The 57,671-nt window shown below is 40.9% G+C and carries 55 protein-coding genes and 3 pseudogenes (1 of these 58 running past the window's edge); 20 read left to right on the forward strand and 38 right to left on the reverse strand.

Annotated elements, in window-relative coordinates:
- Positions 1-90: 90 nt before the first annotated feature.
- Both mutS and argR read right to left on the reverse strand, forming a co-directional pair.
- Positions 91-2,640 carry a DNA mismatch repair protein MutS gene (gene mutS / locus A0765_RS02755; RefSeq protein WP_062004509.1) on the reverse strand — a complete coding sequence of 850 codons (2,550 nt, stop codon included), beginning with the start codon at positions 2,638-2,640 and terminating at the stop codon, positions 91-93.
- Positions 2,641-2,712: 72 nt separating this feature from the next.
- The gene (gene argR, locus A0765_RS02760) at positions 2,713-3,153 is read right to left on the reverse strand and encodes an arginine repressor (protein WP_061910741.1); all 441 of its coding nucleotides are present in this window, start codon (positions 3,151-3,153) and stop codon (positions 2,713-2,715) included.
- Between the two features lie 125 nt (positions 3,154-3,278).
- Here argR and argS point away from each other — a divergent pair, with 125 nt between their 5' ends.
- The gene (gene argS / locus A0765_RS02765) at positions 3,279-4,967 is read left to right on the forward strand and encodes an arginine--tRNA ligase (RefSeq protein ID WP_062004510.1); all 1,689 of its coding nucleotides are present in this window, start codon (positions 3,279-3,281) and stop codon (positions 4,965-4,967) included.
- Between the two features lie 51 nt (positions 4,968-5,018).
- Positions 5,019-5,285: a hypothetical protein gene (locus tag A0765_RS02770; RefSeq protein WP_062004511.1), complete on the forward strand. Its 267-nt coding sequence runs from the start codon at positions 5,019-5,021 to the stop codon at positions 5,283-5,285.
- A 46-nt stretch (positions 5,286-5,331) separates the two neighbouring features.
- Here A0765_RS02770 and nrdI read toward each other — a convergent pair whose 3' ends face one another.
- The 4 genes from nrdI to malQ form a co-directional block, all read right to left on the reverse strand.
- Positions 5,332-5,808, reverse strand: coding sequence for a class Ib ribonucleoside-diphosphate reductase assembly flavoprotein NrdI (nrdI, locus tag A0765_RS02775; protein WP_062004613.1), 477 nt, complete (start codon positions 5,806-5,808; stop codon positions 5,332-5,334).
- 63 nt (positions 5,809-5,871) lie between these two features.
- The gene (locus tag A0765_RS02780; protein WP_062004512.1) at positions 5,872-6,390 is read right to left on the reverse strand and encodes an ABC transporter permease; all 519 of its coding nucleotides are present in this window, start codon (positions 6,388-6,390) and stop codon (positions 5,872-5,874) included.
- A gap of 194 nt (positions 6,391-6,584) precedes the next feature.
- Complete coding sequence (glgP, locus tag A0765_RS02785) at positions 6,585-8,846, reverse strand: glycogen/starch/alpha-glucan family phosphorylase (RefSeq protein ID WP_062004513.1); 2,262 nt, start codon at positions 8,844-8,846, stop codon at positions 6,585-6,587.
- Positions 8,847-8,885: 39 nt separating this feature from the next.
- Positions 8,886-10,403, reverse strand: a complete 1,518-nt coding sequence (malQ, locus tag A0765_RS02790) for a 4-alpha-glucanotransferase (RefSeq protein ID WP_257000789.1) — start codon at positions 10,401-10,403, stop codon at positions 8,886-8,888.
- A 317-nt stretch (positions 10,404-10,720) separates the two neighbouring features.
- On the opposite strand from malQ, the gene A0765_RS02795 reads away from it, so the two are divergent.
- The 6 genes from A0765_RS02795 (at position 10,721) to pulA (ending at position 18,267) form a co-directional block, all read left to right on the forward strand.
- Positions 10,721-11,986, forward strand: coding sequence for an extracellular solute-binding protein (locus A0765_RS02795; RefSeq protein WP_062004515.1), 1,266 nt, complete (start codon positions 10,721-10,723; stop codon positions 11,984-11,986).
- A gap of 146 nt (positions 11,987-12,132) precedes the next feature.
- Positions 12,133-13,422 (forward strand): carbohydrate ABC transporter permease, encoded by a 1,290-nt coding sequence (locus A0765_RS02800; protein WP_062004516.1) that lies wholly within the window; start codon positions 12,133-12,135, stop codon positions 13,420-13,422.
- Between the two features lies 1 nt (position 13,423).
- A complete protein-coding gene (locus A0765_RS02805) occupies positions 13,424-14,266 on the forward strand; it encodes a sugar ABC transporter permease (RefSeq protein ID WP_005592080.1) in 843 nt (280 codons plus the stop codon).
- Positions 14,267-14,370: 104 nt separating this feature from the next.
- A complete protein-coding gene (locus tag A0765_RS02810) occupies positions 14,371-15,183 on the forward strand; it encodes a DUF1189 family protein (RefSeq protein ID WP_062004517.1) in 813 nt (270 codons plus the stop codon).
- Between the two features lie 9 nt (positions 15,184-15,192).
- Entirely contained in the window at positions 15,193-16,176 is a 984-nt protein-coding gene (locus A0765_RS02815) for a LacI family DNA-binding transcriptional regulator (protein WP_045500145.1), read from the forward strand.
- A gap of 15 nt (positions 16,177-16,191) precedes the next feature.
- Positions 16,192-18,267 carry a type I pullulanase gene (gene pulA / locus A0765_RS02820; RefSeq protein WP_062004518.1) on the forward strand — a complete coding sequence of 692 codons (2,076 nt, stop codon included), beginning with the start codon at positions 16,192-16,194 and terminating at the stop codon, positions 18,265-18,267.
- 128 nt (positions 18,268-18,395) lie between these two features.
- Here pulA and A0765_RS02825 read toward each other — a convergent pair whose 3' ends face one another.
- From A0765_RS02825 to hisS, 17 genes and pseudogenes are all read right to left on the reverse strand, one after another.
- On the reverse strand, positions 18,396-19,331 hold the full coding sequence (locus A0765_RS02825; RefSeq protein ID WP_005591464.1) for a YitT family protein: 936 nt from the start codon (positions 19,329-19,331) through the stop codon (positions 18,396-18,398).
- The gene (aspS, locus tag A0765_RS02830; RefSeq protein WP_062004519.1) at positions 19,318-21,072 is read right to left on the reverse strand and encodes an aspartate--tRNA ligase; all 1,755 of its coding nucleotides are present in this window, start codon (positions 21,070-21,072) and stop codon (positions 19,318-19,320) included. Before aspS ends, A0765_RS02825 begins: the two co-directional genes overlap by 14 nt.
- 167 nt (positions 21,073-21,239) lie before the next feature.
- On the reverse strand, positions 21,240-21,452 hold the full coding sequence (locus A0765_RS02835; protein WP_062004520.1) for a hypothetical protein: 213 nt from the start codon (positions 21,450-21,452) through the stop codon (positions 21,240-21,242).
- A gap of 230 nt (positions 21,453-21,682) precedes the next feature.
- The gene (locus A0765_RS02840; protein ID WP_062004521.1) at positions 21,683-22,414 is read right to left on the reverse strand and encodes a hypothetical protein; all 732 of its coding nucleotides are present in this window, start codon (positions 22,412-22,414) and stop codon (positions 21,683-21,685) included.
- Positions 22,415-22,568: 154 nt separating this feature from the next.
- The gene (locus A0765_RS02845) at positions 22,569-23,063 is read right to left on the reverse strand and encodes a hypothetical protein (RefSeq protein WP_179856137.1); all 495 of its coding nucleotides are present in this window, start codon (positions 23,061-23,063) and stop codon (positions 22,569-22,571) included.
- A gap of 65 nt (positions 23,064-23,128) precedes the next feature.
- The gene (locus A0765_RS02850; protein ID WP_062004523.1) at positions 23,129-23,704 is read right to left on the reverse strand and encodes a DUF6572 domain-containing protein; all 576 of its coding nucleotides are present in this window, start codon (positions 23,702-23,704) and stop codon (positions 23,129-23,131) included.
- A 25-nt stretch (positions 23,705-23,729) separates the two neighbouring features.
- A complete protein-coding gene (locus tag A0765_RS02855) occupies positions 23,730-24,071 on the reverse strand; it encodes a DUF2185 domain-containing protein (protein ID WP_062004524.1) in 342 nt (113 codons plus the stop codon).
- A pseudogene (locus tag A0765_RS10720) lies at positions 24,058-24,192 on the reverse strand (ankyrin repeat domain-containing protein); the annotation flags it as partial. The gene A0765_RS02855 and the pseudogene A0765_RS10720, both read right to left, overlap by 14 nt.
- Before the next feature lie 41 nt (positions 24,193-24,233).
- Complete coding sequence (imm47, locus tag A0765_RS02860) at positions 24,234-25,031, reverse strand: Imm47 family immunity protein (protein WP_062004525.1); 798 nt, start codon at positions 25,029-25,031, stop codon at positions 24,234-24,236.
- A gap of 40 nt (positions 25,032-25,071) precedes the next feature.
- A complete protein-coding gene (locus tag A0765_RS02865; protein WP_218837446.1) occupies positions 25,072-25,371 on the reverse strand; it encodes a hypothetical protein in 300 nt (99 codons plus the stop codon).
- A 160-nt stretch (positions 25,372-25,531) separates the two neighbouring features.
- A complete protein-coding gene (locus A0765_RS02870; RefSeq protein ID WP_306452465.1) occupies positions 25,532-26,044 on the reverse strand; it encodes a hypothetical protein in 513 nt (170 codons plus the stop codon).
- 199 nt (positions 26,045-26,243) lie between these two features.
- Positions 26,244-26,978, reverse strand: coding sequence for a PoNe immunity protein domain-containing protein (locus A0765_RS02875; protein WP_371259497.1), 735 nt, complete (start codon positions 26,976-26,978; stop codon positions 26,244-26,246).
- A 233-nt stretch (positions 26,979-27,211) separates the two neighbouring features.
- Complete coding sequence (locus A0765_RS02880) at positions 27,212-27,691, reverse strand: hypothetical protein (RefSeq protein ID WP_062004526.1); 480 nt, start codon at positions 27,689-27,691, stop codon at positions 27,212-27,214.
- A gap of 61 nt (positions 27,692-27,752) precedes the next feature.
- Positions 27,753-28,247 carry a hypothetical protein gene (locus tag A0765_RS02885; protein ID WP_062004617.1) on the reverse strand — a complete coding sequence of 165 codons (495 nt, stop codon included), beginning with the start codon at positions 28,245-28,247 and terminating at the stop codon, positions 27,753-27,755.
- A 191-nt stretch (positions 28,248-28,438) separates the two neighbouring features.
- Positions 28,439-29,098 (reverse strand): annotated as a pseudogene (locus tag A0765_RS02890) (DUF6572 domain-containing protein).
- A 105-nt stretch (positions 29,099-29,203) separates the two neighbouring features.
- Positions 29,204-30,073 (reverse strand): hypothetical protein, encoded by an 870-nt coding sequence (locus tag A0765_RS02895; RefSeq protein ID WP_062004527.1) that lies wholly within the window; start codon positions 30,071-30,073, stop codon positions 29,204-29,206.
- A gap of 144 nt (positions 30,074-30,217) precedes the next feature.
- Positions 30,218-31,498 carry a histidine--tRNA ligase gene (hisS, locus tag A0765_RS02900; protein ID WP_062004528.1) on the reverse strand — a complete coding sequence of 427 codons (1,281 nt, stop codon included), beginning with the start codon at positions 31,496-31,498 and terminating at the stop codon, positions 30,218-30,220.
- A 184-nt stretch (positions 31,499-31,682) separates the two neighbouring features.
- Between hisS and A0765_RS02905 the strand changes: the two genes are divergently transcribed.
- Positions 31,683-32,024, forward strand: coding sequence for a metal-sulfur cluster assembly factor (locus A0765_RS02905; protein WP_015606018.1), 342 nt, complete (start codon positions 31,683-31,685; stop codon positions 32,022-32,024).
- A gap of 69 nt (positions 32,025-32,093) precedes the next feature.
- Here A0765_RS02905 and ilvD read toward each other — a convergent pair whose 3' ends face one another.
- Positions 32,094-33,815: a dihydroxy-acid dehydratase gene (ilvD, locus tag A0765_RS02910; RefSeq protein WP_371259499.1), complete on the reverse strand. Its 1,722-nt coding sequence runs from the start codon at positions 33,813-33,815 to the stop codon at positions 32,094-32,096.
- Positions 33,816-34,067: 252 nt separating this feature from the next.
- On the opposite strand from ilvD, the gene rpmF reads away from it, so the two are divergent.
- Both rpmF and rpmG read left to right on the forward strand, forming a co-directional pair.
- Positions 34,068-34,250 (forward strand): 50S ribosomal protein L32, encoded by a 183-nt coding sequence (gene rpmF, locus A0765_RS02915; RefSeq protein ID WP_000290416.1) that lies wholly within the window; start codon positions 34,068-34,070, stop codon positions 34,248-34,250.
- Positions 34,251-34,265: 15 nt separating this feature from the next.
- The gene (gene rpmG / locus A0765_RS02920; protein WP_001265622.1) at positions 34,266-34,415 is read left to right on the forward strand and encodes a 50S ribosomal protein L33; all 150 of its coding nucleotides are present in this window, start codon (positions 34,266-34,268) and stop codon (positions 34,413-34,415) included.
- A 103-nt stretch (positions 34,416-34,518) separates the two neighbouring features.
- On the opposite strand, the gene A0765_RS02925 is transcribed toward rpmG, so the two are convergent.
- The 8 genes from A0765_RS02925 to A0765_RS02960 form a co-directional block, all read right to left on the reverse strand.
- On the reverse strand, positions 34,519-36,795 hold the full coding sequence (locus A0765_RS02925; protein ID WP_062004529.1) for an ATP-binding cassette domain-containing protein: 2,277 nt from the start codon (positions 36,793-36,795) through the stop codon (positions 34,519-34,521).
- Positions 36,795-37,250, reverse strand: coding sequence for a MarR family winged helix-turn-helix transcriptional regulator (locus A0765_RS02930; RefSeq protein ID WP_257000791.1), 456 nt, complete (start codon positions 37,248-37,250; stop codon positions 36,795-36,797). The genes A0765_RS02925 and A0765_RS02930 overlap by 1 nt, the downstream gene beginning before the upstream one ends.
- Before the next feature lie 117 nt (positions 37,251-37,367).
- Positions 37,368-38,861 (reverse strand): tyrosine-type recombinase/integrase, encoded by a 1,494-nt coding sequence (locus A0765_RS02935; RefSeq protein WP_045760134.1) that lies wholly within the window; start codon positions 38,859-38,861, stop codon positions 37,368-37,370.
- A gap of 9 nt (positions 38,862-38,870) precedes the next feature.
- Positions 38,871-39,119: a hypothetical protein gene (locus A0765_RS02940; RefSeq protein WP_045760133.1), complete on the reverse strand. Its 249-nt coding sequence runs from the start codon at positions 39,117-39,119 to the stop codon at positions 38,871-38,873.
- Positions 39,120-39,184: 65 nt separating this feature from the next.
- A complete protein-coding gene (locus tag A0765_RS02945) occupies positions 39,185-40,213 on the reverse strand; it encodes a replication initiation factor domain-containing protein (RefSeq protein WP_045760132.1) in 1,029 nt (342 codons plus the stop codon).
- Between the two features lie 2 nt (positions 40,214-40,215).
- Positions 40,216-40,647 (reverse strand): hypothetical protein, encoded by a 432-nt coding sequence (locus tag A0765_RS02950; RefSeq protein WP_045760131.1) that lies wholly within the window; start codon positions 40,645-40,647, stop codon positions 40,216-40,218.
- A 273-nt stretch (positions 40,648-40,920) separates the two neighbouring features.
- Positions 40,921-41,376 (reverse strand): hypothetical protein, encoded by a 456-nt coding sequence (locus tag A0765_RS02955; RefSeq protein ID WP_062004531.1) that lies wholly within the window; start codon positions 41,374-41,376, stop codon positions 40,921-40,923.
- A complete protein-coding gene (locus A0765_RS02960; RefSeq protein WP_062004532.1) occupies positions 41,376-41,591 on the reverse strand; it encodes a hypothetical protein in 216 nt (71 codons plus the stop codon). The genes A0765_RS02955 and A0765_RS02960 overlap by 1 nt, the downstream gene beginning before the upstream one ends.
- A gap of 320 nt (positions 41,592-41,911) precedes the next feature.
- Here A0765_RS02960 and A0765_RS02965 point away from each other — a divergent pair, with 320 nt between their 5' ends.
- The 5 genes from A0765_RS02965 (at position 41,912) to A0765_RS02985 (ending at position 50,389) form a co-directional block, all read left to right on the forward strand.
- A complete protein-coding gene (locus A0765_RS02965) occupies positions 41,912-42,832 on the forward strand; it encodes a helix-turn-helix domain-containing protein (RefSeq protein ID WP_062004533.1) in 921 nt (306 codons plus the stop codon).
- Between the two features lie 166 nt (positions 42,833-42,998).
- The gene (locus tag A0765_RS02970) at positions 42,999-44,483 is read left to right on the forward strand and encodes an RNA/DNA-binding domain-containing protein (RefSeq protein ID WP_062004534.1); all 1,485 of its coding nucleotides are present in this window, start codon (positions 42,999-43,001) and stop codon (positions 44,481-44,483) included.
- Positions 44,484-44,780: 297 nt separating this feature from the next.
- Positions 44,781-46,163: a hypothetical protein gene (locus A0765_RS02975; RefSeq protein ID WP_062004535.1), complete on the forward strand. Its 1,383-nt coding sequence runs from the start codon at positions 44,781-44,783 to the stop codon at positions 46,161-46,163.
- 328 nt (positions 46,164-46,491) lie between these two features.
- Positions 46,492-49,176: a serine-rich family protein gene (locus A0765_RS02980; RefSeq protein ID WP_257000793.1), complete on the forward strand. Its 2,685-nt coding sequence runs from the start codon at positions 46,492-46,494 to the stop codon at positions 49,174-49,176.
- Between the two features lie 40 nt (positions 49,177-49,216).
- Entirely contained in the window at positions 49,217-50,389 is a 1,173-nt protein-coding gene (locus A0765_RS02985) for a family 1 glycosylhydrolase (protein ID WP_062004537.1), read from the forward strand.
- Positions 50,390-50,488: 99 nt separating this feature from the next.
- Here the strand turns inward: A0765_RS02985 and A0765_RS02990 are convergent, their stop codons facing one another.
- The 4 genes from A0765_RS02990 to A0765_RS03005 all read right to left on the reverse strand — a co-directional run bounded on the left by A0765_RS02990 (position 50,489) and on the right by A0765_RS03005 (position 52,972).
- Positions 50,489-51,136, reverse strand: coding sequence for a Maf family protein (locus tag A0765_RS02990; protein WP_062004538.1), 648 nt, complete (start codon positions 51,134-51,136; stop codon positions 50,489-50,491).
- On the reverse strand, positions 51,133-51,360 hold the full coding sequence (locus A0765_RS02995) for a helix-turn-helix transcriptional regulator (protein ID WP_062004539.1): 228 nt from the start codon (positions 51,358-51,360) through the stop codon (positions 51,133-51,135). The genes A0765_RS02990 and A0765_RS02995 overlap by 4 nt, the downstream gene beginning before the upstream one ends.
- A gap of 1 nt (position 51,361) precedes the next feature.
- Positions 51,362-51,961, reverse strand: a complete 600-nt coding sequence (locus A0765_RS03000) for a DUF3796 domain-containing protein (protein WP_062004540.1) — start codon at positions 51,959-51,961, stop codon at positions 51,362-51,364.
- A 150-nt stretch (positions 51,962-52,111) separates the two neighbouring features.
- Positions 52,112-52,972 (reverse strand): cation diffusion facilitator family transporter, encoded by an 861-nt coding sequence (locus A0765_RS03005; protein WP_062004541.1) that lies wholly within the window; start codon positions 52,970-52,972, stop codon positions 52,112-52,114.
- 169 nt (positions 52,973-53,141) lie between these two features.
- Here A0765_RS03005 and A0765_RS03010 point away from each other — a divergent pair, with 169 nt between their 5' ends.
- The 4 genes from A0765_RS03010 (at position 53,142) to A0765_RS03025 (ending at position 56,754) form a co-directional block, all read left to right on the forward strand.
- The gene (locus A0765_RS03010) at positions 53,142-53,663 is read left to right on the forward strand and encodes a TetR/AcrR family transcriptional regulator (protein WP_045500023.1); all 522 of its coding nucleotides are present in this window, start codon (positions 53,142-53,144) and stop codon (positions 53,661-53,663) included.
- A gap of 76 nt (positions 53,664-53,739) precedes the next feature.
- Positions 53,740-54,912: a CynX/NimT family MFS transporter gene (locus A0765_RS03015; RefSeq protein ID WP_062004542.1), complete on the forward strand. Its 1,173-nt coding sequence runs from the start codon at positions 53,740-53,742 to the stop codon at positions 54,910-54,912.
- A gap of 232 nt (positions 54,913-55,144) precedes the next feature.
- Positions 55,145-55,891 (forward strand): DeoR/GlpR family DNA-binding transcription regulator, encoded by a 747-nt coding sequence (locus A0765_RS03020; protein ID WP_062004543.1) that lies wholly within the window; start codon positions 55,145-55,147, stop codon positions 55,889-55,891.
- A gap of 35 nt (positions 55,892-55,926) precedes the next feature.
- A complete protein-coding gene (locus A0765_RS03025) occupies positions 55,927-56,754 on the forward strand; it encodes a Cof-type HAD-IIB family hydrolase (protein ID WP_062004544.1) in 828 nt (275 codons plus the stop codon).
- A 30-nt stretch (positions 56,755-56,784) separates the two neighbouring features.
- Here the strand turns inward: A0765_RS03025 and A0765_RS03030 are convergent.
- A pseudogene (locus tag A0765_RS03030) lies at positions 56,785-57,269 on the reverse strand (GNAT family N-acetyltransferase).
- A 24-nt stretch (positions 57,270-57,293) separates the two neighbouring features.
- Positions 57,294-57,671, reverse strand: partial view of a D-alanyl-lipoteichoic acid biosynthesis protein DltD gene (gene dltD, locus A0765_RS03035; protein ID WP_062004545.1) — the end only. Its footprint extends 894 nt past the window's final position; the window shows 378 of its 1,272 coding nt (coding positions 895-1,272); the start codon falls outside the window, past its right edge; it ends in the stop codon at positions 57,294-57,296.

Below are 57,671 nucleotides of genomic sequence, written 5' to 3' on the forward strand. Positions count from 1 at the left end.
AGCGTAGTAGAGCCCACTCAACCACTGCGTCTTGCTCGACAATCCAAAGACAATTGAGAGGCTAGGACTTTTGTCCCAGCCTCTTTGTTTTTACAACTTCTTCTTGAGCTCGGCCACTGCTGCCATGACTTCCAGGGGAGTCATATTGTAGATGTCCAAGTCTCGTAGTTCAGTCAGGACTGGATTTTCCGTTTCTTCTACAAAAAGCGACATCTGCTCCGCCACTTGTGACTGCTTCGGTCTGGATGCAGCAGGAAGCTCTGAGCCTAGTCCTGTATCCTGACTCTCCAAATGACTCAAAATGCTATCTGCCCGCTCCAGCAATTTCTCAGGAAGCCCAGCAATCTTCGCCACATGGATTCCGTAGGACTTGTCAGCCGGACCCGGCTCAATCTTATGCAGGAAAGTCACTTGTCCGGACTTTTCCAAGGTTGCCACATGGACATTTTCCAAATGCTCCAAGCTATCCTCCAAGGCTGTCAGCTCATGATAGTGGGTAGCAAAGAGGGTCTTGGCCCCAGTATAATGATGAATATGCTCGATAATAGCCTGAGCCAGCGCCATCCCATCATAAGTCGCCGTCCCACGGCCCAGCTCATCAAAAAGAATGAGCGAACGCTCGCTGGCCTGCCGAATGGCCCGATTGGTCTCCATCATCTCCACCATAAAAGTGGACTGACCCGACACCAAATCATCCGCTGCACCGATACGAGTGAAAATCGCATCGAATAGCGGCAAACTGGCAGACTGAGCAGGCACATAAGAGCCCATCTGTGCCATAATGACGATGATAGCGAGCTGGCGCATATAAGTTGATTTCCCGCTCATATTCGGCCCGGTAATCAGCTGAATGTCCGTTTCCTGGTCCAGCAGAATACTATTTGGAATGTAGCTTTGGGCACCCATGACCTTTTCCACAACAGCATGCCGACCTTTTTCAATCTGCAGACGGCGCTCCGCAGTAAAGACTGGGCGCACCAAATGCTGCTGCTCTGCCACCGCGGCAAAGCTCTGCAGGACATCTACAGCTGCCAGCGTTTGTGCCAAGGCCTGCAAGCGCTGGATATATTTGCCAACTTCCTCGCGAATTCGCATGAAAATTTCGTATTCCAAATTAGCAGATTTTTCACGCGCTTCCAACATCTCTCCCTCAATCCGGGCCAGTTCCTCCGTTCCGAAACGCTCAGAATTTTTCAGGGTCGCCTTGCGGAAGAAATGACTGGGAACATGAGCCAGCTGGGAATTGGTCACATGGAAATAGTAACCATCTTTTTTGTTATAATCAATCTTCAGATTGCTGATGCCACTGTTGGCACGCTCTTTAACTTCCAGCTCTGCAATCCATCCGGTCCCCTCCCTCAGCACAAGCCGATACTGATCCAAGGTCTCATCAAAACCAGTCCGAATAATATTGCCCTCGGTGATGATATGAGGTGCATCCGGCGAAATAGCTGAGCTAATCAAGCCTGCCAACTCTGGAATAGGATCCAAACCCTCAATCAAACGAGCTAGATGCGGGCTGCCGATTCCTTGCAAGATAGCCTTAATCTGAGGCACATTGCCCAATGTTGCTGCCAGCTGCAGCAGATCCTTGGGATTGGTCTTGCCAAAAGACACCCGACTAGCCAGCCGCTCGATATCATAGACCCCCTTGAGGCTCTCCGTCAAATCACTCCGCTCAAAGAAATGATCCAGAAAAACCTCAACGACATTCTGTCGCTGGCTAATTCGCGCTTCATCAATCAGCGGACGCTGGATCCAAGAGCGCAGCATGCGGCCGCCCATGGCCGTCTTAGTCTCGTCCATCAGCCAATAAAGACTGCCGTGCTTCTTGCCCGAGCGAGCATTTTCTGTCAAATCCAGACTCGCCTTGGTGGCATAGTCCATTTGCAGGAAGTCCTTGATTTCATAATGCTGAGCCTTCTTCAAATGGCTGAGCTCCCTCATCTGGGTCCGGTGCACATACTCCAGCAGTTTCCCTGCTGCCTGACGCTCCATAGGAGACAGCTCCTCGCCCAGCAGCTGAACATCCTCCAAAACCTTCTCCACATAGGACAGTAAAAGGTTCATCTGTCCAGCCAAAACCTGCTCCTCAGCTTCTGGCAAGGCATAGCCCAGCACCACTTCCCTAGCTTTCAAATTGCGGATTTCCCCGCAGACCAAGACAAAGTCCTCTAAACTAGTCACCTGAAACTCACCGGTCACCAAGTCCATATAAGCCAGACCATAGAGCCCCTCTGAGTAATCCAAAGCCACCAGAAAGTTATTCGCAGAGTCTGGCTTACTGGAGTCCACCATTGTCCCCGGTGTGATAACCTGAACCACTTCCCGCTTGACAACGCCCTTGGCTTCCTTGGGATCTTCCATCTGCTCCGCAATCGCTACCTTATAGCCTGATTCGACTAAAACATCAATATACTGCTGAGCCGAATGATAGGGAACTCCGGCCATGGGAATGGGATTTTCAGCATTTTTATTGCGACTGGTGAGAGAAATTTCTAAAATCTGCGCGGCATTGACCGCATCGTCATAAAACAACTCATAGAAATCTCCCATCCGAAAGAGCAAGAAAGCATCTGGATAATCCTTTTTGATATCCAAATACTGCTGCATACCTGGCGATAACTTTTCTACTGCCATCTCTATCCTTTCTAAAAACAAACGAGGTCAGGACTTCCGTCTCAAACCTCTCCGTCAATTCTAAGCTTTTGGCTATTCCATACCTTCTTTGACACTCGTCTCGATTTCTCTAGCCGCTTCCTGATCCCGGCAAATCACGAGCAAGGTATTGGCCCCTGCAACGGTTCCTAAAATCCGACTATCCAGCGAACCATCTACCACATTTGCTAAGACCGTCGCTTCGCCCAGTCCTGTACGGAAAACCAGCGTAAACTCCGCTCTAGAAACAGCTTGAACATGACTGGCCAGAAATCCAGCTAGGTCCAACTCCTCTGCTTCATGAGCCAGCACATAGTAAACTTGTCCGTCTTTCTTCAGCTTGGTCAAGCCAATCTCTCTTAAATCCCGCGAGAGGGTTGTTTGGGTTACAAATATCCCCTCATCTTCCAGTCTTTTTTGAATATCCTTTTGTGTTCCTAATTTTTCTTCCTTGATCATCCATTTAATAAGCTGATGACGCTCGTTTTTTCTCATACTCGACCTCATTGACTGAATATTTATACTCTCAATTATATCAAAAAATCTATCTTATACCAAAAAAATTGAAGATTCCTCATAAAATATGATAGAATAGTAACAAAAGACCCAAAGGAGCAAATATGGATAATAAACAATTAATCGCTAGCGAGTTGGCCAAAGTTATTGACAGCTTGGACCAAAGCGCTATCTCTAACCTACTAGAGCAACCGAAAAGTTCCGATCTTGGAGACATTGCCTTCCCAGCTTTCTCACTTGCAAAAGTAGAACGCAAGGCTCCTCAAGCTATCGCTGCAGATATTGCTGAAAAGATCGACCCAAGTCACTTTGAGAAAGTTGTCGCAACTGGACCTTATGTCAACTTCTTCCTCAACAAAGCTAAAATCTCTGATCAAGTCATCAAAGAAGTCATCAAGGAAGGCGCTGACTATGGTCAACAGAACGAAGGTCAGGGCGGAAATATCACAATTGACCTTTCCAGTCCTAACATTGCAAAACCTTTCTCTGTCGGACACTTGCGTTCAACCGTTATTGGAGATGCCTTGTCCAATATCTTCCGCAAGATGGGCTACAATACCATCAAGATCAACCACTTAGGTGACTGGGGCAAACAATTCGGTCTCCTCATGGTTGCTTACAAGAAATGGGGCAACAAGGAAGCCGTTGAAGCCAACCCAATCGATGAACTCTTGCAACTTTACGTCCGCATCAATGCTGAAATCGAAAACGATCCAGCCTTGGATGAAGAAGGTCGCCTCTGGTTCAAGAAACTGGAAGATGGCGATCCAGAAGCAACAGAACTCTGGCAATGGTTCCGTGACGAAAGTCTCGTTGAATTTAACCGTATCTATGAATTGCTCGGCGTTGAATTTGATAGCTTAAATGGCGAAGCCTTCTACAATGATAAGATGGACGAAGCCGTTAAAATTTTGGAAGACAAGGGTCTCCTGAAAGAATCAAAAGGCGCTAGCATTGTGGACTTGGACGATGTCAACTTGCCACCAGCTATGATTAAAAAATCAGACGGTGCTACGCTTTACATCACCCGTGATATTGCCACCGCTATGTACCGTGCGCGCACTTACAACTTCGTCAAGAACGTTTACGTTGTTGGTCAAGAGCAATCCAACCACTTCCGTCAACTCAAGGCCGTCCTTAAGAAGATGGGATTTGACTGGAGCGATGACATGATCCACGTGGACTTTGGTCTGGTTACAAAGAATCGCCAAAAACTTTCAACACGTAAAGGAAACATCATCCTTCTGGAACCAACTCTGCAAGAAGCAATCAGCCGTGCCAAAGCTCAAATTGAAGAGAAAAATCCAAATCTGGAAAACAAAGAAGCTGTTGCCCATGCAGTTGGTGTCGGTGCCGTTAAATTCTACGACCTTAAGACTGACCGCCGCAATGGTTACGACTTTGATTTGGAAGCAATGGTTTCCTTTGAAGGTGAAACTGGACCGTATGTGCAATATGCCTATGCACGTATCCAGTCTATCCTACGCAAAGCAGACTTCAAGCCAAGTCTTGACGCTAACTACAATCTCAACGATGCTGAAAGCTGGGAAATTATCAAACTGCTCCAAGACTTTGCTCGCGTAGTCAAACGTGCAGCTGATAACTTTGAGCCATCTCTGATTGCCAAATACGCGATCAGCCTAGCTCAAGCCTTCAATAAATACTATGCTCACACTCGCATCTTGGATGAATCTCCGGAACGCGACAGCCGTCTAGCCCTCAGCTACACTACTGCTGTTGTGCTGAAGGAAGCTCTCCGCATGCTTGGTGTAGAAGCACCAGAAAAAATGTAACCCTACACAAATCTTCCAGTTTTGGGAGGTTTTCTTAGGAAGAGATATTTTATGAATGAAACTGCTTATATTTTAGTTGCCCTTAGCTTGGTCATTCTCTTTTTGTACAACAAAAGAGAAAAAGTAAAGTTGCAGATTTTGCTGCAGCAGGAACTCCTAAAAAGTGATCATTTTCGACAAGAACTCCAAGAAAAAATGGCCACTAGCGAAAACCAAAATGACCTTATTGCTTACGTTAACAAGAACTACCGTTTAGGAATTTTATATTCAAAAGAGCTGGTCGAAACGATCGCCGGCGAGCATGCAAGTCAAGAATAGAAACAAAAGCCGTTCGATCAAAAATATTGATCGAACGGCTTTTTATTTATGCTTTTATTTCGTACAATTCCTCGATAATGCTAGCTACTTTTTTAATATCGCCTAACATGCCACGCATTTCAAAATCAGCTAAAACGGGGAAACCAAAACGTTGGCTGTATTGCTTAGCAGTCAGGCAATACTGGTTGTTAAAGTTACGATTGCCACTTCCGATAACTCCCAAACACTTGCTAGCATTCTGTCCATAAGCTATAAAATCGGACACATCCGTCGTAAGAATCTCAACATCACCATTATCCACACCATTGCCACCTTCCAGATAGGTCGGTAGAAAGGTAATGAAAGGATTGGTCATTTCAAAGAACGGACGTCCCTCTTTCACTAAGTCTTTGATGTGGATTTTCTCAATCTCTAGACTCGGATGCTGCTCTAACAAATAGTCGCTCAAACGTCGGACAAAACTCTCTGTATTGCCACTCAAGCTAATATAAACTAAGGAAACTTTCATGTTTATTTGCTCCATTCCAAAAAAACAACATTTATCTGCCCATCTAGATTGTAGCAGGTAAATGTTATTTGCCAAATCTTAATCTTCTTCAGCCGCTTCTACACTCTCGGCTTCCTTTTGCTGCTTGATCAGCTTAAAGATAACGATGGAAAGGAAGATAAGACTAATAACAACAGAGAAGCCAATAGTAAAATTCAGGCCCAACATCTGAGATGAGAGTAAGGTCGGATCTGAAAAAGAAGACGTTGCAATCCCTTTTGCTACCACATAACCATACGCTGTTCCAATCAGGCCAATAAGAACGTTCGCGATGTAAATAAGATTTGCTTTGAAAATATCTTTCCTAAAAACGAAGAACCAAGCTGCAATCAAAAGAAGCAAGCCAACATAAAAGAAAATATTATTTATTAGCGAACCTGACAGTTCAGCGCTCTTGCTAAAGTAAGTTGCATACTGAGATTTTGCTGGCTCATTGATCCCCTTTAGTAAGGTTTCCACGGCATCATTTGAAGAGGAGAACTTCGAAATAAGCTCCCACAAAGTGCCTACTGTTTCTAATCCCAGTAAGACATAGAGATAAATTGGTTTCTTTTTCATAATAACCTCCTGTAAAGAAATACTTTTTCTTATTATACACCCAAAAGAAAAGACTGACAAGAGACAAGATCTGCTACGATTTTAAAAGCTCTATCTACTAGAAAAGCTTATCCTTCAAGGCTATTCACTCTAGTCTTCTAACACGAAAAAAGCCAAGACAGTCCTGCCTAGGCTTTTTCACTTATTTTAAATAACTAGTTCTCCAAATGCCATACTTCGTCATTGTATTGTTGGATTGTACGGTCTGCTGAGAAGAAGCCAGCTTTGGCAATGTTAACGATCACTTTATCCAACCATGCATCGCGGTCTTCGTAGTCAGCAAGCATTTGCTCTTTCACCTTGATGTAGTCTTCCAAGTCAAGAAGCGTCATGAACCAGTCTTTGTTGATCAATTCATTGTAAAGACGTTCCAAGCGTTCTTTCTTACCTACTGCAAGAACAGCATCGCTGATGATAAAGTCAACCAACGGTTTGATAGCTGGACGAGCGTAAAATTCGCTTGATTTGTAGGCTGCTTTTGCGTAAAGGTCGATAACTGTTTCTGAATCTTCACCGAAGATGTAGATGTTGTCTTTGCCAACCAACTCAGCGATTTCCACGTTAGCACCGTCCATAGTACCAAGTGTCAAAGCGCCGTTGAGCATGAATTTCATGTTACCAGTACCTGAAGCTTCTTTAGAAGCAAGTGAGATTTGCTCAGAAATATCACCAGCTGCAATCAAGAAGCTTGATGCTGTAACGTTATAGTTCTCAACCATAACCACTTGCAAGTGTGGTGCCACTGCTGGATCATTCGCGATGATTTCTGACAAGCAAAGGATCAAGTGAATGATGTCTTGGGCAATTGTATAAGCAGGAGCTGCCTTACCACCAAAGAAGACAGTGATTGGGCGAGCAGGAATGTTACCAGCCTTGATGCCCAAATATTTGTGGATCACATATAAAGCGTTCATTTGTTGGCGTTTGTACTCGTGTAGACGCTTGATTTGGATATCAAAGATAGAATCTGGATTGATTTCTACACCTTGAGCTTCCTTCAAGTGACGAGCCAATTTACGCTTGTTGTGAGCCTTAATGCCTTCCAGCTTTTCTTTCACTTCTTGCTTGCCAGCAAAGTCAAGTAGACCTTCCAACTTAGCAGCATCATGGTGCCAGTCGCGACCAAGAAGTTCATCTAAGTAGCTAGACAAACGTGGGTTAGCGTGCATGAGCCAACGACGGAATGTGATACCGTTTGTCTTGTTGTTGAATTTCTCTGGATAAATATCGTAGAATGCTTTCAACTCAGAGTTCTTCAAGATTTCAGTGTGGAGTGCTGCAACCCCGTTAACGCTATATCCATAGTGGATATCCATGTGTGCCATGTGAACACGGCCGCTCTCATCGATGATTTGAACAGCTGGATCCTTGTATTCTGCTTTGACACGACGATCCAATTCTTTGATGATTGGTACCAAGTGAGGAACCACTTCTTGCAAGAATTCAAGAGGCCATTTTTCAAGGGCTTCAGCAAGGATAGTGTGGTTTGTGTAGGCAGTCATGCTACGTACGATTGAGATCGCTTCATCAAGCTCGATACCACGCGCAGTCAAAAGACGGATCAACTCAGGAATAACCAGTGATGGGTGAGTGTCGTTGATTTGTACAACTGCATAGTCTGCAAGGTCATGCAAGTTGCTTCCTTTTTCGATCGCTTCATCGATGATCAATTGTGCACCGTTTGAAACCATGAAGTATTGTTGGAAGATACGGAGCAATTCACCTTGCTTGTCGCTATCATCAGGATAAAGGAAAAGAGTCAAGTTGTGAGCGATATCTGTCTTGTCAAATTCGATTCCCTCTTTGATGATGGAAGAATCAACTGAATCCAAGTCAAACAAGCGCAAACGGTTTTTAGTAGCTGTCTTGTAACCAGGCACATCAATATCGTAAAGAGTTGATGTCAAGGTAAAGTGTGCAAATGGCACTTGGTAGCTACGACTTGAGCGAACCAACCAGTTTTGCTCAGTCAACCAGAAGTTTGGAATAGTTGTTTGCTCATTGTTTTTAAGGACTTGTTGGAAAAGACCGAAGTGGTAGTTAAGGCCCACACCGTCACCGTTCAATCCAAGTGTTGCGATAGAGTCCAAGAAGCAGGCTGCCAAACGGCCCAAACCACCATTACCAAGAGATGGTTCCAATTCTACTTCTTCGACTTCGATCAAGTCTTTACCAGCAGCGGCAAGTTCTTTTTTTACATCGTCGTAAAGGCCAAGGTTAATCAAGTTGTTTGACAAGAGTTTACCAATCAGAAACTCAGCAGAGATGTAGTAGAGTTTCTTTTTACCAGTATTAACTGGCTTTTGAGCGCTTGCTAATTTTGTGTAGTTCAAGAGAGCCAAATAAAGCTCTTCATTGCTACAATCAGCAATTTGCTTTTGATAAGTTTTTTGGATATATGTTTGTAAGTTTGACATGATTTCTCCTAGTATTAGAAAGTATTGAAATTTATTGTCTTATGAAAGTAAGTCCGTATTCAGACGACGATAGACCTTAGTCAAATGATAAAGCTGACCTTCTACAATAGGGTTTAGCTCTTCAGCTGTCATCCGCCATGCCCAGTTACCACCAATTGTAGAAGGCAGGTTCATGCGGGCAGAGCCATCTAGCTCTAGCAAATCTTGCATCGTCGCGATAGCCATGTAGCTAACGGAAGCAAAGATTGTACGAAGCATTGCATGTGGCACCGTTTCGTATTCTTTGCGGTTAGTGTACTGAGCCATGTATTCACGGGTTGGATCATCGATCTCATCCTTATACCAGCCCAATACAGTATTATTGTCGTGAGTACCAGTGTACATCACAGAGTTATGTGGCGCCAAGTGTGGGCTATCAATGCTTTCATCATCTGGATTGAAAGCGAATTGCAGAATCTTCATACCTGGGAAGCCAGTTCGCTCACGCAATTCAATGACTTCATCCGTCATGAATCCAAGGTCTTCTGCAATGATGTTTAAATCACCTAAAGCTTCTTTCACTGCGGCAAACAGCTTATAACCTGGACCTTTGACCCAGTGACCAGTAGCTGCTGTGTCAGACTCAGCTGGCACTTCCCAATAAGACTCAAAGCCACGGAAGTGGTCAATCCGAACAATGTCGTAAATCTTGAAGCTTTCGCGCAGGCGCTCAATCCACCAAGCATAGCCATCTTTATCCATGGCATCCCAATTATAAATTGGGTTACCCCATAATTGGCCAGTCTCTGAAAATTCATCTGGTGGGCAGCCAGCAACCTTAACTGGGCGACCTTGCTTATCTGTCTTGAAGAAGTGAGGCTGAGCCCAAACATCTGCGCTGTCAGCAGCTACATAGATTGGCATGTCACCAACGATTTCGATGTGATGGTCATTGGCATATTTCTTGAGTTCCAACCATTGTTTAAAGAAGAGATATTGAGTTACACGGTGGTATTCCAGCTTGTCTGCCAATTTCTCACGATAGCTAGCCAAGCTTTCTGGTTGGCGACGACGAATCGCTTCATCTGGCCATTCTGTCCAAGCTTTCAGATCAAAATGCTCTTTAACAGCCATGTATTCCGCAAAAAGCTCCAACCAAGCTGCATTTTCTGCAACAAAGTGACGGAATTTGTCAAGATCGCCAACTTTAAGGAAACGAGCAACCGCTTTTTCCAAAAGAGGACGACGTGCTTCAAATACTTTTGCATAATCTACAGCTTTTGGATCATCACCAAAATCAACGCCTTTTAGATCTTCTTCTGCCAACAGGCCTTCGTCAATCAAGAAATCCAGATCAATAAAGTGAGTATTCCCTGCAAAGGCTGAGAAAGACTGGTAAGGAGAGTCCCCATAACTAGTCGTTCCCAAAGGCAAGATTTGCCAATAACGTTGCTTCGTTCTAACTAAGAAATCCACAAAATCATAAGCAGACTGACCAAAAGAACCAATCCCGTACTTGCCTGGCAAAGAGGAAATGTGCATCAATACACCACTTTGTCTCGCTTTCATATGTAACACCTCAAAAATTTTTTCATGCTTGTTTCCTACTTTATTTAGCGAAAACGTTTGCGTTGCTTGAATTATAACCTATTTTTTTTTCAAGTGCAAGCTTTTTAAAAAACTTTTTTATTTATTATACCATAGATTTCAATTTTCTTTCCTTATATATCATTTAAATTAACACTCTTTCCTTAAAAATTTTTTAAAATTTTCTTAAAAACGCTTGCAAGCGTTTACCTTTTGTGCTAAAATTATTTTAAGTTCAAGAAAACGTTTGCGCTATGCAAGCGTGTTCTTAGATGGTATTATTTTTTTATTCTTTAGGAGGAATAATCATGAAAAACAAAATGTTGAAGAGCGTTGCTGTTCTCGGTACTGTTGCATTGGCAGGCTTCATCTTGACAGCTTGCGGAAGCAAATCTTCTTCAAGCAAGTCATCTGAATCAGGCGACAAGAACGTTACAGTATACGTTGAAGACCAGTACAAGGCTTACATGGAGAAAGCTGCTGCAGCTTTTGAAAAAGAAACTGGTTCTAAAGTTACTATTAAAACTGGTGACCAAATGGGTGGATTGGACAACCTTTCACTCGACAACCAGTCTGGTAAAGCTCCAGACGTTTTGATGGCTCCATACGACCGCGTAGGAAGCCTCGGTACAGATGGACAATTAAACGAAGTAAAATTAAGCAAAGATAGTAAGACAGATAAAACTACTGAATCTCTTGTAACAACAGAAGGTAAAACATACGGAGCACCTGCTGTTATCGAGACTTTGGTAATGTACTATAACAAAGACCTGATCCAAAAAGCTCCTACAACATTTGCTGAACTTGAAGAGTTGGCTAAAGATAGCAAGTACGCTTTCGAAGGCGAAGATGGCAAAACATCTGCTTTCCTTGCTGACTGGACAAACTTCTACTACGCTTACGGACTTCTAGCTGGTAACGGCGGTTATGTATTCGGTGACAATGGTAAAGATCCTAAAGATATCGGTCTTGCTAATGAAGGTGCAATTAAAGGTATTGAATACGCTAAAACTTGGTATGCAAAATGGCCTAAAGGAATGCAAGATACTGAAGGCGCTGGAAACTTGATCCAGTCTCAATTCCAAAAAGGCAAAACTGCTGCTATCATCGATGGCCCTTGGAAAGCATCTGCTTTAAAAGAAGCTAAAGTAAACTATGGTGTTTCAACTATCCCAACTCTTCCAAACGGAAAAGAATACGCTGCTTTCGGTGGTGGTAAAGCTTGGGTTATCCCAACTGGTGCTAAAAACCCAGAAGTTGCTCAAAAATTCGTTGACTTCTTGACTTCAACTGATCAACAAAAAGCATTTTACGATGCTACTAACGAAGTACCTGCTAACACAGAAGCACGCGAGTATGCAGTAAGCAAGAAAGATGAACTGACAGACGCAGTTGTTAAACAGTTCCAATCAGCTCAACCAATGCCAAACATCTCTGAAATGAGTACTGTTTGGGATCCAGCTAAGAACATGCTCTTCGATGCTGTAAGCGGCAAGAAAGATGCTAAAACTTCAGCTGAAGATGCTGTTAAATTGATCAAAGAAACTATCGATCAAAAATTCGGCAACAAATAAGCAAGTCTAAATAAAGGGGTGGGAATTTTCCCTACCCCTTGTTTGATAGAATGAGGCTTTATTCTATCTTCTAATTAAGAAAAACTCGGATTAGGACTTGTACTTACTGCAATTCCTCAATCTTTCTCGTATCTAAGGAGACTACAATGACAAAAAAAGATCCCAAACAAGCCATGTTGCGCTCCCTCATTCCAGGGTTGGGGCAAATCTATAATGATCAAAAAGCCAAAGGATACATCTTTCTTGGGGTTACGGTTGCATTCTTAGCTTATTTCGTAGCTATTGCCCTACCAGAAATTGAAAATCTCATCACCCTTGGTGAAGTCCGTGGTGACAACTCACTCTTCATGCTGATCCGCGGCGCCTTCCACCTCATCCTCGTGGTATTTTTCCTGATTTTCTATGGATTTAACTTGAAGGATGCTCGGACGGTTGCTAAACAGTGGAACAATGATTATCCTGTTCATACTACCTTGAAGGAAATGTTTGATGGAATCTATGAAAGTGGCTTCCCTTACTTACTCATCATCCCTTCTTATCTGGCCATGACCTTTGCTATCATTTCCCCCGTATTGGTAACGCTCTTGATCGCCTTTACCAACTATGATTTCAAACACTTGCCACCAAATAAACTCTTGGATTGGGTTGGCTTTACCAACTTTGCTAATATTTGGCAATTGAGCACCTTCCGTGCGGCCTTTGGTTCTGTCTTGACTTGGACTATCATCTGGGCGCTGGCAGCCTCTACTTTGCAAATCGTAATCGGTATTTTCACTGCTATTATTGCCAACCAACCATTCATCAAAGGAAAACGCATCTTCGGTGTTATCTTCTTGCTTCCTTGGGCAGTTCCAGCCTTTATCACTATCCTGACTTTCTCAAATATGTTCAACGATAGTATCGGTGCCATCAACACTCAAGTCATCCCGCTTCTCAGCAAGGTTCTTCCCTTCCTAGATGGACAGCTGATTCCGTGGAAGACTGATCCGACTTGGACTAAGATTGCTCTGATTATGATGCAAGGTTGGCTTGGATTCCCTTATATCTATGTCCTGACCCTAGGTATTTTGCAGTCTATTCCAAATGACCTTTACGAAGCAGCCTACATCGACGGAGCCAATGCTTGGCAGAAATTCCGCAACATCACTTTCCCAATGATCTTGGCAGTTGCGGCACCAACTTTGATCAGTCAATACACCTTTAACTTTAATAATTTCTCAATCATCTACCTCTTCAATGCAGGTGGTCCTGGTAGTGTCGGTGGAGGAGCTGGTTCAACCGATATCCTGATCTCTTGGATTTATCGTTTGACCACAGGTACAGCACCGCAATATTCAATGGCGGCGGCCGTTACCCTCATCATCTCCATCATCGTCATCTCTATCTCTATGATTGCCTTCAAAAAACTACACGCATTTGATATGGAGGATGTATAAGATGAATAGTTCTGTTAAATTTAAACGTTTTATCAACCATAGTTTGACCTATCTCTACCTTGTAGTGCTTTCCATTATCATTCTCTACCCGCTCTTGATCACGATCATGTCTGCTTTCAAGACAGGGAATGTCGTGGCCTTCAAGCTAGACACAGACATCAACTTCAGTCTGGAAAACTTCTCTCGTCTCTTTTCAGAGACCCTATATGGCACTTGGTACTTTAACACCATTATCATTGCCGTCTTGACAATGATTGTCCAAACCAGTATAGTGGTACTTGCAGGTTATGCATACAGCCGTTACAATTTCATCGCAAGAAAGCAAAGTTTGGTTTTCTTCTTGATTATCCAAATGGTGCCAACCATTGCAGCTCTGACCGCCTTCTTCGTTATGGCGCTGATGCTCAATGCCCTTAACCAAAGCTGGTTCCTCATCTTCCTTTATGTGGGTGGTGGTATTCCAATGAATGCTTGGTTGATGAAAGGATACTTCGATACCGTTCCTATGTCTCTGGATGAGTCGGCTAAATTAGACGGTGCTGGTCATTTCAGACGTTTCTGGCAGATTGTCCTGCCCCTCGTTCGTCCAATGATTGCTGTGCAAGCTCTCTGGGCCTTCATGGGACCTTTCGGAGACTATATCCTCTCCAGCTTCCTTCTTCGTGAAAAAGAATTTTATACGGTTGCAGTTGGTCTTCGTACCTTCGTCAGCGATGTCAAGAATCAAAAAATTGCCTTCTTTGCTGCCGGTGCGATTCTCACTGCCCTTCCAATCTGTATTCTCTTCTTCTTCCTGCAAAAGAATTTTGTATCTGGTTTAACAAGTGGTGGAGACAAGGGATAATCTTGTCCCACCCTGTTTTTGATTTAAAGACAATTATAGTTATATGGCAGCCAATAAGTTCTTTATTGGCCACCACCTGATTATAATTTTAGAAAGAGGCAGCTATGTTACCTTATCCTTTTAATTATTTTTCGAGCTTGATTGGTTTTAGAAAAACTTTCACCAATCGTCGCATGCTTAGCTGGTTCCAGCTCATCTTTACCAGCATCTTTTTGATTTCTCTGTCTTTGATTCCTGTGGCCATTCAGACAGCGTCTTTGACGAGCTATGCTCTGGATACCTTTGTTGACAAGGCTTTTGACACTTTGGATGAAGACGTGATGCTTGACCTTGACCATCATGCCCAGATAAAAGACCATGTGCTGACCACTGAAAATCCTGAAGGCATTCATCGCAGTGCCGCTGGGACTGTCATTATTGGCCATCATGAGGAACTCAAATTAGGCAAGGAGCTAACGCTTTACTTTGACAAAGACAATCTCAAAATCACTAAAGAAGGAAAAGAACTGGCCAATATCCGCTACCAAGCCATTGACCAGAAGGCTCTAAAAAGTAAAGAAGCCCTGACCAAAGCCATTTCTAAAGACTGGTTCCAACAAAACCGCCTGGTAATCAGCCTCTTTCTAGTCCTCTCCGCAGGTTTCCTCTTTAGCATTAACTTTGCCTTTCTAGCACTCGGTGCTTCCTTCTTGCTCTATCTGACCAAGAAATCACGGCTATTTTCTTTTAAAACCTTTAAAGAATGCTATCATTTTATCCTCAACTGCCTAGGATTACCAACGATTATCGGTCTTATCTGCGGCTTATTTGGGCAAAGCCTGCCTACGATTATCACCGTCCAAAATATCTTGTTTGTTCTTTATTTGGTGATTATTTTCTACAAAACACATTTCCGTGATGAGGATTTCAGAAATTAGGAGGTTATTATGCGCGTTACGATTAAAGAAGTAGCGAAATTAGCAGGTGTGTCTCCCTCAACGGTGACACGCGTCGTACAAAACAAGTCAACCATCAGCGATGAAACTAAAAAACGGGTTCGTGCTGCTATGAAAGAGCTGGACTATCATCCAAATCTCAATGCCAGAAGTCTGGTCAGCCAATCAACCCAAGTCATAGGCCTAGTGCTGCCCGATGATTCGGATCTTTTTTACCAAAACCCGTTCTTCCCAACTGTCTTGCGGGGGATTTCGCGCATCGCGTCTGAACACGACTATGCCATTCAGATTAGCACTGGACAGGACGAAGAGCGTCGTTTAGAAAATATTAAACAAATGATTTTCGGAAAACGCGTTGATGGTTTGATTTTTCTCTATTCTAAGCCAAACGATCCGCTGGTTGACTTTGCGATTAAAAACCAGTTTCCTTTCTTGATTTTAGGAAAAGCAGTGTCACCATTTGTTTCTTTGGTCGATAATGATAATATCAAGGCTGGCTACGATGCAACCAAATATTTCCTAGATCAAGGTTATAAAAAAATTGCCTTTCTAGCTGGGAATAAAGAGCTTGTCGTATCCCAAGACCGCTTTGCCGGCTACAAACAAGCCTTGGAAGAAGCAGGCATCCCTCTCGATGAAAACATCGTCAAGTTTTCTTTCGGTTTCCTCTTGGAAGATAGCAGTTATAAGATTATGGAAAAGATGCCTATTCAGGAAATTGAAGCCTTTGTGACATCGGATAGTATGGTTGCCGAAGGGGCTCTCCACTATCTCAAAGACATTGACTACCGCTTCCCGATTATCACTTTTGACTCTATCAAGCCACGCATCGACGTGGATGCCTATATTAATATCAACACCCTCGAGTTGGGGAGGGAATCTTTCCGGACCTTGCTCCAAATCATTAAAGATAATAAGGATGACAAGCATACCTGCTATCGCCAGGTTATCCCCCACAGCATTCTTACTCGTTAGTTAAGGAGAAATTTCATGGTTTATCGTATTTTCCAAGCCTACTTAGATGATGAAAATAGCATCACTATCGAATTGGAAAAATCCTTTGACGCTTATTCTATCCACTTTACTCTAGAGGACAAGCACAGTTCTAGTCCTTTGACCATCAAAAAAATTGAGAATCAAGAACATCAGATTGTCTACACCCTTTCAGTCAATGACCCGATTGATTTGACCGAATCCTATACAGTCTATGATCAAGACCGCAATCACAGCATCCTCCAGTATCGTCACATTGTCCAAAAGCCAATTTTTGATGAATTATTTAGCTATCAAGAAAGAGATTTGGGAGCTAGCTATAGCCCTCAGGCAACAGATTTCAAACTGTGGGCGCCTATTTCAGAAAAAGTCTTGCTGCATCTGGAAGAGCAGGTCATTCCCCTCCAAAGGCAAGATAGGGGTGTCTGGCATACGCAGGTCCTTGGAGACTTAGAAGGCAAGGCCTACTACTATATCCATAAGGTGAACGGAAAATGGGTAGAAGTACATGACCCCTACGCTCTCTCTTCAGATGCCAACTCTGGTCATAGTTATGTCATTGACCGCAAAAAGATTAGCAGACCTATTCGTCGGGCTGCTAGCCAAGTAAAACCAACAGAAGCCGTTATCTATGAAATGAGCGTGCGTGATTTCTCCATGCAAAAGGAAGCTGGTTTTTCACAACCTGGTAAATTTGCTTCTCTGTCCGAATCTCCAACCGTACACGGCCAGACCTTTGGTCTCAAATACTTGCAAGATTTAGGCATTACACACGTTCAGCTTATGCCAGTCTATGACTTTGGCAGTGTTGACGAAAAACACCCCGAACTCGTTTACAATTGGGGCTATGATCCCGTCCAGTATAATGTTCCTGAAGGCAGCTTCTCAAGCGACCCACACAATCCCTATAGCCGTATCTTTGAACTACAAGACGCGATTGCAGCTTATCACCAGGCTGATATGAGCGTTATCATGGATGTCGTCTACAATCACGTCTATGAGGCAGATGCCTATGCTTTTGAGAAGATTGTGCCAGGCTACTTCTATCGTCTCGATGAACAGGGCCTACGGACAAATGGCACCTTCTGTGGAAATGATGTAGCCAGCGAAAAAGCTATGGTGCGCCATTATATCCAACAATCTGTCCAACAATGGGTTAGCCTCTACGGCTTTGATGGTTTTCGCTTTGACCTGATGGGCATTCTCGATATAACCACAATGAAGCAAATCGCTCAGGAACTAAAAGCCATTCATCCAAACATCTACCTTTACGGAGAAGGTTGGCAGATGCCTACTGGTCTTGATAGTGACCTTCTGGCTCATCAGTTCAACGCTGAACAACTACCTGAGTATGGATTCTTCAGCGATCATTTCCGTGATACGATCAAGCAAACCATCGTCCAAGGTAGCCGACTGGACAAAGAGCATGCAACCAGCTGGCTAGAAAATGTCCTGACAGCCAATGTCGGCCTGACAGGAGAGCAACATTTCCTAGCGCCTCATCAGGCGATCAACTATGTAGAATGCCATGACAACGCAACGGTATTTGATTATTTTGATATTCAAAATCCAAATATCAACCTCCGTCAGCGCCTAGCTAACTCTCGCCTAGCACTGCACATTGTTCTCTTAGCGCAAGGAGTTCCTTTCCTCCACAGCGGGCAGGAATTTTATCGGACCAAGAATCTGATTGACAACACCTACAACCTGCCTGATGATGTCAACAAGCTAGACTGGCTGCGCTCACTTCACTATACCGAAGACATTGAATTTTTGAAGCAACTCATTGCCTTTAGAAAGGTTCATCCGCTTTTGACTCTGACAACTAGCTCTGCTATTCAAAAGGCTTGTCAGGTCAAATGGCTCAGCCCTAGCCTCCTTGAATATAAGATTCAAAAAGATAAACAAGCGCTGACCATTTTGATTAACTTTGGTACTGAAGCAGCGACTTATGAAAATAAAATGAAGCAAAGCATCCACCTTCAGTATCCGCACATTAACGCTAAAAAACCAATCGCCCCGCTAGCAGACTCTTATACCGTTCCTGCTAAGCAAGTCTTGGTTTTGAAATAAAGTAAAAATATAAAAAGGAACAGGTTCATTTTGGATGGGAAAACATCCAGCTGAACTTGTTCCTTTTTTATGTATAAATGGAAGCATTGCGTTTGAGCAAGATCCACTAACAATGCCGATAATCGAGACTACTCTTCTACAAATCTTCCTAAAATATGTACATTGTCAGATACAGAGACAAAGGCTGTCGGATCTGTCTGCTTCATGATATACTTAAATTCGCTAAACTCAGCACGCGTAATGACTGTAATCAGCACCGCCTTTTGCTCGTGATTGTAAGTTCCCTCTGCCCCATTGATAATGGTTGCACCGCGATGGAGTTTGTGGTGAATCTTGTTAATCACTTCTTCAGGATGACTGGTTATAATCATGGCCTGCATCCGCTTTTGCTTGGTAAAGACAGCGTCCGTTACACGGCTGGATACAAAGATGGTAATCATTGAGTAGAGAGCGTATTCCCAACCAAAGGTCAGACCAGCAATCAGCATAATAATGCCATTTACAATCAGGGAGATACTGCCTACATTACGGCCTGTTTTCTTGCGAATGGTCAAGCTAACAATATCTGTCCCTCCACTTGAAATGCTTGACTTGAGGGCAAAGCCGATCCCTGTCCCCATGACAACTCCCCCAAACAAAGCGTTGATAATGGGATTGGTCGTCAATGTCACTTCTGGCACAAAATGGATAAAAAGCGAGCTCATCGAAACAGTGATAAAGGTAAAAACAGTAAACTTATGCCCGATTTGGTACCAAGCCAAAATCATCAGTGGAATATTGATCGCATAAAAAGTAATGGAAACTGGAATGGTAAAGCCGATAAAGCGACCACTCAAAGCCGAGACAATCTGCGCCAAGCCCGTTGCACCACTTGAGTAGACATGGCCCGGCTGAAAGAAGAAATTGACCGCTACTGCCGAGAGAAATCCATATACCAGAGATGCCGAAAATTTCTCATCATATTTTTCACGCGAAATACTTTTCAAAACTTCTAGCAACTTGACATGATAGGCAAAGCGATGAAGATAATAGCGAAAAAGTTTCCGCAAACTAGTCTTTTTCATGTGATTCTACTTGTAAACTTAATTCCTCTAATTGTGCAGGAGCAACCAAGCTTGGTGCTTGCGTCATTGGGTCAGAAGCCTTGTTATTCTTAGGAAAAGCAATGACTTCACGGATATTTTCTTCACCAGCCAAGAGCATGACGAAGCGATCCAGACCCAAGGCCAGACCTCCATGTGGTGGGAAACCATAATCCATGGCTTCTAGAAGGAAGCCGAACTGGTCTTGCGCTTCTTCAGTTGAAAAGCCTAAAGCCTTAAACATACGTTCCTGCAGTTCTTTTTGGTTGATCCGTAGGCTACCACCACCTAGTTCATAGCCATTGAGTACGATATCATAGGCAACCGCACGAACCTTGCTTAGGTCTCCTTCCAGCTCCTGCTCAGAATCTTTTTGAGGCAGGGTGAATGGATGGTGAGCACTCATATAGCGGCCTTCTTCTTCAGACCACTCAAACATTGGCCAATCTACTACCCACAAGTAGTTAAACTTAGCAGGGTCAATCAAACCTAATTCCTTGCCTAGGCGGACACGAAGAGCCCCTAGAGCTGCGTTGGCAACATCCAAAGTATCTGCCACAAAGAGAACCAAGTCGTTTTCTTCTAATTGTAAAGCAGTTGTCAACTCACTTGACAGGTCTGTCAAGAACTTAGCAACAGGACCAGCTAGTTCTCCACCAGCAAATTTGATCCAAGCAAGTCCCTTTGCTCCATGCTGCTTAGCTTGCTCTGTCAGCTTATCAATGTCTTTACGCGAGTATTTGTCAGCAGCATTTTTCACTACAATCGCCTTGACAGCCGGTGCCTCAGAAAAGACTTTGAAGTCAACACCCTTGACAAGCTCTGTCAAGTCCTGCAATAACATGTCAAAGCGAGTATCTGGCTTGTCGCTACCATAGAGAGCCATGGCATCGTCATATTTCATACGCGGGAAAGGTAAGGTCACTTCAATTCCCTTGGTTTCCTTCATGACACGGGCAATCAAACCTTCTGTGATGTCTTGGATTTCTTGCTCAGATAGGAAGGAAGTTTCCAAGTCCACCTGTGTAAACTCTGGTTGACGGTCTCCACGTAAGTCCTCGTCTCGGAAACATTTGACAATCTGGTAATAACGGTCAAAACCAGCATTCATCAAAAGCTGCTTGGTAATCTGTGGGCTTTGAGGCAGGGCATAGAAATGACCTTGGTTGACCCGGCTCGGTACCAAATAGTCACGCGCTCCTTCAGGCGTCGACTTGGTCAAAAATGGTGTCTCTACATCGATAAACTCCAGCTCATCCAAATAATTGCGGATGGAATGAGTCACTTTAGCACGCAACTTGAGATTTTCCAGCATTTCTGGGCGACGCAGATCCAAATAACGGTAGCGCAAGCGCGTATCATCATTAGCTTCAATCCCGTCCTTAATCTCAAAAGGAGTTGTTTTAGCAGTATTCAACACCGTCAGACTGTCCACGTGAAGTTCTACACTTCCTGTGGCCAGCTTGTCATTGGCCTGCTCACGCGCAGCTACCTTACCAGTCACTTCAATGACAAACTCGCTGCGCAGGCTCTCAGCTGTCTTCATGACCTCATCTGAAACACTCTCAGGATTAATAACTAGCTGCATAATGCCTTCGCGGTCACGCAGATCAATAAAAATCAAGCCTCCCAAATCGCGACGGCGGGCAACCCAACCTTTCAAAGTAATTTCCTGACCGACATGCTCACTCCGAACACGTCCCGCATACATTGAACGTTTCATATTTACTCTCCAAAATTTTAATTCTGTTACTATTTTACCACAAAGAGCCTAGGAAAGCCCCCCTACCTGTCCTTTTTCTGAAAAAAATTAAAAACCTTCATTTACATTGCCCACTTTTATAAAAAAGCCTGGAGCCAATATCCCCAGACCTGCTAATGCTATATAGATTATTCCTTTTTCTTCCCATCCTCATAAAGACCAGGAGCCAACGTTTTTGTCACCATGGCTGTCAAAAAGCGAAAGGCTCCAGCTGCCAGACCAAAAATCGGCGCCAAAGCACGGAAGAAAAAATCCCCTCGCATAAAATAACAGAGCAGACCCGTTATCACAAATAAGGCCACTCCCTGCGCCACAACCACTAATAATATTTTCTTCATCATTCCCTCGACTTTCTATAGACTATTATAGCATATTATGCAGTACAACAACTTTTAATGTCTCATTAGATAAAAAGCAGCAATATAGTCAAACAAAACACTTGCTATATTTTGTTCTAAGGTGGTTCTTTCTCATGTTCCAAGGAGAGTACACTTTTAAAATGTTACTCTCCATGTGTAGGTCGGACAGTGTATCCAAGGCTCACATATCTGTTGTCAATAAATTTGTATTTTTAATCTAATTCATCGCTATCAGGGTGCTCTTTCACATAAATAGCTGCATAAACCGTATCTACCATGACAGCTGGCAGGCTCAAAGTCAACAAAATTCCCAATAAAACACCAAAAGCAATCTGAATATAGCCTGTTAGGAGGGAGGGAATGATTGTTGCCCCAGCAAAAGCTACTGCAAAATTATTCCACCATGTTTTCTTTCTATCTCCCTCTTTTACTTGATTAAAAGCCCAGACTTTCCCCTGATTCTTTGGGAGATAGTGCCAAGCATAGAGACCACAAGCAAAGATAAAAAGGAACATCATCAATATTACATAAAATGGAGTGAGAGGGGATTGATATATTCCCTCTATACTTTTTGAATCTCCTACTATTGCAAACATCATCATTCCGATAAAATTGATCCAAACTAATGCGCTCCAAGTAAGCAAAGCAATCAGAATATAGGTTAAAAATTTAAATCGATTGATTAGAAACTTAGAAAAAGCAAATAAAATACTTACCACATTAAGAATGATGCAAGTCAAAAATAGAATTTTAATCCATCCCTGACGACTTCCTGTTTCACCTATAAGGGCCCAGTAAAAGAAAAATGAGCAAAATGGTAAATTGATCCAGGGATAAATCTTAATGTATCCTAAACTGACACCATTTGTAATCAAAGGACCATGGTATCTTTCTCTTTCTGTATCAATAATCTTCGCTTTATTTTTTCTATTTCTCTTTGCCACTAACTAAACCACCCTCCTATTGTTTTTATTAAGGCATCCTTAGCTGCTGTTACAGAAAGCTCTATCAAACTAGAGCTCTTCTATTCTACCACTCATACCTCAAAACTATGCTTCATACTTTATATATGTTCTGGTAATATTCGTTTTTGTCCCATCATTCTTCCTCCGTACTGGATTTATAATATTGTAAGAACTCTTCTTCGCTTTGAACCAAATGTTCCTGTCCATCTTTCGAACTAGCTGCTGGAATGGTGATATCCTTAAAGATATTTGTACCCTCTGGAAGAACCAGCTTTAAGAGAGAGATTTCAAAATGAACATCTTCTTTTCCGAGGAAATATAATTCCGATAGTAACCCTTTACTCAATATATCAAACACCTTTGGATATTTGCTTGCCAAGGACGGATATTGGGAGTTTTCTACTGGTTTTTTAAAACTAAAAAGAGATAAGACAAAGGCAAACTTTTCGTTTAAAAATTTATGATTCGAAATAAGAATATCATCTAACTTCGGTTTGTATGATCCTTTCTCATCGTTATAAATATCTTTGGAAGTTTTACCAGATGGAGTAGCTGCTATTATCTTTCCTTCCTCTATATCAATAAGCCCAGTTTCAGTTTTTGATTCTGGCTGTTGGCCAATAGCCATACTAATTGGTAAGTAAGTTTTCCCCTGTTCCATATACAAGAAAGAGAGCGTTTCCGCTCTCTTTCTCACTCTGGTAATTCTACCTTCAAGCTCATATCTGTAGGTTGCAAGACTTTCTGAGTAGCTGCTAAAAAGGCTAGACCGTTGTCAGATGGAGAATATTGGAAAGTGATATGGATGACTTTTTTAACAAAGTTATCGCCATACCGCTTCACATACTGCTTGCTTTCGAGGAAATAGATATAGTTATTGAGTTTTTCCTGAAGCTTCAACAAATGTTCTTCTTCGGTATCTGGAAGCCAAAGATTGCCATCTATTAATAAAAGTTCCAAGTCTGAATCACTCGTTCCGATTGCATCAATTTCTGAAACATCTAACTGAATAGGAACGCCTCTAATCCTACATCTAAATTTCACAACCTCATATAATTCTTTAATAGCATCCTCCTCTCTTTCAAAACTAGCTTTTTCATGTAACTGTTGACGTTCAGTCACCTCATACACTATAAATCTATTTGCACTTAGATCCTGATAATACCCTATCGCAAACTGCTCTAAAACTTTTTTATTTAAGTATACAGTATAATATCTAAGCTTGTTGCTATTAAATTTTAAAAAATCTAATAATTCCTGTTTTCTCATTAGTTTTCCTCCGTCATTTCTATATTCAGCTAATGATTTCCTTGATAGTAGTTTCTCTATCTCTCACCAAATCATAAAATCCTACATGAACGCCCTCCTCATATAGCCAGCACAAGTCGGTGCCGTATGGGGCTTCAAAAATTTCCAGCATAACAGGAGCAATTTTTACAATGCTATTTGCTCCTAAAATTGTGAAATTTTTTGAATTAGCTAGGTAAGCTTCATCATCTTCGATTGATAACAGTGTCCAGCCATTTAATTGTGGAATAGAAGATTCCTCACGATAGGAATATCGAATAGCTTTTCCATCGAGAACATTATTTGAAACAACGAAACCACCAAAATCATTGTTATTAATTTCTACCATCTTCATACTCCTTTATTATATCAAGCAGACTACTTCTCCAAGAATATTCTTCCGCATAGTCTAGACACGATTTCCCAGATTTATTTTTTAACTTATAATCCGAACCAGCCTCTAGTAAAAGATTTCGGGATAAAATATTTTACAATCTTTTCTCCAACACTTCTAGTTTTCAACAGGATGACCATAAAAATACTTCATGCCTTCTACCCAAAGTTTTTTGATTAGACGATCAATATAACTAATCATTAAATCAATTTCATCTCTAGAAATTACAACATTAGTGTCAACTGGAACTTTTTCGCCCGAATAGATAGACAAAAGTGACGATTGAAGATATAAATGATATTTTTCTTTCTTTTGAGCAGCGATGTGTAGAGCAGTCATAATTTCTTGTGTAAACAAACCAGGAAAAGCAAGAGAAGTATTATAATAATAACAATCTAAGTTTTTAGTTTTTACTACATCTATATATAGATTTCCTACTTCCTCTAACGTTGCGTTCTCTGATAAAACCGAGCGATATTCGAGAAAAGAATCCAACGCATCCTGTATAGCAATTTCTAAATCATTATCAGAATCTTCCCATTCTTGCCACAGCGTCAAAAGATATGGAATAACTTGATATGACATTGTTTCAACTGCACCAGTAACGAATGTAAAAGCTCCAAATTCCGATACAGAATCTAAAAAACGAAAATTATTAACATCTTTTAAATCATCATTTGTACACACTGAGCAAAATAATCTGACACATAAATTTAACACAGCTTCATCTTCTGTTTGGTTCATTAAATCAATTAAAAGATTTTTAACGGAAAAATCTCCCTTTTTCATTATTTCAACAATTAACAGTATGCACTCACGCTCGTCTTGTACCGAAAGCAAGCTATTCTTTAATTCATCCAAACTTAATTGGCTTACCTCGCCATACCAAATTCCAGGCAGTAATACTTCACTCATCTATCAAGCTCCTATCTTAAACCTTGCTGTCTTTGCCATCTCAATACTTCATTTTGGAAATTAGTGACTTCAGTATGATTTGGATTATTTCCAAATACATATAGTCCACTTCTCTTTGATGTATTTTCAAAACCTTTGGATCCTTTTTACCATAATCATTTTCATGATAAAAACTAGTATCTAATCCTTCTAATTCTGAATGTCTAATCGTTGTTTCTCCAGTAAATTGAATATTTTCCGGAACATTCTCACCACCAAACGCCAACCCTTGTCTATTGTATCCTTTTGGCAGTTCACCTTTTCTAAGCATCTGTTGATAATGTGAGCGCGCTTTCTTCAACTCTTCTCCAGCGACAATCCTAGATGCATCAGGATCAGCCTACCATTTCGGATTATTTACATGACCTTTAACCGCTTCTTTGTAATACGGAACATAGACTTGTTGGCTTTATCACTGTCAATTTGTGCTTTTAAACTAGCATCACTCATTTTCTCCCCTTCTATTCTGCTTGCTGCTCTCCAGAATTTTGCTGCCTCAAGTCTTGTAAGGATTTATCAACCACCTTCTTAATCGTCTCGTCATCAGCTCCAGGGATATGGTAATGAGAGTTACTATTATCACTACTGGAGCTTTCCGTTTGAGCACTTTCTTCAATGGCAGTTGACGAATTAGACATAGAAGATGTTGATGTGGTAGATGTTCCCTCATTAACCTTGAGTGCATCATTTAGCTCTTTATAATTAATCTTCTGCTGCTCAACAGGTCTATAGAATACTGCAAAGGAGAGAAGCAAAGCTAAAGTTGCACCGATACCTGCTAATGTCCTTTTATTAGCCTCAGCCGTAGGAATCTTTACTCCTTTTGTACTAAGATCTTTCCATTCAGGATGCTCTTCTTCTATCGCTTTTTTCTGTTGCCAAAAAGGAACAAGCAGAAAATGATTGACAGGTATGACAGACGCCATGGCTGTTGCTAAAAATGGGATAAATCTGGAAGAACTAATTATTAGCATACAATCTAGTATGGCAAATAAAATGAAAAGGAAAATCACTAAAGCAAGACGAATTCTATACTCCTTTTAACCTGTAAATATTTCTCTTGGGACATCTTAAAACCTTCCTTATTTTTAGTTTCATTTGTAATTTTTAATAGAGATAGTCAATATTTCTGTAAATCGTTAATGCTATCACTTAATTATCTCTTAGTATACTTTAGACTTCTGCACCTTCAGCAACCAAATCATAGGGGAAATACGGGACACCCTCCAATTCTTTGTAATCCAAGCCCTTGAGTTTGCAGAGAGCACCAGATTCAAAGGACCAGTAACCATAATAATTATCAATATTCTCTTTATGCAGGTCATACCAACCTGTATCCCTATGTCCTGGATACCATTTCTTAGTTACATATTCTTTCAGTAGTTTGAGTGCCTGTTCAGCATTCTCTTCTTCAATAATTTTCCGAGTAAAGCCATAAGGTCTTGGGAAATTATAGTTTATCCGAATTGTCCACTCTGGATGACGAGACTGGATAAGGTAATCGATTAAATAGTCCTCTGGATCATCTTTCCTTACCAAATCTACCAATTTATCAAAAGTCACTCCGTCAATCTCTAAAAGAATCCCAATGGAAAGGGCACAGATAATCTCATCATATCCTGAATTACTAAACCAAACAGGGAGAAGGCTATCAACAAATTTAAGGTACTCTTCTCTGAATTTCTCAATAGAGTAGCCTGCAGTGTAGGTGGCTATCATATTCTCTTTTTGGCAAACAGAATAATCAAGTTGTACTGATCTGATAACTTTTTCTATCGGACGCTTGTAGGGATTTATACCTTGCTTTAATTTTTCCAATTCTTCAACCAACTCATCAATTGATAAGTTGTTAATCTTAATTAATTCATTAATTTTTTCTTCTATAAATATATTATCTCTTTTCACCACTTATCCTCCTACGGCCATAAAGCGCCTTCTTTTATGTTAATGAATTTTCAGCATATTACCAGTTTTATTGATTATTCTGATTTTCTTCCATTCAGGATGATCCTCTTCTATCGCTTTTTCTCTTGCCAAACTGGGACCAGTAGAAAGTGATTAAAGGGAATAACCGTACCCATAACTGTTGAGCGGAGTCTCTTCCTTTGTTTATTTCCTTCTATTTCTTTATTTTCTTTACTCTATTCACTTGTTTTATTTTTGTCAAACACATTTTCCCCTATTTCCGTCCAAAACCAATATTCTCTTGGAATTAAATCTAGGAAATATTGATATTTCCCAATCCATGGAGCTGATACATACTCTTCAAAAGAAATAGACTCTGCGTAATTTGAGTACAACAACAAATTATCCATATCAACAAATAAAGATGGGGCGAAATCATAAATAGCGTTCAGTTTATCCATTTTATACTCATTAGCAAAGACTTTCCTTAACTCTGACAGATCGCAACTATATTTTTGCATATCTTCTAAAAAATAGAGAATATTCTCAGGCAGTAAAATCGGAGAGCGTAATCTATCCTTATAAATCTCATCTAAATCGTATCCCGCTTCTTCGTAATTAATATACCATAACTCCAAATCAGAAATATACCAAGAATACTGATTTTTGTATTTAAAAGCGACAACAATATTTTCACCATATTTTGCTCTAATCATTTTTCTCCTTATTCAAATAAGTCTAGTTTTATAGCACTCAAGGAAATAGACTTTTGGAGCGCTATTCAAAACTATTTTTTAAAAGTTCATATTCATGACATGCCAGTTCTACGAGCAAGATGCTCACGAGTGTTCCATCTTGAGAAAATCCTAATTTTGCTCTCCCATTAGTCAGATACATAGTTTCCTTAGGATTAAGCAACTGTATTTTCAAAAAGTCTTTAGACAAAAAGACATCAAAGGACCGCCTACTATCATGTAGTCCATTTGTAAACATGACAGTATCACGAAAAACAGGAATGCCTTCTATCTCTTCCACTTCTTCTAGACTCATGTCATCCATTAAAGTCACATTTGATACCTGGACAAGTATGATATTCATCAATCGAAAAGAATTTGGATTTATCCCAATTTCAAGTAGGCTATTATCACCTACTAAACGGAAGTAAGCTTTTCGTATATATGAGGGGAAACTCGAACATTCAATAGTAAGAGGAGTATAATAGTCCACCTCTACATTGTAGGTATCTTCAATCACATGGCTTAATGTTAACATAGTCGACCCTCTCAATTTTAAATGATATGAACTAAACTGATAGAATAGTTCTCTTACTATATCAAGTTTTTTAGCCATTAATCAGAAAGCACTTTTTTACATTATACCATATTATAAATCTAGTCCAGAAAAGATTGCAAAGGCTTTTGAAGATTAGAAAAGAGAAGACAAGCATCTTCTCTTTTTATATCTTACTCTGGCAATTCGATCTTCAAACTCATATCCGTATTCTGCAATACCTTCTGAACAGCTGCTAAAAAGGCTAGTCCGTTATCTGATGGAGAATACTGGAATGTGATATGGATGATTTTTTTAGCAAAGCTATCGCCATATATCTCCACATATTGCTTGCTTTCGAGGAAGTAGATGTAGTTGTTGAGTTTTTCTTGCAGAATTTCCAGATGGACTGTTTCTATCTCTTCCTCCCAGCCAACTGGATCCACCAGAAGAAGCTCTAAATGACTATCAACTATACCAATAGCATCAAGCGCCGTTGGTTCCAATTCTGAATCAATGGCTTGGGTGACGATTTGTCTAAATTCTTCTGCTGTGAAAAGACGACGACTATTTTTAGGGTTTTTCAAAATAAAGGAAGGATGATTTTCGATGAAGAGCTTACCAAACTCTTCTTGTGTATATTATTTTTTAGATTTCCAAAAACCATATTGCGCATAAGTCATCAACTCTTTGCCAGTATGTTCTCCAGACATGTAACTATCTGCAGCTTCTTTGGGGATTTCTTTCACCACTTCTGGGCAGGTAATATTAAAAGTTGGATAACGCAAGAAATACTTATCACCATCTTGACAGATTTCCAACATGTCTTCTTTGCTTAAATAAATTGCTTTCATTCATATCCTCCGCCAATTCAAGCTAGTTGAAAAATAAAAGTCTGAGACAAAAAGCCCCAGACCCGTTATCTATGTAAATGAGATCCTAAATCTTATTTCAAACTATTAGATCTTTGATTTATCAGAAGATGAAGAGGAGCTTGAGTCAGATTTAGAGCCAGAATCGGTTGATTTGTTTCCTTTACGGGTTTCCGCACCATTTGCTGAATACTCATTTACAAAAATTGATTTACGCAATTCAATAAAGTTTTCGTCATTGAGAATATAGCGACCCTCTTTTGTCTTCGTTAACTCCATTGTAAACTCACGCGGCGCAATGTAGCCAAAGTCTTCATTCATACGATCAAAAGCATAGTAGAAGAGGAAGTTATTTACCAAAGCCAAACGCTTCTCAAGATCTGGATCCGTTGAATCTTCCAAGGCTTTTACATCTTCAATCCCATTTTCAAACAGACTAGCTTTGGTCATATTGATTAGATTGGCCAAATCACGTGTCGCAATCGCACGACTCTTAAATGTTACCGTTGCTGTTTCTCCATCGTCTTCAACCTTAGTAATTTCAAAATCATCGCCAATCGTAGCCAAGACTTTAAAACGTGCTTGGTCAAATAACTCTAAGATTTTTGATGGAGGGAATTTTTCTGTCTTTAAGTCAAGCGTATAGTTTTCTTCTGGCGTATATTTAGATAGGTTTTCATCAACGTAAGACTGAGTAATGCCTTTCTTCCATTTGTCAACAGAAGTTCCCATCAAGGTCGTGAAACCTGAAGAGTGATCTGTAAAGACTGCACGCAAGATAATATCTGCGTCTTTTTCAATCCGCTTTTCATTGGTTTCTTTTTCTGATGTAGAAGATGAAGACTGCTCTGTCTTCACGTTTTCAGCGTTTTTCTTCTGTGGTTTTGGCAGGGCCGAACATGCTCCCAACAAAAGAATACAAGCAGGCAATACGCCAAATTTCATCAATTTTTTCATTTTTTCTCCTTTATTTATGTAAGAGTACATCCATTATACCAAAATATTATCAATTTGTTACATTATTTGCTCGTCGTGTAACAAAAATGTAATATTCCAAGATTCCTTAAAAAGCTCGGTCTTTAAGAAAGAATAAGTTTTTCTCTAACAACCTAATTCTTCGAGAACAGCCTGATAGTTTTCTTGAACTTGATCCAGTCCAACCACTACTTCTTGACGAGTTTCATTATTCTTCACAGTAACTTGGTTGCTTTCGATCTCACTTTCACCTAAAGTAATGATGGTCTTCGCTCTGAAAACATCTGCTGACTTGAACTGAGCCTTGAGCTTGCGGTTCAGGTAATCTCGCTCAGCCGCAAATCCTTGATTGCGGAGGGCCTGTACTAGCTCCAAAGCGCTGCGATTGGCAGCTTCACCTAGAACGGCAATATAGGCATCCAAACCTGTCTCAAGTGGCAGAGCTACTCCCTGTTTTTCTAAAATCAAGAGGAGACGCTCCATTCCCATACCAAAACCAAAGGCAGGGGTTTCTGGTCCACCAAAGTAGTCAACCAAGCCATCATAACGGCCACCCGCACAGATAGTTAGTTCGCTGCCTGCCACATCAGTCGTAAACTCAAAAATCGTGTGATTGTAGTAGTCCAGACCGCGCACCATATTGGTGTTAATGACATAAGGAACCCCCAGAGACTCTAGCATTGAGCGGACAGCCGCAAAATGCTCCTGGCTCTCCTCGTCCAGAAAGTCCAAAATCGAAGGAGCCTGTGCAACGGCTGCTTTATCTTCTTTTTCCTTCGAATCCAGTACCCGCAGCGGATTTTCCTCCAAACGACGCTGACTATCCTTAGAAAGACCGTCTTTCAGCGGAGTCAAATAATCAATCAAGGCCTGACGGTAGGCAGCTCGACTCGCCGCATTGCCCAAACTATTCAGTTGCAGCGTCACCTGCCCAATTCCAATTTCCTTGAAGAACTGAGCCGCCATAGCAATCGTTTCTGCATCTGTCGCTGGATTTTCAGAGCCAAAGCACTCCACTCCGATTTGGTGAAATTCGCGCAAGCGACCAGCCTGAGGCCGCTCATAGCGGAACATAGAGCCCATATAATAAAGCTTAACTGGCTTTTGAACCTCTGGCGCAAAGAGCTTGTTTTCGACATAAGAACGAACGACTGGCGCAGTTCCTTCTGGCCGTAGCGTAATATGACGGTCCCCTTTATCGTAGAAATCATACATTTCCTTGGTCACGATGTCTGTCGTATCCCCAACAGAACGACTGATGACCTCATAGTGCTCAAAAATCGGTGTCCGAATTTCCGCATAGTTGTATTTTTTAAACGTCTTACGAGCAAACTCCTCCAGATACTGCCATTTAGCAGATTCCTGAGGGAGGATATCCTGAGTTCCTTTAGGTTTTTGTAATTTCATTTTCTAATCCTCTGCAACTATATAATATCTATTATTTTACCATAAATCAGATGTTTTGAGGAGTTAGAGCAGAAAAATTCCCTCCGATAGACTAAATCCGTTTTCATTCGCCAGAATTTCTTGAAAAATTGTCAGAATTATGAGAAAATAAGACCACCATTCTATAGAGAAAGAAGGACCGAAGATGAGAGACGATATCAAAATCAATGACCGAGCAGCAGCTATCCAAGAAGAATTCATTAAGAAACTCGAAACGATTTACGATCCAGAAGTCGAGCTCGATGTCTACAATCTCGGGCTCATCTATGAAATCAATCTTGACGAGACTGGCCACTGCAAGATTGTCATGACCTTCACAGACACAGCCTGCGACTGTACCGAGACCGTTCCCATTGAAATCGTCGAGTCCCTTAAGCAAATCGAGGGCATCGAAACTGTCTCTGTTGAAGTCACTTGGTCGCCCGCGTGGAAAATCACCCGCATCAGTCGCTTTGGACGAATTGCGCTGGGGATTAGTCCTAGATAAGAAGATGAACATTCATCCAAATTAATAAACCCGCTAGGAAAACTAGCGGGTTCTTTTGTCATATATAGGCTATTTCTTCCCTGTTTCTTCTGGTTTCCAGAAATCGGTAACAGCACCTTTAGCAGCAGAGGATACCATATGGGCATATTTACCAAGTACACCGCGGCTATAAAGCGGTGGAATGGTTGTTTCTGCTTTGCGTTTTTCAAGTTCTTCTTCAGAAACTGCCATGGAAATTTCCTTGGTGTCTTGGTCAACCGTGACCATATCGCCTGTGCGAAGGTAGGCAATCGGGCCACCATCCTGAGCTTCCGGAGCGATATGTCCGACAACGAGACCGTAGGTACCACCTGAGAAGCGACCGTCTGTCAAGAGAGCTACCTTATCTCCTTGGCCTTTCCCTACGATAATAGAAGAAAGTGACAGCATTTCTGGCATACCAGGGCCACCCTTTGGACCAACGTAGCGAACCACGACAACATCGCCATCGACTACTTCATCGGCCAAGACTGCATCAATAGCAGCTTCTTCTGAGTCAAAGACCTTAGCAGGTCCGACGTGACGACGAACTTTAACACCTGATACCTTGGCAACCGCGCCATCTGGTGCCAGATTACCATGCAAGATAATCAATGGACCGTCCGCACGTTTTGGATTTTCAAGCGGCATAATGACCTTCTGACCTGGCGTCAAGTCAGCAAAGTCAGCCAAGTTTTCAGCGACTGTCTTACCTGTACAAGTGATTCGATCCCCGTGCAAGAAGCCGTTAGCCAAAAGATATTTCATAACGGCAGGCACACCACCGACATTGTATAGGTCTTGGAAGACATACTGGCCAGATGGTTTCAAATCCGCCAAATGCGGCACGCGCTCTTGAATAACATTGAAATCATCCAAAGTCAGCTCCACATTAGCCGCATGGGCAATAGCCAATAAGTGCAGAGTAGCATTGGTAGAGCCGCCCAAAGCCATGGTCACTGTGATCGCATCTTCGAAAGCTTCGCGAGTCAGAATGTCAGACGGCTTGAGCCCCATTTCTAACATACGGACAACTGCTCGGCCAGCTTCCACGATATCATCCTTCTTATCTTGAGATTCTGCTGGGTGAGAAGAAGAACCTGGCAAACTCATACCTAGAACTTCAATAGCTGTCGCCATAGTATTTGCCGTATACATACCGCCACAGCCACCAGGGCCAGGGCAGGCATTACACTCGATGCGGCGCACTTCCTCAGCAGTCAAATCACCATGGTTCCACTTCCCGATACCTTCAAAAACGGAAACCAAGTCAATGTCCTTCCCGTCAAGATTTCCCGGTGCAATAGTTCCACCATAAGCAAAAATGGCTGGAATATCCATATTGGCAATGGCAATCATGGAGCCAGGCATATTCTTATCACAGCCCCCGATAGCGACGAAGGCATCCACATTATGTCCACCCATGGCAGCTTCGATAGAGTCTGCTATGATGTCGCGTGAAGTCAGAGAGAAGCGCATGCCCGGTGTCCCCATGGCAATCCCGTCTGCTACGGTAATCGTACCGAACTGAACAGGCCAAGCACCTTGTTCTTTTACTCCTTCCTTGGCTAGTTTGCCAAAATCATGTAGGTGAATATTACAAGGCGTATTTTCTGCCCAAGTCGAAATCACTCCGACAATTGGAGTTTCAAAGTCCTTGTCCGTCATCCCTGTCGCGCGAAGCATGGCACGGTTAGGAGATTTGACCATACTGTCATAAATCTTACTTTTGTGGCGTGTATCTAATTTATCTGTCATGTCTTTCCCTTTCATTGTAGTCATCTTTGTGCTTTATTATACCACACTTAGGCTCTATTGGATAGAAGAAAATTTTTAAATTTTCAGAATATTGGAATAATAACCCCAAAAATAGATGCAACTGCTAAAAAGCTTTGCTATTGTCAAAAAGAAAATCAAAAAATTCTGTCAAGTAACTTTACTTTACAAAAAAGTTTTGTTATACTGTTAAAGTTGATGAAAATCATGAGATTGCATCGAATTACATTCTAAAAGGAGAAACAAACAATGGCAGTACCTGCACGTCGCACTTCAAAAGCGAAGAAAAACAAACGTCGTACACACTACAAAGTAACAGCTCCATCTGTAAACTTTGACGAAACTACTGGAGATTACTCACGTTCTCACCGTGTATCACTTAAAGGATACTACAAAGGACGTAAAATCGCTAAAGCTGCTGCAGCTGAATAATAGAAGGGAGATACCATGCGCGTAAATATTACACTTGAACACAAAGAATCTGGTGAACGCTTGTACCTTACTTCTAAAAACAAACGTAACACTCCAGACCGTCTTCAATTGAAGAAATACTCACCAAAACTTCGCAAACATGTTGTGTTTACAGAAGTTAAGTAAGACAATATACCAAAAGCCTATGAAATCAACGTTTCTAGGCTTTTTTTGTTTTTATAATGTGGTTTTGTCTGATTTTTGTCTGATTAGAAGCAATTGACGTATTTTAACTGAAATTTAAAATTTCTTTCAAATATTTCCCCGTTTGAGACTCTTCACAACTGATAATATCTCTTGGTTTGCCTTCGAATAAAATATACCCCCCATTCTTTCCGCCCTCGGGTCCTAAATCAATTATCCAATCAGCTTGAGCAATAAGTTCTAAGCGATGTTCAATCATCACAACCGTATTCCCTTGATTGACGAGGCGTCTTAGTAAACTAAGCAGTTGTTCAACATCCTTACTATGCAGACCTGTGCTTGGTTCGTCGAGAACAAAGATTTGTCCTGACTCTTGTAACTTACTAGCTAACTTAACCCGTTGCACTTCTCCACCTGACAAGGTACTTGTAGGCTGACCTAAAGTCAGATAATCTAAGCCAACTTCCTTCATGACTGACAGAGATTGACAAATCTTATCGTTCGAAGAAAAAACTGTTAATGCTTCTTCGACAGTTAGATTCAAAATCTCTTCAATTGTGAAATTCTGATAACGATAGCTGAGCGCTTTAGGATTATAACGGTGACCCCCGCACTCCTCACAAACGACCTCAACTGAATCCGCAAAAGCCATGTCATAAACGATTTTTCCAGTTCCCTTGCAAATTGGACAAGCACCTTTTGAATTATAGCTAAACCAACTAGGGGTTACATTGTTGGCTTTGGCAAATAATTTTCGAATTTCATCCATTATTCCTAAGTAAGTTGCTGGTGTGGAACGAATGGAGGTACCAATAGGTTTTTGATTGATGATAATGGCATCTGGGTAATTTTCGATAAATTCGACACCAATCAGAGAGCTCTTCCCTGAACCCGCGACACCCGTTACTGCGGTCAAGATTCCCTTAGGGATTTTTGTATTAACCTGTTTAAGATTATTTGCAGTAGCATCTTTGATGGCAAAATATTCTGTCCAAGCTAGTGGGTCTTGATTCAGTCTAAGTGGTTGATTTAGGGCACGGGTTGTGTAGGTGTCAGCTTTTTGCAACTCTACAAGACTTCCTTGAAAAATTAGCCTACCGCCTTCCCGACCAGCCAATGGTCCCAATTCAATGACTTCATCCGCTAAAGCTAACATTTGTCGGCTATGTTCCACAACCAAAATATTGTTGTGCTTATCTCTTAAATCCAACAAGAGCTGACCGATTTTCTCGGCATCATGAGGGTGCAGACCTGCAGTCGGTTCATCAAAAACGTAGTTGACATTACTTAGGCTGGAACCGATGTGTCGCACCAACTTGACCCGTTGCATCTCACCACCTGATAAGGTTTCTGTCTTCCGAGACAAAGATAAATAACCAATCCCAACCGTCTCCATCCGCTTAATAGCTGACTTGATTTGTGCAACTAATGATTGACCTAAAGGACTATCAACTTCTTCAAGTAAAGGCAAGAGTTCACTGACTGATAAGTTCATATAGTCAACAATATTATGCCCGTTTATCTTAGAAGCTAAGGCCTTGGGGTTTAGTCCTGAGCCTTCACAACTGGCACAAGGTACCTGAATGACAAGAGATAGCACTTCTTCTTGCAATGATTTTTTCAGCTTAGAAATATCCCTTTTCAGATAGAGGCGGTAGAAACGCGGAATGACACCTTCATAGTCAACACGGTCCACACTCCCCGTATTATTAGAACGAAATTCAACCTTGACTATTTCATCGCTTCCTTCTCGCAAAATCTGCCATTCTTCCTCAGAAAAATCAGCTAACTTTTTATCTGCATCAAGTAAAGGATTATTTTTGTAAAGATAAGCCTGCCAGCCACTCGAAAATTGGCTAAAATTAATAGCACCTTCATTCAATGATTTTGTGGTATCAAAAATCTTATCCTCAATTAACTGATAAACCTTCCCAATCCCAGTACAAATAGGACACATCCCTGCAGGATGATTGAAAGAATAAGCCATTGAACCACCCGCACTCGGTTGACCAACCCGTGAAAACAGCAGACGAATAAGCGGAGCAATGTCCATAGCCGTCCCGACTGTTGAACGAGTATTAGTCCTTAAAGCTTTCTGATCGACAACGATAGATGGGGGTAAATTTTTAATTTCGTCTACGTGAGGACGCTCATAGTGAGGTAGCTTGTTCCGTAAAAAGAGAGGATAACTATCCTGCCACTGTCTACTACTTTCTCTTGCTAGCGTATCAAAGACAAGGGAAGACTTCCCCGAACCTGAAACACCTGCAAAAACCACTAGCTTATTCTTAGGAATCGTCACATCAAAGTCTTTTAGATTGTGCTCTTTAGCACCAAAAATTTCAATACTATCTGTTTCCATCAATTATTCTCCATATCGTCAGTTAAAGTTAACAGCTCAGCTTTAGTAAATTCATTCTTCACAAGACTTAGATATTTTCCTTGAAGTTCAACATATTTTTGCATATCCTCTTGCCCCATGGCCCTTATTGCTTCTTTTTCTGCTTCCACCATTTTAGCAACGGTCATCTCTATATAAGTTTTGCCTTTTTCAGTCAAGGACAATTTCTTGCTCTTACGAGAACTTGGTAGTGGCGTCACCCTTACATATTGGTCAGCACTCAACTTTTTTACCGAAGAGTGAATGGTTTGTTTTGGGAACATCATCTGTTCAACCAAGTCCTGCTGAGTGATATCACCACTATTTACTAATAAAAAATAACAGACCCACACGCTACTCTCAGATAGCCCAAAATTCTTAGCCATGACACGATAAAGAGATGAGAATTCTTTCTCTTGTACTGATAATTGCTTCATAAAATCTGTTTCCAAAATAATTCCTTACCTCTCTTTTGGTCTGATTACAGACTAAATTATATCCTAAAAAAATATCTATGTCAAATAGAAAAGGAGGCAGTATCCTCCTTTCCACACTTAGTTCTTATTATTAATCAATTTTTCCAGCCTTTCTACAGCTCCTCTCATGGTGTCTTTTTGCTTTTTAATCACATGGAGATAGACACGCTCAATCTCCTTGGAATCCTCCGAGTGTCCAACAAATTCTCGAATGGTGGAGAGGTCTATACCTTCGCTAGCCATAATGGAGATAAAGCTATGGCGGAACATATGAGGGATAACATGAATCGGTCTGCCAAAGTCTAGGAAGCTATCTATGTCCTTATAGGGTTTACCAGATTTTTTATTATATTTTGCTGACTGACTAGAACCACCTCTCAGGAATTGTGAGAGTTCATTATGATAAAGCGGAGAGCCTTGCCGATTACCTGTTCTGATATAGGTTCTGGTAAAGAGATAGCCTAGGTCTTGATAAGTAGGGTTAAATTGAGCTTGAAACTTATTTCTGTCTATATAATGTCGCAAAATTTTCTCTACCTCAGGACTCATTGGAATCGTTCGGACACTTTCCTTGGTCTTAAGGTCTGCTCGGTAGCGTTCCTTTCCGTCAAGATTAAGTGCTTCCATTACCTCATCTGATTTATTTTTGCTTGCCCTCTGCCAATGAACCTTTATCCACTTCTCCTCAAAATCAAGCATATCCTCATTCAAACCCAGAACTTCACTTGGTCTCATACCTGTTAGAAAAATCATTCTCAGCACATCTGCGATAAGTTGATTATCAGGACGGTTAGTCCAGCTTTCTATCAGTCGGAGAACGTAGTTAACCTCACTTGCTTCTAGGTATTTTTCTGCAATATCTTCACGTTTCTTGTTTTGCTCCTCACTCTTTGTCAGAACCCGCCTTTTAACCTTATTGTTGGCAATCGGGTCTTGTGTAAGAGTAATCTGTCCGTTTTCGACTGACCAATCAAAAACCATCTTAAGATAAATATGCAGGTTTCTTGCCATGTGCATGGAAGAGGCATTGATTAGATTTTGAATTTCCTCTGTCATAGAGGCAAATTTTGTGATAGACATTCTGGTATCAAAATTAGGCACGATATAGCGGTTATAGATAGTAACCCTTGTTTTAAGAGTATTATTGGCTGGTTTGACCCTTTCATACCATGCTTTAAAGGCTTTACCATAAAGACTTCCATCTTCATCATAGGGCTTAGCGATTTCTTCTAGGGTTAAAAGTCTCTTGGCTTTCTTAGGCTTAATACCTGTTACCTCAGCGATATAGTCATCAACTAATTTGTTCAGTTCTTGCGTGACCTGTGTAATCAATTGTGAGTTTTTAATATCGCTGACCAAAAGACGTTCTTTTCCAGAAGATGTCTTTTTACTTGGTCTTGCCTTAGTGGTAAACCACCCTTTACCAGCACCTGTAGAAAGGTATTTCTTGTGAGATTTTTTAGTAATAGGGTGGGTAAATCGCATAGCGAACTTCACCAAGACATTGCCTGCTTTATAAGGGTCTGTTCGCCAAGAACTGATGATGAGTACTCTTGAACTATTATCTCTCATAGGTATTACCTACGCCATCTTTGCGACATATTGATTGGCAATTTTGTAGTCAAACCATGCCACGAAGACTTCTGAGTGAATAAAGACATTGCCATGTGTTCCTTTAATACCGAAAGAGTATGGGCTGTCCTTCATCTGACGAATATAGCTATTGAGCGTTGCAACGGTCATGCCATGCCAGAGTTCATCTAGAAAGACGGATTTACGGTACCAGTTACGGGTCAAGTCAAAATCATGTTCTGTTTTTAATGTTGCCATTGAATTCTCCTTCTATTTTGGTTATAATCAAGTTAGTTATTTTTGGAAAGGCGATTTGTAGTTTGCTACAGGTCGTCTTTTCCTATGCCCCAATAGGCTGAGCTTTGTTGCTCTTGTTTGTACTGCTGAATATCAGTCTCATCTGTTTCCGTTAGTTTGGATATCCCAATCTCAAGTAAGTGTTGAATATAGCCATTTGCCTTTTCTTGTCCGTAAGATTCTGCTTTTGCTACATAGAGTTTTCCAAGTGTTCGTGAGACTTGCTTCTCTGTCCATAGCTCAGACCGTTTTAGGGTGGGTTTTGTCCGCTTTACACTTAAGACCGTCTTTTCTTGTGTTTCTAAGTAGTCATTCCACCATTTTACGTTTTTTCTTCGCCAACGGTTGGAATCCTTATCTCTCGGACTGACAAAGCGATAGTGTCCATTAATCGCTTCAAAGTAAATCTCTTTAAGGGGACGTCCTTTTTTTATCTGTTGAGCCAGTAAGTTTGCCTTTTCTTGCCAACATCTAAGCTCTGCTCTTGTCCATGATGAGGGCATTTCTGGTAAATCTTTATCCAGTTTTTGTTCTAATAGCTTATTATAGATGCACCATTGCTGAGTACCTCTAACACCAATCGTTACCATTTCACCAACCTTTTCACCATTTTCAAGAATACTCTTTTCATGGTAATCAAAGGTTTTAGCGGTTGATATGCAGAGTTGCTTTTTACAATAACTATAAATAAGCGGGACGGATAGGCTATCATCAAAAATATCATTGGCGATATCTAGTCTTGTAAAGTTACTATGGCATTCAGAAATGCGTTTCATCAGGGTTACCCAGTTATTGACATTGCTTTCCATGTATTCTTCATACTGACGGCACCCCTGCCCTCTCAGTTCGATAAAAACTCCCATTTTTGATTCCCAGTCTTTATTGAAGTAAACCTTTATCTCTGAGAAGGCATAATGCCTTTGGTACTTGTTTATCCCCCATTCATTGAGAACAAACTTATCTTTAGGAAGAATGAGGATTTTCTCAATGACATCATCTGGAGCTAAGCCTTTAATCGTTACGGCTAAGTAGTCTAACATCACTGAGTTATCCATGTCTAGGCTCCAATAAATTTAATATCAGTTGCCACTAGTTTTAAGCCTCCCCAATTTCCACCACCATTATTATTAGCTCGCCAACTAAGGTGGACTTCTGGATTGACAAGTTCTACTACAAGTGAGTTCAGCTCATCCTTTTCAACGGATTTAGCCAACTTGTCAAGGTTGTCTACAATCTCCAAGCGAATACCCTTGAGGTCATCAGGGGAATAGCCCAGGTCTTTCAAGGCTTGGATTTTGTCTGTATCTTGTACAGAGCAAGTAATTTTAGCTACTTCATCTGTCGAAATGCTTTCGCCATTGACATTTTTATAGACTGGTGCAACTCGTGAAGAAAGGATGGTCACTTTCTTTGGAATGTCAAATTGTGATTTATCCAATTTCAAGTCGCCAACTTTTATAGTTTCGTCTGTTAAGTTAAATTTTGTCATGTTTTTTCTCCTATTCATAAAAGCTACGCCTACATGAAATCAATCGTAAACCGTTGATATCATAGGCTTCATAAATGTTTTTTCGTGAAATTTGCTTCAAATCACTGAACCCCTTGCGTATCAAGGAATTTGACCACATTTTATGTATGTGTGCACCCCCTAATAGGGACTGGGGTGCAAATGTCAAATCGAGTTCAGCCGTTTGCCACCTTTCCCACCTGCTCTGGGCTACCGTGTTGACCACTCGCCCAGTGGTGGGGTGGCGAACCGTCTTCATCGATGAAAGAAGCTAAGTCTCTTAAATGATTTCTTTTCAGTCTCTTTCTCTAAGGTCTGGATTCTATCCAGAAGCACTTCTAACTCCTGTTTCAACTTTGCTAGGTTCCTTCGATAATCTTCTCGGATTTCCTTAAAGGAGACCTCTAGCTCATCAACAAGTTCTCTAATAGGTTTTTGATAATCATTTTCTTTAGAAAACCCATAAACACTTAGAATTGCTCTTTCCAGCCCCAACGAAGACTTCTTATCAGCAATCGCTTGAAAATGATTTAGGTCATCTTCTGTAAAAAGATAAACTTTAGAATAAGATTTTCGACCCGTTCTCACTCTACTTTCATTGAATTGAGTACCAGTTAGACTTTCAATCTTTAACCGCCACTTTTTCAATATTGAGACTGAGTTGAGACCATCAACCCTATCTACAACTTCTTGATAATCGTATTTACTCATTAGTTTACCTGTATTTTCTGATTAAGAAAGTCGTTCAAAATCTGCAAAGAACTAGATTCAATCAATCGCTCAAATCCCATATCCTTGATAAGGCGATAGAGTTCTCTGTCATTCAAATCTTTACAATCCTCTGGTTTGATTAAGACTTTCTCTTGTGTATCTGGTGAGTAGGCTACCCACTCTACCATTTGTAGTTCCATACCTGTTAAATTCATAATTACCCTCTTTTCTGATTCTGCATTCAACTAGCGTTTATCCGAAATATCTGGTATAATCACAGCAATTAGATTTACTGTCCTTGAACGATGTACCAGATTGTTCAAGGATTTTTTGTACCTTCCTTTCTTTTTTGATTGTTGGGTTAGCTCCTCTCTAACACGCATGTACGGTTTTATGTACGTTTGGTGTAAAATTTTTGAGCAACCTTAATGCTCATCAATAATTATATACGATATCATACACGGAGTCAAGCGTTTTTCTCAAAAAATGTACGATTTTATAAACACCTGTGTTATAATAGTCTGAGAGGTAACCTATGTTTGAAATACTTAAACCTGATAAAAAGACTGTTGGTCAAAGATTAAGACAAGTCAAAGATGAATTAAATTTGTCTTTTACTGAATTTGGAAACCGTCTTGGATTAAAAAAATCAACGATTAACGCATATGTAAGAGGAGATAACTTAGCTCCTCTTGAAGTTTTAGAGAAAGTGTCAAAAATCTATGGAAAACCCGTAGGTTGGTTTTACTACGGAGAATTGGAAGAATATATTGAACTTTACCTTAGAAAACTTGGTTATGGCACATTCCTAGATGAGTATCCTGATACTCCATTAAAAATAAAAGAAGAGCTTTTTAGAATAAAAACAAATCCAATACAATCGGTCACAAGAAGTGGGGGAGTAACCATTGGAACATTTGAAAATCCTGACTGGGAAAATGAATTTGGATACCCAAAAGAAGGCTACCTAGATGATATCTTTTTTGAAATGCTTTATGATACGCTGAGGGACACAATTAGGAAGGAAGCCAAAACCTACTTAAGCCAGCAAGACGGACTTGATGATACTAAAATCAACGAACTTTCTGATTACTTTGCTAACCAAATCTATACTTCATATGATTTTATCGGAAATCTAGAAATCCTTTCCAAAGATAAAATCAAAAAAGAAATTAAAAAGGGCTATGAACGCCTGATTAAAGATTCGCCATCAGCAGGTGTAGAAGTTAGCTATGATTCCAATTACCTACTCGGTTTTCTAATCAATACACTTGCAGATAGCCAAGCAACAAGGCAATTACTTTCAGATATGTCCCAAGCAACAGTTGGTATGCCTTTTTCACAATTTCATGAAGGGCATGAATTAGTTGAAATTATCCAATCTGTCAGACCACGACTGATAGAACTATACAATAATACGACCTTTGATGACTGGACTGACTGGGCGGAGAAATAATCACGTGGTTTTCGCGTGACTTTCGCGTGATTTTCGATATCTTTTTAAAACGAACTACTCAAAAATGCTTTAAAATCAAGCAAAATTGAGTATTATCAAAAATTTTTTTCGCGTGATTTTCGCGTGATACCCTGCAATTTGATTTTTTAAGTTAGGAGGAAAAAGTGTGGAATTAAAAATTGAAGGCAATGATTTAGAGTACAAAAAAGCTAAAAAAGCACTTCCTGATTCTTTCTGGGAGACCTATTCTGCTTTCGCAAACACCAATGGTGGAAAAGTTGTCTTGGGAGTAGATGAAAATAATGAAGACCCTTTTCAGGGAGTTATGAATCCTGAAAAAGTTAGGAATGACTTGTTTAATCTAGTCTCTAATAGAAAAAAAGTAAGTTGTAATTTGCTAACCGATAATGATATTGAGTACATTGATATTCCTGATAAAAATCGTCAACTTATGGTAATAACGATTAGAGAAGCCAGTAGTGACCAAAAACCTGTCCATCTTAAAAATGATTTTAGAGAATCTTATAAAAGGTTAGGGGAAGGTGATGTTAGACTTGATAAAGAAGAGCTAAAGTATCTCATGGCAAGCTCCCATGATGATATTGATGGCGAACTCCTAACTAACTATGACGAAAGTGACCTCAATATTGAATCAATCGAAGAGTATAAAAAACTCCTAATCGAATTAAGCGGGAACACTAAGTACACCAATATGCCACTTAGGGACTTCTTAACTGAAATTGGTGTTTTTAAGAAGGATAGAACAGATGGCTCTTATAAGTTGACTGCAGGAGGGTTACTATTTTTCGGGAAATACAACTCCATAATATCTAGGTATCCTAAATTTCAATTAGACTACTTTGAAAAGGACAACTCACTTTCTACTAGGTGGAATGATAGGATTTCAACAGGGGACATGATGTACCCTGATTTGAACATGTATGACTTTTTTAATTTAGCATACAAGAAATTAACTGCAACTACCAACGATAGGTTCGAACTCAATGATAAATCTGCCCATCGTTTACCATTTAAAAAAGATTTATCTGAATCTATACGTGAAGCACTAGTAAACTGCTTAATGCACGCTTACTATGACTTTGACTCACCTATCGTTATCACCGCATATAATGATTTTTATGAATTTAAGAATCCAGGAAAAATGAAAATTTCTATTCCTGAGTTTATACATGGCGGTACGTCAAAAACACGAAACGGTACAATTTCATCGCTATTCAGAAGAATCGGAATGTCTGAGAAGGCTGGCTCAGGCGGGCCAAAAATCTTTGATGTGTCAGAAAAATACAAATTGAAAATTCCCGAAGTTTCAACTACTTTTGATAGTACTATCGTAACCATTTGGAAAGTGGACTTGTTGTCTTCATACCAAGATGTAACACAAGATGAAAGAGCTATTCTCAAGTACATAATCGAAAATGAAAGCATTAGCAAAAACGATGTTATTGAGAATAATCTGATGACAGAATATAAGTTCAGAGAAAACTTAAAAACTCTTCAAAGCAAGCAATATATAGAGGTAATTGGCAAGGGACGTTCAACAAAATATGTTCTTCCTAGAACATCATCTGAACAATATCATATCATCAAACAAAAAATTAAAAACCTTGGTGATTTTATGACCAAGAACTAAAGTTTTATCTGATTTTTGTCTGATTAAAACTAAAGCAAGGTCAAAATCACCCTATTTCATCAATAATTGAAAGATTGAAAAGCCCATAAAATCAACGTTTCTGTACATCATGAAACTTGCTAAATTACATATTACGCTTACAGAAGTAAAATAATTGAGATAAAGAAAGCCTATGAAACGTTGATTTCAAAGGCTTTTTTATTTTTAGTGAAATAATTGCATTTTAACTAATTAAGATTTATTCACATTAAATTTTGATATAATTATCGCAAAAGAATCTTTAAGGATAGACTATATATGAAAAAGAAAGATAACATCAATTTAGCTGAAAAAATCTCCGAAATTTCCAAGAAAATTGAAGAAGTTAAAATTACTTGTTTTTATATGCTAAGCACCGACTTATATAAAATAGAAAATAATAAACTAACGGAAATAATAACTAAGAAATTTGAAAATCATCCTGCTACAATTATGGAGTTAAGAGCTACCAAAGATAACCAACTTTTCATAAAAAAACATGACTCGTGGCGAATTCCCAAAGAGTTACAACATTTAAAAAGCAAAGTAGACGATAAAACTAACTACTATTTAAATTTATATTTCGAAAAACTAGAAAAAGAGAAACAAAATTGTCTATATAGTTCCAAATCTAATCCATTTGTTAAATTTGTTTTTACTCCTTTAATAGAGATAGACGGGGAAGATGAATTACATTTTTTCTTTGTTACACTCACTATTTTTCAAAACGGATCAATAATAATTGAATTATTTGAAGATTTAAGGTCCTCTTTCTACACTATTGACTTTCTCCATCCATATACAATAATGAAAGCTCAAATATTTCCCGATTTCAAAAAGAAAAATAGGATATATTCTTTAAATTCTGATTATCAAGTTGATGATATATTGAAGTATATAAAAAAAGAACTTTCATCTATAAATGGAGGTTTGAAATTAACTGAGAGTACATTTATTTTACATTTTATCACAAATATGGATCAAATGAATAAAATGGAGTTCTTTAAAAAAGATAAATTGTATACCTGGATGATTAATGCCCCTTATAGTCCGAAAAACGTGTCTTCTAAAAATAGATCAAAAAATTATCTAACAAACTATTTTGATTTAGATTCTATTAATTATATAAACAAAGGTGCAAATTATATCGTATGGAATAACGGCAATTCTAATAATTTTGAGTCTAATTTTCTAAAACAAGCTAGCTTCTTTTTATCTTCGGCTACTCCGTTCTTTCAGTTAGTTTGTCTAGATGAAACTATTATGGACGGACTCGAAAAATTTCAACTTTCAAATGATAAACAGCTAATTAAATTTAACGAGTGGATTCACAACTATAAAAGATCTTCTCTTTTTATCTATCGAATCAATCATAGAGCCGTTTTTGACTTGTTTACTCATTTACAAGAAAATTCTTACTTCAAGCATGATGAATATATAGAAAAAATTAAGCAAGAAGAATTTGCCTTATTAAAAGATCGAAACCAGTTTAATGATTTACAAAAAAATAAAATGATGGAAATCATATTGTTCCTTGTCGGTTCTGTCTCTGTTCTTGAAGTTGTAGATATTTTCACTGATAATATTAAAATTTTATCAATAAGTGCTTTGATTACTGTCTCTTTATCTATTGGAGTAATCGTGTATAGAAATCGCAAATGATATTTAAAAGTCCTTGAAATCAGCGTTTCATTGGCTTTTTCCTTTTATTTTTAGAGAAAAAACTGAATGTTATATATTTCTCCTAAACCAAAAATCTATCTGAAGTTTTTATGATATGTGCTGTTTCTTTGACATCTAAATCTTCTATGTAAAATAATGGATAAAATTCGGAGAAAAACTCTTATAAAGTTCCAAGAAAACCCTTACTTTTAGAAATCTTCATTTTAATGCAATAAATTTTGACAGATGCTCTACTAGCCTTTATAATAGTATTATTACTAAAATTAGGGAGAGTATGTCCATGCCAAATAATGAAGAGAACAAAGGTATGTTTCGTAATTTTTTAGGTGGCTTTAAGCGTCTTATAAAAGGAGAAGAGGACGAATCATCTACTTCTGCGGCTCATAACAATGAAGGAAGTAACCCACAAGTCAGTGTGAACCCAGAAGATAGAGAGAATTTCCTCATTGAGAAAGCTTTGGAATCAATCCAATACTACGACCGCTTGGATGTTATGAATATCGGTGGAGAAGAGGATCCAGACGAATCTCAAGCTGTAGAAAGTGAAGCTAGTCTGGAGCAGGAAATAATGGCAGCGAAAAGCCATGCAGCTAGCACGACAGAATCTGCTGAGACAAACATTTCTTCAGATTCTATGAAAAAGAGGGGCTTGAAGAGCACTGCTGATTCAATATCTCTATCATTAAGTATAGAAAGTAAAAAGGCTTCTCGTAGTTTAGAAGTAACCGAATCACAGACACAAAGTTTGGAAGTTGGGCAATCTGATAGCAAGGAAACGGATACTTCTGCTAGCTTGTCAATTGCGCAAAGTCATGCCTTCGAGCAATCGATCCTTGAAGAAAATAGAGCGTCGCTGAGCTTATCAATTTTCGAATCTGTATCTCAAAGCATGGCCGCTGAAGAGTCTCTCAATGCGGACAACGAGGCGTCTACTAGCTTGTCCGTGGCGGAATCTGTATCGCAAAGCATCGCGATTCAAGAATCGATCAGCGCTGAAACAGATTCGTCTACTAGTCTATCTGTAGCCGAATCTGTTTCTCAAAGCATTGCTATCCAAGAATCGATCAGCGCTGAAATCGAAGCATCTCTTAGCCTGTCGGCAGCAGAATCTGCTTCTCAAAGTATCGCGATTCAGGAATCCATTAGCGCAGAATTGGAAGCTTCTACCAGCTTGTCCGTGGCAGAGTCTATTTCGCAAAGTATCGCGATTCAAGAATCAATCAGCGCAGAAACGGAAGCATCACTGAGCTTGTCCGTAGCTGAATCTGTTTCGCAAAGCCTTGCCATCCAAGAATCTATCAGAGCGGAATTGGAAGCATCGCTAAGCTTGTCTGTAGCAGAGTCCGTTTCTCAAAGTATCGCGATTCAAGAATCGATCAGCGCGGAAATCGAAGCGTCTAAGAGCCTGTCTGTGGCGGAGTCTATTTCGCAAAGCATTGCTATCCAAGAATCGATCAGTGCGGAATTGGAAACGTCGCTGAGTTTGTCCGTGGCGGAATCCGTGTCGCAAAGCATTGCAATTCAAGAATCGATCAGCGCGGAATTGGAAACGTCGCTGAGCTTATCTATCGCTGAATCTGTATCTCAAAGCATTGCGATCCAAGAATCCATTAGCGCAGAATTGGAAACGTCGCTGAGCTTATCCGTGGCGGAATCTATTTCTCAGAGCGTTGCCATCCAAGAATCTATCAGCGCAGAAATCGAAGCATCTACAAGCTTGTCCGTGGCGGAATCTATTTCTCAGAGCGTTGCCATCCAAGAATCTATCAGCGCGGAATTGGAAGCTTCGCTGAGCCTATCTGTGGCTGAATCTATTTCGCAAAGTATCGCGATTCAGGAATCCATTAGCGCAGAATTGGAAGCTTCTACCAGCTTGTCCGTAGCCGAGTCTATTTCTCAAAGCATCGCTATTCAAGAATCAATCAGCGCAGAAAACGAGGCATCACTGAGCTTGTCCGTGGCGGAGTCTATTTCTCAGAGCGTTGCCATCCAAGAATCAATTAGTGCAGAGAACGAAGCATCTACAAGCTTGTCTGTTGAAGAATCCCAAGTCTTAGATAGAGCTATTGAACAGTCTATTATGACAGAAAACGAAGTGTCTACGAGCTTATCTATCGTAGAGTCTGCAGCACTAAGTAAAGCGATCGAGTTATCAATTAGCGCAGAAAATGAAGCGTCTATCAGCCTATCTGTAGCGGAATCCGAAGCCTTAAGTCGGGCAATTGAACAATCTATTAGCGCGGAGAACGAGGCATCACTAAGCCTATCTGTGACAGAAAATGAAATCCAAAGCATCGCTATTGAACAGTCTATCAGCCTAGAAAATGAAGTATCTACTAACCTGTCTATGGCGGAATCACAAGCGAAAAGCGTAGCCGTAGAGCAGTCTATCAGCTTGGAACAAGAACAATCCCTTAGCCTGTCTATCGCGGAATCACAATCACAACATGCGGCGGTGGAACAATCCCGCAATCTGGAACAGGAATATTCATACAGTCTGGCGGCTGCGGAATCTAGAGCCAAAAGAGATACTATTGAGCAGTCTACCAGCTTGGAGCAAGAACAATCATTTAGTTTATCTACTGCAGAATCTAAAATCCTCAGCAGAGCCGTTGAACAATCAATCAGCGTCGAACAGGATCATTCATTCAGCATTTACCTTGCCCAATCTGAAGCCCAAAGTAAGATCATCGAGCAGTCTATCAGCTTAGAGCAAGAACAGTCACGTAGCCTGTCTGTTGCTGAATCACAATCACAAAGTATCGCTATTGAGCAATCAATGAGCGTGGAAAGAGAGCGTTCAATCAGTCTATCTATTGCTGAATCACAGTCACAAAGAATGATCATTGAACAATCAATCAGTGCAGAGAGAGCCCATTCGATCAGTCTGTCTGCTGCCGTATATCAATCGCAAAGCATGGCTTCTGAGTTTACTACTGTCACACAGAATCTATCAACCTTAGCCATGATTACTAAAAGACAGAAAAAATAAGCTCAGAACAAGCAGCGAATGAATACTGAAAGGAACTAATATGATTAGAAATATTCTATCAAGTAATGGTAAAAGTCTAGGAATCACCGACATCCTGCCCCAGTATGGTGAAGACTATCGTCTCTCTGTCATGGACGGAACAGTTGACTATCGAACAATCCCCCTAGGAGCCTACGATTTGTTCAAACAAGGCTCCAGCAAACAGGATTATCTGGCAGACATTGAAAAAATTAAAACAATGGGCTTCAATACCTACCAGCTGTCCTTTTCATGGACTCGTCTCTTCCCGACTGGAGAAGAGCGGAGACCCGATGCTAAAGTCCTTGCTTTCTATGAGTCAATTATTGATACACTGCTCGAGAATGACATCGAACCAATTGTAAGCCTGTCTCATTTTGATTTCCCGCTTCATTTGTATGAAAAATACGGCGCATGGAAAAGTCGTCAAATGATTGCCATGTATGAAAAGTATTGCGAAGCCGTTTTGACCCACTTCAAAGAAAAAGTCACTTACTGGATTACCTTTAAAGAAATGAGCGCTCTGTCTTATTTGCCATTTTTAGGCGCTGGGCTACACTTTGACAGCACAGAAAACCAGGAACAACAAATTTGGCTGGCTGCCCACCATCAGCTAATCGCATCCGCAAATGTGGTTAAGCTCGGTCAAACCATCAATCCAACCTTCCAATTTGGTAGCTTGATTACCATCAATAGTGACTCCCACCAAGAAAATCACTCAGCTACCGATGCCTTGGGCCATGAGCTGAACAGACGTAAAAACTACATTTTTACAGATGTGCAGACCAAGGGCCACTATCCAAACCACTTCCTTCGCTACATTGAGCGAAACCAGCTGGATCTGGGCATTACGGAAGAGGATGTCTTCGCCTTAAGAGAAGGAGTCGTGGACTTCATTGCCTTCTCACATTATGCGGCGGAAAATATCCAAGATTTGTTTACCAACAAATATGTCCGCAAAAATGTAGAAACTTGCCTTGCACAGCCCGTCCTTCTTCGCATTGCCATGTCTGAGCTATATGAGCGCTACCACAAGCCTCTCTTGGTCATTGAGACTTGTTCTGAGGTCTCTGACCATCCGCAATTAGCTAAGAATATTCAAGACAACGTTCAAGAAATTATTAAATCCGTTGAGATTGACGGGATTGAGTTGCTTGGCTACACACCATTTAGCTGGAGCGATGTAAATATCTAGGATCCAGTCTCAAGCTCAAAACATAGAAAAAATCTCCCTAAGAAAGTGAATAATCACTTGTGGGGAGATTTTTGATGTTTTAGAAGAGCAATCAAAGCCTTAATCTTTTCCTTTGCTATCTCTAAAAATCCGATAGCTAGTCTCAGCGACAGGCAGGCCGATGATGGTGTGCATATCACCTGTAATTGAGCGGATAAAGCGAGGATCCAGCTCCTGAAAGCCATAAGCACCCGCCTTATCCAGCGGACGCTTGTCATGCAGATAAGCCTCGATGACAGGCTCTAATTCTGGGTAATAAGCTACAAAGTCCACCTGCGCCACGGTGTAAAAGACTTCTAGAAAACCCTGCATACGTAGACAGACCGAGGTCACTACATGGTGGCTCTTGCCAAAGTAAGAGCGAAACATCCGACTGGCTTCAGCTAAATCCTGTGGTTTATTGTAAATCTGACCATCCACCACGACGATGGTATCAGCCGAAATATAAAGAGTCTCGGCTTCCAAGTCCAAATCGGACTTGGCTTTGGAAATCTCGCAACAAATCTTGGCTGCCTTGGTCAGAAAATCCTGATCATCGATACTTGCCATACACTGCTCTTCAATAGCTCGCTCGTCCACTTCTACAGCCTGAATCTCTGGATTCAAAAAGCTCAGCAATTCCTTGCGTCTGGGCGACGTAGATAGCAGGACAAAGCGGCGAATCTCTCCTTTTTCACCTTCCCTTTGATAGTCAAAAACCATCTTTATGATTGTCCTCCTAGGTCCTTTAATTGAAAGAGTTCCTCCACCCGCAAATCAAAAACCTGAGCGATTTTTAAAGCCATCTCTAGCGAGGGATTGTAGCGGTTATTCTCCAAGTGCAAGATCGTTTCGCGCCGCATTCCAATGCGGTCAGCTAACTCCTGCTGGGTCATGCCCCTGGATTCGCGGACAGATTTGAGATTGGTGATAATATTGCTTTCCTTGGCCATTTTAACCCCTCTTTTCAAATAAAAAGAAGACCAATCCAAAGAGTAACACTAAGACACCAATCATAATGAAAAATATTCCAGTATTGACTGTGATAGCTCCTATATTGGCGCTGAGCCCTGCAAGCACCAGCAAAGTTGCTATACAGATGGCAAACATCAAAGTCGCTGCTTTTGCCAGATTGTCATAAAAGCGCTCGTCTGCTCTTTCTTTGACTTTCTTCAAAGCAAAAAACAGAAGAAAGAGAAACTGGATAGCCAGGAGCCCTCCCAAAGCAATGTACTTTATAAAGGGCGGATTGGTGCTCGGAGTCCACAACCAAATTCCGACAGTATAAATAGAGGTTGCCGAAAGCGTTAGTAGATTATAAAATTTCATGGTCAGATCATAGACCTGCTTTTCTTGAACTTCTTTTATCTTCTTAGGCCATGGTTTCATGTGAAACCAAGACCAGATGCTTATAAGCTGACCTATACTTACCAAACCGACAATCATCCACTTGGCTGACCAGCTGAGATTGCTGGGAGCAAGGAAAACAGTAAAATCAATAAAGAGAGCGGTGGCGACCAAAATGAGACCACCCATTTTTTGACTTTTTTTCATGATAGACTCCTTTCGTTTGTTAGAAATATTTAACACCTTTATGTTATAAATATATCACACACAAGAATAAAAGGCAAGCATTTATGTGCTGTTTGGGAAAATTTTTTATTTCTGCAAACAAAAGCCCCAGAATTTCTCTGGGGCTCTAAACTACTCTTTACCAATACAATATTCTTGGTGTTCCTGCAAGCTTTCATCGGTCTGAATGGTTACTTTGGCAATGCCATAAGCCAGAAGCTTTTGGCGCAGGACAGCCTGCGTTTCAGCCAGCAAATTGGAATTTTCCAGACAGATATGAAGCATGGCATATTTTTCCAAACCATCTGTCGTCCAAACATTGAGCTGAGTGATAGCTCGCACGTTTTCCAGCACTGCTATTTCCTGATAAAGCTGACTGAGATCCACATCGCTGGGCACATGGTCTAGGAAGATCTGGATATTCTCCCAAAATTTTGGCAGAGCCTTACTGAGAATAAAGCCTGCGATGACGAGAGAAAGCAGCGGATCTAGGAAATACCAGTCGGTGAAGCGCAAAATGAGAGATACGAGGATAACCGCTAGCCAGCCCAAAATATCCTCAAGAAAGTGCAGGCTAAGAATAGATTCATTGTGACTGTGTCCATGGCTGACTACTCGGCTGGCTGCTGTATTGACGACAATAGCGACAATTCCCAAAACCAGCATGCCATCATAATTTACCTTCTCAGGAGCGAATAATTTAGGAATATTTTCCACGATAACCAAGGTCGAACCGACCAGCAAAATCACTGAGGTCAAGAGGGCACCCAGCAGGCTGTAGCGTTTATATCCTAGGGTATAGTTGCGGTCTTCTTTTTTTGTGGAAATCTTCTCAAAAAGAGTCGATAGGCCAATAGCCAAGGCATCTCCCGTATCGTGAATTGCATCTGCTAAGACAGCACTGGAATGAAAGAGAAGGCCAAAGATAAACTCAATAATAGCAAAAGAAAAGTTCAAGAGAAAAGCGATTGTCATATTTTTACTGGATTTCATGTGAACCTCCTTATTTATTTTCCTAAAAGAATACGATTTATGGTATAATCTAATCAATACCGAACACTCTGTTCAATTATATTATCCACTATTATCAGAAAGGAAACAAGAGCCAGTTCATGCCCTTTGTCTCTTAGCAGACAAAAAGCTCTTTTTGTACGGAATTTCCATGGATAGACGAGTAAAAAAATCACGCGCAGCCATTTACCAAGCCTTTATCAGCCTGCTCAATCAGAAAAGCTACGAAAGCATCACTGTTCAGGAAATCATTGACCTAGCTGATGTAGGTCGCTCCACCTTCTATAGCCACTTTGAGACCAAGGAAACCCTGCTGGAGGAACTCTGCCAAGATCTCTTTCAGCATACCTTTATCGAGCGCTCTGAAGGACGCGATTTATTTGAAGCGACAGCCCATATTTTCCATCACTTTCGGAAAAATCAGGATCGGATAGCCACCCTTCTCTTGGCTAAAAATACTTACTTCATCAACCGCCTGAAAATCGAGCTTGAGCGCTATCTCTTTCCCATGATTGAGCAGACATTATTGCAGAAAAAAAGCCATCTGCCGGACAACTTTTTAAAAAATTATGTGACGTCAACTTTTGTGGAGACGGTCAGCTGGTGGCTGCAGCAACGAAATCAGGTTGACGAAGACACGATTTCTCGTTATTTTCTGGACTTGATGGACTAAGCCGCAATTCGCCTATCATTTTCTAAAAAGATATGGTATAATCGTTCCTTGACATACGAAAGGAGATTGACTATTTATGAAAAAAGAACACTCACCATTTTTAATTCCAGGTATAGTGATGATCGGGATAGCACTGCGGGCTCCTTTTACTGTTTTGCCTATCGTTCTGACAGACATTGCTGAGGGGCTACAGGTGCCAGTTAGTTCCCTGGGCCTCTTGACCAGTCTGCCTTTGATTATGTTTGCCCTCTGCTCGGTCTTTGCTCCGCGCTTAGCGCAAAAGATGAGCTTGGAAAAACTGTTTACACTTGTTTTACTCGTGCTAACTCTAGGCTCGCTGATTCGCGTATTTAATCTTCCCTTACTTTATACGGGAACTATTATTTTAGGAGCGGCTATTGCTGTCTTAAATGTCCTTCTTCCGAGCTTGATTCAGGCCAATCAGCCACATCGTGTCGGTCTTTTGACAACTCTTTATATCACATCGATGGGACTGTCGATCACGATTCTGTCTGCTTTGGCTGTTCCCATCGTTCAAATGAGCTCTTGGCAAGGTCTCATTTGGATATCAACCTTGATTTGCTTTGTGATTCTCTTGGTTTGGCTGCCCAATGTCAAATATAGCCATCGCTTGGCGGCTAAACAGCAAGGAAAGCAGGAGCAAGGAGCTCTTCTAAAAAATCCAAGAGTCTGGGCCTTGATTTTATTTGGTGGCTTACAGTCACTACTCTTTTATACCAGTATGACTTGGTTGCCAACCTTGGGACAACAAGCTGGCCTTTCTACTGATACGACCGGACTACTAGCAGCGGTCTTTTCTCTGATTAGCCTTCCCTTTTCAATGACAATTCCTAGTTTGACAGCGCGCTTGAAGGCTCGTCAACGTCTGATTATGATTAGCTTGGTTTCTGCGGCAGGTCTGATCGGTATTACCATGCCCTTGATTCGGACAGATTCCTTTGCTTATTGGCTGATTCTTAATCTGCTCATTGGTATGTCTGTCAGCGCCCTCTTCCCCTATCTCATGGTGACCTTCTCCCTCAAGACCTCTACACCTGCGCAAACGGCTCAACTATCTGGACTAGCTCAAACTGGAGGATACATCCTAGCCGCCTTCGGCCCGAGCCTCTTTGGCTACAGCTTTGATTTGTTCCATTCTTGGACACCAGCCATTCTCATCCTACTCGGACTGACCGTCATCATGACTATGAGCCTCTTTTACATAGAAAAATTTGATAAAATTCTATAAAACTTCTGATTCTCCATCAGGAGTTTTTTGCTGCCAAGTTTCTTGTAATTTCCGAAATTCGCTTGAAATCATCTTTCCTCATCTTATCTGTTTGATTCTTTTGATTATAACATAGTTTCAAAAGGACTTTTCTTATTTTCTACAAAATAACTTACATTTCATTGTAAAAACTTGCATATGCTTATAAAATGAATTATAATGAACTTATAAAGTAGCAGAAAGGATGAGAAAGATGTATCAAGAGCAGCGGCTTTCAAAGATGCTGGAACTTTTGGAGGAGAAAGGACAGCTGGCAGCCAAGGACATGGTGGGCTATTTTCAGGTTTCTAAGGACACTATTCGCCGTGATTTCTCAATTTTGAGCGAGCGAAAACTGGTCCAACGCACCCATGGCGGGATTATTCCTTTGGAAAATAGTCGGCAAATTCCCTCTTTCAACGATCGTATCGGCCAACTAAACCAAGAAAAAAAGGCCATTGCTCACAAGGCTCTGGACTTTCTCAAACCCAATCAGGTCAATTTCTTCGATGTATCAACGGTGGTTCTCAAGCTGGCTCAGCAAGTTCAGCAACCGATGACGATTTTTTCTCATTCTTTGGATAATGCCATCATGCTGAGCGATCAGGAGCAGGTTGCTTTCCATCTTTTAGGTGGAAAGTTCTATCCGAGAAATCGTTTTTACTACGCCCTCAATGAAGCCGAGCTGCTCAGAGATATTTCTTTTGATCTAGCTTTTATCGGAGCTGCAGGGCTGAAAAATAGCCAAATCAGCTTTGAGGACCAAGAAGATGCCTATCTGAAGAAGCTAGCTCTCAAGCAGGCCAAGACAAAGATTCTGCTGGCCGAGCAGGCTAAAGTTAAGAAAGAATCAACCTATATTTTAGGAAATATCAGCGATTTTGACTACTGGATCACCGATCAAAAACCTAGCCCTGAGCTAGAAGCTCTTCTAGCTGGGAAAGTCAACATTATTTACTAGTTTCATTTTATAGCTTACGTACGGAGGAAGCGACCATGACCAAGCAACCTATTCGTTTGATTATCAGCGACATTGACGGCACAATCCTTAATGACCAACACCAAGTAGATCCGCAACTGAGGGAGCAGATTCCCTTGCTAAAAAAAGAAAACATCCCTTTTGTTCTAGCCTCTGCCCGCTCTCCTCTGGGCATGGAGCCAATTGCGCGCAAGCTGGGACTGGGTGATAACCCACTAGCCTGCTACAACGGTGCTCTAGTCATCAAGGGTGACCCGCAAGATTACGAGACCATTATCGAGCATCCATTGGATAAAAAAGAAATCCGCACTTTTCTGGAACTGGTAAAAACTAAGTTTCCTAGTGTTTCCATCAATCTCTACTCTGGTAAAGATTGGATTGCTGACCGTTTGGATAGGTGGGTGCAAATTGAAGCCGAGATTACAGGTGAGCAGCCTCTTATTCAAAATGTTCTGCTACCTGTTCTGGATGTGCTCATTCCAGTCCATAAGATGCTGTTGATTGATGATGCAGCTGTTATCCAGCAGCTCCATGCCTACTTGCAAACGATGGATTTTCCAAATACAGCCTTCTACCTGTCCAAGGACAACTATCTGGAAGTCACTCATAAAGAGGTATCAAAAGAGCAGGCCCTTCTGGAAGTGGCCAAACACTACCAGATTCCGCTGGAACAGGTCATGACAATTGGAGACAACTTCAATGACCTTCCGATGCTGCGACTGGCTGGTCTGGGAGTTGCCATGGGCAATGCCCCTGAAGCAGTTAAATTCGAGGCAACAGCCGTCACTAAAAGCAACAACCAGCACGGGGTCGCCAAAGCTATTGAGGAATATGTTTTACTATAATGCAAAAAAATCTGCCCTTGAGCAGATTTTTTATTGATGGTAATCGTAGGCAAGGCGAGAGCTGCCATCTGGCAAATAAATCGTGCCACACTGGCTAAAACCGTAGCGGCGAATGGCTGCCTGCATCGGATGGTTATCTTCATGCGTATCGATGCGGAGATAGGAAATTTGCTGCAGGCAAAAGTCAAGACATTGGTGAGCCAGACCCTTTACTTGTCCATTTGAAGCGATACGATGGATTGTACCGTAAGGCTCTGAAAAATGCCAAGCACCTTCAATTTCTTGGTATGGTAGGTCGGATCTGGTCCGATGATGAACGCAAAGGTTCCAACAACCTGCCCAGCCTCTTCAAAGACATAGCAGTGACCTGCCCGAATATCTCCCTCTACCAGCTGACAATTCGGATAGGAAGCTGGCCACTGACTGGGATTTCCCATAGTCCGCATAAACTCCCTAGCCTGATCAAAAATTGCTAAAATTGCTGGGATATCCTGCATTTCCGCCAAGCGAATCATGACTTCTCCTTCCAGCTTGCATTCTTATTTGACAAATTCCTCGTAGTCGCCTGTATAATTAGCCCACTCCTTACTGAAGAATTTCTCATTGATCTGATAGTTAGGGGCAGGTTGGGGGTTAGAGACAAAAGGATCTACAGCCTTGTCGAAGGCCAGCCAGCCATTCCAGCCCATGTGGATCGTGTCCTGCATAAAGTAAGGCTTGTCGCCGTCCTTAGAAAAGTCAGCAATATTCGTAAATCCTTGACTTTCCAGCTGGAACTTAATCTTCTCAACTGTCCGCTGGTACATCTCTTCACTCAGTCCAGTATAGGCCATCCATTTGGCATTGACTGGTGGAATGACAAAGATGACATTGGTTTTTGATTTGGCAAATTGCTCCAAAACCAGCTGCAAATCATT

It is taken from the genome of Streptococcus cristatus (assembly GCF_001588905.1).
Classification (GTDB): domain Bacteria; phylum Bacillota; class Bacilli; order Lactobacillales; family Streptococcaceae; genus Streptococcus; species Streptococcus cristatus_N.

What these genes read in the sequence shown, in the direction of transcription:
- mutS (WP_062004509.1), bottom strand. Translation starts at nt 2,640, where the DNA reads ATGGCAGTAGAAAAGTTATCGCCAGGTATGCAGCAGTATTTGGATATC.
- argR (WP_061910741.1), bottom strand. Translation starts at nt 3,153, where the DNA reads ATGAGAAAAAACGAGCGTCATCAGCTTATTAAATGGATGATCAAGGAA.
- argS (WP_062004510.1), top strand. Translation starts at nt 3,279, where the DNA reads ATGGATAATAAACAATTAATCGCTAGCGAGTTGGCCAAAGTTATTGAC.
- A0765_RS02770 (WP_062004511.1), top strand. Translation starts at nt 5,019, where the DNA reads ATGAATGAAACTGCTTATATTTTAGTTGCCCTTAGCTTGGTCATTCTC.
- nrdI (WP_062004613.1), bottom strand. Translation starts at nt 5,808, where the DNA reads ATGGAGCAAATAAACATGAAAGTTTCCTTAGTTTATATTAGCTTGAGT.
- A0765_RS02780 (WP_062004512.1), bottom strand. Translation starts at nt 6,390, where the DNA reads ATGAAAAAGAAACCAATTTATCTCTATGTCTTACTGGGATTAGAAACA.
- glgP (WP_062004513.1), bottom strand. Translation starts at nt 8,846, where the DNA reads ATGTCAAACTTACAAACATATATCCAAAAAACTTATCAAAAGCAAATT.
- A0765_RS02795 (WP_062004515.1), top strand. Translation starts at nt 10,721, where the DNA reads ATGAAAAACAAAATGTTGAAGAGCGTTGCTGTTCTCGGTACTGTTGCA.
- A0765_RS02800 (WP_062004516.1), top strand. Translation starts at nt 12,133, where the DNA reads ATGACAAAAAAAGATCCCAAACAAGCCATGTTGCGCTCCCTCATTCCA.
- A0765_RS02805 (WP_005592080.1), top strand. Translation starts at nt 13,424, where the DNA reads ATGAATAGTTCTGTTAAATTTAAACGTTTTATCAACCATAGTTTGACC.
- A0765_RS02810 (WP_062004517.1), top strand. Translation starts at nt 14,371, where the DNA reads ATGTTACCTTATCCTTTTAATTATTTTTCGAGCTTGATTGGTTTTAGA.
- A0765_RS02815 (WP_045500145.1), top strand. Translation starts at nt 15,193, where the DNA reads ATGCGCGTTACGATTAAAGAAGTAGCGAAATTAGCAGGTGTGTCTCCC.
- pulA (WP_062004518.1), top strand. Translation starts at nt 16,192, where the DNA reads ATGGTTTATCGTATTTTCCAAGCCTACTTAGATGATGAAAATAGCATC.
- A0765_RS02825 (WP_005591464.1), bottom strand. Translation starts at nt 19,331, where the DNA reads ATGAAAAAGACTAGTTTGCGGAAACTTTTTCGCTATTATCTTCATCGC.
- aspS (WP_062004519.1), bottom strand. Translation starts at nt 21,072, where the DNA reads ATGAAACGTTCAATGTATGCGGGACGTGTTCGGAGTGAGCATGTCGGT.
- A0765_RS02835 (WP_062004520.1), bottom strand. Translation starts at nt 21,452, where the DNA reads ATGATGAAGAAAATATTATTAGTGGTTGTGGCGCAGGGAGTGGCCTTA.
- A0765_RS02845 (WP_179856137.1), bottom strand. Translation starts at nt 23,063, where the DNA reads ATGGCTATTGGCCAACAGCCAGAATCAAAAACTGAAACTGGGCTTATT.
- A0765_RS02850 (WP_062004523.1), bottom strand. Translation starts at nt 23,704, where the DNA reads ATGAGAAAACAGGAATTATTAGATTTTTTAAAATTTAATAGCAACAAG.
- A0765_RS02855 (WP_062004524.1), bottom strand. Translation starts at nt 24,071, where the DNA reads ATGGTAGAAATTAATAACAATGATTTTGGTGGTTTCGTTGTTTCAAAT.
- imm47 (WP_062004525.1), bottom strand. Translation starts at nt 25,031, where the DNA reads ATGAGTGAAGTATTACTGCCTGGAATTTGGTATGGCGAGGTAAGCCAA.
- A0765_RS02870 (WP_306452465.1), bottom strand. Translation starts at nt 26,044, where the DNA reads ATGCTAATAATTAGTTCTTCCAGATTTATCCCATTTTTAGCAACAGCC.
- A0765_RS02880 (WP_062004526.1), bottom strand. Translation starts at nt 27,691, where the DNA reads ATGATTAGAGCAAAATATGGTGAAAATATTGTTGTCGCTTTTAAATAC.
- A0765_RS02885 (WP_062004617.1), bottom strand. Translation starts at nt 28,247, where the DNA reads ATGTTAACATTAAGCCATGTGATTGAAGATACCTACAATGTAGAGGTG.
- A0765_RS02895 (WP_062004527.1), bottom strand. Translation starts at nt 30,073, where the DNA reads ATGAAAAAATTGATGAAATTTGGCGTATTGCCTGCTTGTATTCTTTTG.
- hisS (WP_062004528.1), bottom strand. Translation starts at nt 31,498, where the DNA reads ATGAAATTACAAAAACCTAAAGGAACTCAGGATATCCTCCCTCAGGAA.
- A0765_RS02905 (WP_015606018.1), top strand. Translation starts at nt 31,683, where the DNA reads ATGAGAGACGATATCAAAATCAATGACCGAGCAGCAGCTATCCAAGAA.
- ilvD (WP_371259499.1), bottom strand. Translation starts at nt 33,815, where the DNA reads ATGAAAGGGAAAGACATGACAGATAAATTAGATACACGCCACAAAAGT.
- rpmF (WP_000290416.1), top strand. Translation starts at nt 34,068, where the DNA reads ATGGCAGTACCTGCACGTCGCACTTCAAAAGCGAAGAAAAACAAACGT.
- rpmG (WP_001265622.1), top strand. Translation starts at nt 34,266, where the DNA reads ATGCGCGTAAATATTACACTTGAACACAAAGAATCTGGTGAACGCTTG.
- A0765_RS02925 (WP_062004529.1), bottom strand. Translation starts at nt 36,795, where the DNA reads ATGGAAACAGATAGTATTGAAATTTTTGGTGCTAAAGAGCACAATCTA.
- A0765_RS02930 (WP_257000791.1), bottom strand. Translation starts at nt 37,250, where the DNA reads ATGAAGCAATTATCAGTACAAGAGAAAGAATTCTCATCTCTTTATCGT.
- A0765_RS02935 (WP_045760134.1), bottom strand. Translation starts at nt 38,861, where the DNA reads ATGAGAGATAATAGTTCAAGAGTACTCATCATCAGTTCTTGGCGAACA.
- A0765_RS02940 (WP_045760133.1), bottom strand. Translation starts at nt 39,119, where the DNA reads ATGGCAACATTAAAAACAGAACATGATTTTGACTTGACCCGTAACTGG.
- A0765_RS02945 (WP_045760132.1), bottom strand. Translation starts at nt 40,213, where the DNA reads ATGGATAACTCAGTGATGTTAGACTACTTAGCCGTAACGATTAAAGGC.
- A0765_RS02950 (WP_045760131.1), bottom strand. Translation starts at nt 40,647, where the DNA reads ATGACAAAATTTAACTTAACAGACGAAACTATAAAAGTTGGCGACTTG.
- A0765_RS02955 (WP_062004531.1), bottom strand. Translation starts at nt 41,376, where the DNA reads ATGAGTAAATACGATTATCAAGAAGTTGTAGATAGGGTTGATGGTCTC.
- A0765_RS02960 (WP_062004532.1), bottom strand. Translation starts at nt 41,591, where the DNA reads ATGAATTTAACAGGTATGGAACTACAAATGGTAGAGTGGGTAGCCTAC.
- A0765_RS02965 (WP_062004533.1), top strand. Translation starts at nt 41,912, where the DNA reads ATGTTTGAAATACTTAAACCTGATAAAAAGACTGTTGGTCAAAGATTA.
- A0765_RS02975 (WP_062004535.1), top strand. Translation starts at nt 44,781, where the DNA reads ATGAAAAAGAAAGATAACATCAATTTAGCTGAAAAAATCTCCGAAATT.
- A0765_RS02980 (WP_257000793.1), top strand. Translation starts at nt 46,492, where the DNA reads ATGTTTCGTAATTTTTTAGGTGGCTTTAAGCGTCTTATAAAAGGAGAA.
- A0765_RS02985 (WP_062004537.1), top strand. Translation starts at nt 49,217, where the DNA reads ATGATTAGAAATATTCTATCAAGTAATGGTAAAAGTCTAGGAATCACC.
- A0765_RS02995 (WP_062004539.1), bottom strand. Translation starts at nt 51,360, where the DNA reads ATGGCCAAGGAAAGCAATATTATCACCAATCTCAAATCTGTCCGCGAA.
- A0765_RS03000 (WP_062004540.1), bottom strand. Translation starts at nt 51,961, where the DNA reads ATGAAAAAAAGTCAAAAAATGGGTGGTCTCATTTTGGTCGCCACCGCT.
- A0765_RS03005 (WP_062004541.1), bottom strand. Translation starts at nt 52,972, where the DNA reads ATGAAATCCAGTAAAAATATGACAATCGCTTTTCTCTTGAACTTTTCT.
- A0765_RS03010 (WP_045500023.1), top strand. Translation starts at nt 53,142, where the DNA reads ATGGATAGACGAGTAAAAAAATCACGCGCAGCCATTTACCAAGCCTTT.
- A0765_RS03015 (WP_062004542.1), top strand. Translation starts at nt 53,740, where the DNA reads ATGAAAAAAGAACACTCACCATTTTTAATTCCAGGTATAGTGATGATC.
- A0765_RS03020 (WP_062004543.1), top strand. Translation starts at nt 55,145, where the DNA reads ATGTATCAAGAGCAGCGGCTTTCAAAGATGCTGGAACTTTTGGAGGAG.
- A0765_RS03025 (WP_062004544.1), top strand. Translation starts at nt 55,927, where the DNA reads ATGACCAAGCAACCTATTCGTTTGATTATCAGCGACATTGACGGCACA.